This window comes from Fibrobacter sp. UWR3, from assembly GCF_900143055.1.
Classification (GTDB): domain Bacteria; phylum Fibrobacterota; class Fibrobacteria; order Fibrobacterales; family Fibrobacteraceae; genus Fibrobacter.
On sequence record NZ_FRCW01000002.1, the window covers coordinates 400,711 to 458,381 of the forward strand.

The 57,671-nt window shown below is 54.0% G+C and carries 39 protein-coding genes and 1 tRNA gene (2 of these 40 only partly in view); 17 read left to right on the forward strand and 23 right to left on the reverse strand.

Annotation, left to right across the window (positions count from 1 at the left end; all coding sequences use genetic code 11):
• From BUA44_RS03900 to BUA44_RS03935, 8 genes are all read left to right on the forward strand, one after another.
• Nucleotides 1-3,401, forward strand: the 3' portion of a protein-coding gene (locus tag BUA44_RS03900; RefSeq protein ID WP_178348734.1) for a S8 family serine peptidase. It extends 211 nt beyond the left edge of the window; the window shows 3,401 of its 3,612 coding nt (coding positions 212-3,612); the start codon falls outside the window, past its left edge; the stop codon is at nucleotides 3,399-3,401.
• Nucleotides 3,402-3,429: 28 nt separating this feature from the next.
• Nucleotides 3,430-5,019, forward strand: a complete 1,590-nt coding sequence (locus BUA44_RS03905; RefSeq protein WP_143151852.1) for an FISUMP domain-containing protein — start codon at nucleotides 3,430-3,432, stop codon at nucleotides 5,017-5,019.
• A gap of 66 nt (nucleotides 5,020-5,085) precedes the next feature.
• Nucleotides 5,086-5,553 carry a hypothetical protein gene (locus BUA44_RS03910; RefSeq protein WP_072808775.1) on the forward strand — a complete coding sequence of 156 codons (468 nt, stop codon included), beginning with the start codon at nucleotides 5,086-5,088 and terminating at the stop codon, nucleotides 5,551-5,553.
• A 30-nt stretch (nucleotides 5,554-5,583) separates the two neighbouring features.
• A complete protein-coding gene (locus BUA44_RS03915; protein WP_083579459.1) occupies nucleotides 5,584-7,017 on the forward strand; it encodes an FISUMP domain-containing protein in 1,434 nt (477 codons plus the stop codon).
• 436 nt (nucleotides 7,018-7,453) lie between these two features.
• Nucleotides 7,454-8,116 carry an FISUMP domain-containing protein gene (locus tag BUA44_RS03920; protein WP_178348735.1) on the forward strand — a complete coding sequence of 221 codons (663 nt, stop codon included), beginning with the start codon at nucleotides 7,454-7,456 and terminating at the stop codon, nucleotides 8,114-8,116.
• 128 nt (nucleotides 8,117-8,244) lie between these two features.
• Nucleotides 8,245-10,125, forward strand: a complete 1,881-nt coding sequence (locus BUA44_RS03925) for a CHC2 zinc finger domain-containing protein (RefSeq protein ID WP_072808781.1) — start codon at nucleotides 8,245-8,247, stop codon at nucleotides 10,123-10,125.
• Nucleotides 10,125-11,327, forward strand: coding sequence for a glycosyltransferase (locus tag BUA44_RS03930; RefSeq protein WP_072808783.1), 1,203 nt, complete (start codon nucleotides 10,125-10,127; stop codon nucleotides 11,325-11,327). Before BUA44_RS03925 ends, BUA44_RS03930 begins: the two co-directional genes overlap by 1 nt.
• 20 nt (nucleotides 11,328-11,347) lie before the next feature.
• The gene (locus tag BUA44_RS03935; RefSeq protein ID WP_178348736.1) at nucleotides 11,348-13,417 is read left to right on the forward strand and encodes an LTA synthase family protein; all 2,070 of its coding nucleotides are present in this window, start codon (nucleotides 11,348-11,350) and stop codon (nucleotides 13,415-13,417) included.
• Here BUA44_RS03935 and BUA44_RS03940 read toward each other — a convergent pair.
• Nucleotides 13,414-14,025 (reverse strand): hypothetical protein, encoded by a 612-nt coding sequence (locus tag BUA44_RS03940; protein ID WP_143151853.1) that lies wholly within the window; start codon nucleotides 14,023-14,025, stop codon nucleotides 13,414-13,416. The genes BUA44_RS03935 and BUA44_RS03940 overlap by 4 nt on opposite strands.
• A gap of 311 nt (nucleotides 14,026-14,336) precedes the next feature.
• On the reverse strand, nucleotides 14,337-16,985 hold the full coding sequence (locus tag BUA44_RS03945) for an efflux RND transporter permease subunit (RefSeq protein WP_072808790.1): 2,649 nt from the start codon (nucleotides 16,983-16,985) through the stop codon (nucleotides 14,337-14,339).
• Between the two features lie 211 nt (nucleotides 16,986-17,196).
• Here BUA44_RS03945 and BUA44_RS03950 point away from each other — a divergent pair, with 211 nt between their 5' ends.
• Nucleotides 17,197-17,574 (forward strand): hypothetical protein, encoded by a 378-nt coding sequence (locus tag BUA44_RS03950; RefSeq protein ID WP_072808792.1) that lies wholly within the window; start codon nucleotides 17,197-17,199, stop codon nucleotides 17,572-17,574.
• 38 nt (nucleotides 17,575-17,612) lie between these two features.
• On the opposite strand, the gene BUA44_RS03955 is transcribed toward BUA44_RS03950, so the two are convergent.
• From BUA44_RS03955 to BUA44_RS03985, 7 genes are all read right to left on the reverse strand, one after another.
• The gene (locus BUA44_RS03955; protein WP_255370452.1) at nucleotides 17,613-19,580 is read right to left on the reverse strand and encodes an LTA synthase family protein; all 1,968 of its coding nucleotides are present in this window, start codon (nucleotides 19,578-19,580) and stop codon (nucleotides 17,613-17,615) included.
• Between the two features lie 123 nt (nucleotides 19,581-19,703).
• Nucleotides 19,704-20,954 carry a glycosyltransferase gene (locus BUA44_RS03960; protein WP_072808794.1) on the reverse strand — a complete coding sequence of 417 codons (1,251 nt, stop codon included), beginning with the start codon at nucleotides 20,952-20,954 and terminating at the stop codon, nucleotides 19,704-19,706.
• Entirely contained in the window at nucleotides 20,951-21,988 is a 1,038-nt protein-coding gene (locus BUA44_RS03965) for a glycosyltransferase family protein (protein WP_072808796.1), read from the reverse strand. Before BUA44_RS03965 ends, BUA44_RS03960 begins: the two co-directional genes overlap by 4 nt.
• A gap of 25 nt (nucleotides 21,989-22,013) precedes the next feature.
• On the reverse strand, nucleotides 22,014-22,742 hold the full coding sequence (locus BUA44_RS03970; RefSeq protein ID WP_072808798.1) for a phosphocholine cytidylyltransferase family protein: 729 nt from the start codon (nucleotides 22,740-22,742) through the stop codon (nucleotides 22,014-22,016).
• On the reverse strand, nucleotides 22,739-23,773 hold the full coding sequence (locus BUA44_RS03975; RefSeq protein WP_072808800.1) for a pyridoxal phosphate-dependent aminotransferase: 1,035 nt from the start codon (nucleotides 23,771-23,773) through the stop codon (nucleotides 22,739-22,741). The genes BUA44_RS03970 and BUA44_RS03975 overlap by 4 nt, the downstream gene beginning before the upstream one ends.
• A gap of 59 nt (nucleotides 23,774-23,832) precedes the next feature.
• A complete protein-coding gene (locus BUA44_RS03980) occupies nucleotides 23,833-24,642 on the reverse strand; it encodes a LicD family protein (RefSeq protein WP_072808802.1) in 810 nt (269 codons plus the stop codon).
• Nucleotides 24,642-26,090 (reverse strand): oligosaccharide flippase family protein, encoded by a 1,449-nt coding sequence (locus BUA44_RS03985; protein WP_072808804.1) that lies wholly within the window; start codon nucleotides 26,088-26,090, stop codon nucleotides 24,642-24,644. The genes BUA44_RS03980 and BUA44_RS03985 overlap by 1 nt, the downstream gene beginning before the upstream one ends.
• 94 nt (nucleotides 26,091-26,184) lie before the next feature.
• Here BUA44_RS03985 and rpiB point away from each other — a divergent pair, with 94 nt between their 5' ends.
• The 4 genes from rpiB (at nucleotide 26,185) to BUA44_RS04005 (ending at nucleotide 30,812) form a co-directional block, all read left to right on the forward strand.
• The gene (rpiB, locus tag BUA44_RS03990; protein WP_218587593.1) at nucleotides 26,185-26,658 is read left to right on the forward strand and encodes a ribose 5-phosphate isomerase B; all 474 of its coding nucleotides are present in this window, start codon (nucleotides 26,185-26,187) and stop codon (nucleotides 26,656-26,658) included.
• 82 nt (nucleotides 26,659-26,740) lie between these two features.
• Nucleotides 26,741-27,235, forward strand: a complete 495-nt coding sequence (locus tag BUA44_RS03995; RefSeq protein WP_143151854.1) for a hypothetical protein — start codon at nucleotides 26,741-26,743, stop codon at nucleotides 27,233-27,235.
• A gap of 21 nt (nucleotides 27,236-27,256) precedes the next feature.
• Nucleotides 27,257-29,152 (forward strand): UbiD family decarboxylase, encoded by a 1,896-nt coding sequence (locus BUA44_RS04000; RefSeq protein WP_072808808.1) that lies wholly within the window; start codon nucleotides 27,257-27,259, stop codon nucleotides 29,150-29,152.
• A complete protein-coding gene (locus BUA44_RS04005) occupies nucleotides 29,142-30,812 on the forward strand; it encodes a hypothetical protein (RefSeq protein WP_143151855.1) in 1,671 nt (556 codons plus the stop codon). The genes BUA44_RS04000 and BUA44_RS04005 overlap by 11 nt, the downstream gene beginning before the upstream one ends.
• Nucleotides 30,813-31,038: 226 nt before the next feature.
• Here BUA44_RS04005 and BUA44_RS04010 read toward each other — a convergent pair whose 3' ends face one another.
• Genes BUA44_RS04010 through BUA44_RS04025 form a run of 4 tightly spaced genes read right to left on the reverse strand, consistent with a single transcriptional unit; the run spans nucleotide 31,039 to nucleotide 36,508 of the window.
• The gene (locus BUA44_RS04010) at nucleotides 31,039-32,655 is read right to left on the reverse strand and encodes a glycoside hydrolase family 57 protein (protein ID WP_072808812.1); all 1,617 of its coding nucleotides are present in this window, start codon (nucleotides 32,653-32,655) and stop codon (nucleotides 31,039-31,041) included.
• Nucleotides 32,656-32,685: 30 nt separating this feature from the next.
• The gene (locus BUA44_RS04015; RefSeq protein ID WP_072808814.1) at nucleotides 32,686-33,864 is read right to left on the reverse strand and encodes a DUF4912 domain-containing protein; all 1,179 of its coding nucleotides are present in this window, start codon (nucleotides 33,862-33,864) and stop codon (nucleotides 32,686-32,688) included.
• A gap of 20 nt (nucleotides 33,865-33,884) precedes the next feature.
• Nucleotides 33,885-35,126 (reverse strand): porin family protein, encoded by a 1,242-nt coding sequence (locus BUA44_RS04020; RefSeq protein WP_072808816.1) that lies wholly within the window; start codon nucleotides 35,124-35,126, stop codon nucleotides 33,885-33,887.
• Nucleotides 35,123-36,508, reverse strand: a complete 1,386-nt coding sequence (locus BUA44_RS04025) for a hypothetical protein (RefSeq protein WP_083579461.1) — start codon at nucleotides 36,506-36,508, stop codon at nucleotides 35,123-35,125. Before BUA44_RS04025 ends, BUA44_RS04020 begins: the two co-directional genes overlap by 4 nt.
• 134 nt (nucleotides 36,509-36,642) lie before the next feature.
• Between BUA44_RS04025 and thrC the strand changes: the two genes are divergently transcribed.
• Complete coding sequence (gene thrC / locus BUA44_RS04030) at nucleotides 36,643-37,983, forward strand: threonine synthase (RefSeq protein WP_072808820.1); 1,341 nt, start codon at nucleotides 36,643-36,645, stop codon at nucleotides 37,981-37,983.
• Nucleotides 37,984-38,123: 140 nt separating this feature from the next.
• Here thrC and BUA44_RS15245 read toward each other — a convergent pair whose 3' ends face one another.
• The 3 genes from BUA44_RS15245 to hemW all read right to left on the reverse strand — a co-directional run bounded on the left by BUA44_RS15245 (nucleotide 38,124) and on the right by hemW (nucleotide 46,294).
• A complete protein-coding gene (locus BUA44_RS15245; protein WP_143151856.1) occupies nucleotides 38,124-42,317 on the reverse strand; it encodes a hypothetical protein in 4,194 nt (1,397 codons plus the stop codon).
• A gap of 21 nt (nucleotides 42,318-42,338) precedes the next feature.
• Entirely contained in the window at nucleotides 42,339-45,059 is a 2,721-nt protein-coding gene (locus BUA44_RS04040; protein ID WP_143151857.1) for a hypothetical protein, read from the reverse strand.
• Between the two features lie 98 nt (nucleotides 45,060-45,157).
• Complete coding sequence (hemW, locus tag BUA44_RS04045) at nucleotides 45,158-46,294, reverse strand: radical SAM family heme chaperone HemW (RefSeq protein WP_072808826.1); 1,137 nt, start codon at nucleotides 46,292-46,294, stop codon at nucleotides 45,158-45,160.
• 66 nt (nucleotides 46,295-46,360) lie between these two features.
• Here hemW and BUA44_RS04050 point away from each other — a divergent pair, with 66 nt between their 5' ends.
• From BUA44_RS04050 to BUA44_RS04060, 3 genes are all read left to right on the forward strand, one after another.
• Nucleotides 46,361-46,540 (forward strand): hypothetical protein, encoded by a 180-nt coding sequence (locus BUA44_RS04050; RefSeq protein WP_072808828.1) that lies wholly within the window; start codon nucleotides 46,361-46,363, stop codon nucleotides 46,538-46,540.
• A 7-nt stretch (nucleotides 46,541-46,547) separates the two neighbouring features.
• Complete coding sequence (locus BUA44_RS04055; RefSeq protein WP_072808830.1) at nucleotides 46,548-47,636, forward strand: adenylate/guanylate cyclase domain-containing protein; 1,089 nt, start codon at nucleotides 46,548-46,550, stop codon at nucleotides 47,634-47,636.
• A 23-nt stretch (nucleotides 47,637-47,659) separates the two neighbouring features.
• Nucleotides 47,660-47,732 (forward strand) — tRNA-Gly (locus BUA44_RS04060).
• 693 nt (nucleotides 47,733-48,425) lie between these two features.
• Here BUA44_RS04060 and BUA44_RS04065 read toward each other — a convergent pair.
• From BUA44_RS04065 to BUA44_RS04095, 7 genes are all read right to left on the reverse strand, one after another.
• Entirely contained in the window at nucleotides 48,426-50,045 is a 1,620-nt protein-coding gene (locus BUA44_RS04065) for a hypothetical protein (protein ID WP_072808832.1), read from the reverse strand.
• A 126-nt stretch (nucleotides 50,046-50,171) separates the two neighbouring features.
• Nucleotides 50,172-50,729: an anaerobic ribonucleoside-triphosphate reductase activating protein gene (gene nrdG / locus BUA44_RS04070; RefSeq protein ID WP_072808834.1), complete on the reverse strand. Its 558-nt coding sequence runs from the start codon at nucleotides 50,727-50,729 to the stop codon at nucleotides 50,172-50,174.
• 1 nt (nucleotide 50,730) lies between these two features.
• The gene (gene nrdD, locus BUA44_RS04075; protein WP_072808836.1) at nucleotides 50,731-50,877 is read right to left on the reverse strand and encodes an anaerobic ribonucleoside-triphosphate reductase; all 147 of its coding nucleotides are present in this window, start codon (nucleotides 50,875-50,877) and stop codon (nucleotides 50,731-50,733) included.
• 25 nt (nucleotides 50,878-50,902) lie between these two features.
• Nucleotides 50,903-53,233, reverse strand: a complete 2,331-nt coding sequence (locus BUA44_RS04080) for an anaerobic ribonucleoside triphosphate reductase (protein ID WP_072808838.1) — start codon at nucleotides 53,231-53,233, stop codon at nucleotides 50,903-50,905.
• 341 nt (nucleotides 53,234-53,574) lie between these two features.
• The gene (locus tag BUA44_RS04085) at nucleotides 53,575-54,357 is read right to left on the reverse strand and encodes an SIMPL domain-containing protein (RefSeq protein ID WP_072808840.1); all 783 of its coding nucleotides are present in this window, start codon (nucleotides 54,355-54,357) and stop codon (nucleotides 53,575-53,577) included.
• A 31-nt stretch (nucleotides 54,358-54,388) separates the two neighbouring features.
• On the reverse strand, nucleotides 54,389-55,858 hold the full coding sequence (locus tag BUA44_RS04090) for a sodium:solute symporter (protein ID WP_072808842.1): 1,470 nt from the start codon (nucleotides 55,856-55,858) through the stop codon (nucleotides 54,389-54,391).
• Nucleotides 55,859-55,860: 2 nt separating this feature from the next.
• Nucleotides 55,861-57,671, reverse strand: partial view of a sensor domain-containing diguanylate cyclase gene (locus BUA44_RS04095; protein WP_072808844.1) — the 3' portion only. It continues 40 nt past the right edge of the window; the window shows 1,811 of its 1,851 coding nt (coding positions 41-1,851); the start codon falls outside the window, past its right edge; it ends in the stop codon at nucleotides 55,861-55,863.

Genomic DNA, 57,671 nt, shown 5'->3' on the forward strand with positions numbered 1-57,671 from the left:
TGCAGGCGGGGCAATACACTGTAGTCAAGTTCTCCCTTCACGGTCTTCTTTTCCCTGGGGATTCCGTTGAAATTCATTGCCGCATCTATAGCGAAGGTTTTTTGATGGGCTGGGATTCGTCTAACGACTGGTCATACCAGCATAATGCCGAGGTCTACGAGCCGAACTACTTCATGGCGGTCTATGACGCATCGCACAATATTCTTTGGGGCTCAGACCCACTAGGCGGCAACCAGAATACATCCGATGTTGTGCTGTGGACTGACCGTGGGAGCAATTTTACGGTCGAACGATATAATGGCGATACTGCCGAGGTTGTCCCGGCAGGGCGGTTCTGGTTAATAAAAGATATGCCCATCTCGCCGAAGGAGCGGGACCTGCTTGCCGAGCGGGGAATCGTCAAGCATTCCGTCGGCAGTCACCAGGGCAAGACGCTCGCCCTGTTTCGTAGTGAAACCGATGTGCAGAAGAGTCTGCTGGACAGCCTGGTTGCTGGGTTCTACAATACGGTTGCCGTAGATGATTCTACTCCAGTCGAAATAGAATTTTATCAAGACAGCCTGTACGAGGACTCGTCAAGGATTGATATGGAAATATTCTGCTGGCCAGATGTTTCTGTCAATACCTGCGTTGAAGAAGTTGCTGCGTGTGGAGGCGACGATATTGGTGTAGCACGTGGGCTGCTAATCGCGAAAGTCAGGAAGGACTCGCTCCAATGCCTTGCGCAAAGCCGGAATATTGATGGCTTGGCTGTGCAGCACGAACTGGGCTTGGCTAGCAGCGCCGTTGACCGTGATGCCGTCAACATATCCAGCTTGCAGAACAACGACACTGCATGGCAACACGCTCTTCAAATGGATCGTGCCACGAAGGACTGGCTTTCTGGCGTGAAGTATACGGGCGATGGGATTGTAGTGGGGGTGTATGAGTCCAGATTTGGTTATATTCATCCTGATTTCAACGAGTATGATTCATCAATGGCCTTAATACCAAGGGAAATAAGAAAAGACGAATTTTGGGGACTAGATGGACGTGCGCTGTCAAGGCAAGTGAATGGTTATGACGCTCATGCCTATGGTGTTGCCGGGATAATTGGTGGAAACGGAAATGACTCAAGCGGCTTTAAATATAGAGGTGTTGCCCCTAAGATTCATTATTATGCAGGATCGAATTCCTCTCCTAATGTTCAGGTTGGCCATGTCGTTAATCATTCCCATATAACTGATAGCATTTTAGCTGCATATGTAAATGAAGATTACGTTATAGACGCAGCAGTGTTTAAAAATTGGAATAGCGAATGTACAAAAATAAATCCTTCATCTAATGTAAGTGTTGCTAATTGTGTTGAGGGCGATACGCTAACCAAAACGGTTGTTTATGCTGCTGGCAATAATGGGGACAATGAAGGATACCCGTCATACAAATATGGTATACACCGTGCCTATCACTCAATCTTGTCTAATTCAAAGAATGCGATAACTGTAGGTAACATGACAAGTGAAGAAAAAGTCCGTTTTCATCACTCTAGTATGGGACCTACATGGGATGGACGAATCAAGCCTGACATAATGGCACCGGGAGCAACAAGCCAAATTGTTGCTAGTGCCAACCATCCTGTTGAAATATATGTGGATTACGTGAAATTGTATAGGCCAAATTCTGCGGAACCGTATTTTGTTCTAGATTCGAATGCGTTTCCTGAAAAATCAGAATGGCTGAGGAGTGCACTAGCTATAACTTCTATTGAACCGCTTGAAAACGGAAACTATGCATATAAATTTACATGTGATACAACAACGCAATTAGGTATATCAGCTCTTTGGGACTTTGATTCTATATTAGTTTCTTCGCAGGATGAGATGGAAATCCGTTTCCGCAAAGGCGAGGGATGGGATAACAATGAATATATTTATGGAAATATACACTTTGGAACGCATGAATCTGGATTTTATCCACCTCCCGATTCTCTCAAGGATTCTCTTCGTTTAATCTATCCAAATGAAAACTTTGATAATAATGTTTGGCATATCAATGTTCCCGCGGTATGGACTGCTAGCGATGCTTATACAATCAAGCGTTTCCCATTAGCAGCTCTTGATACCACCATTAATGCCTACTACGTGCGTTTAGATTTCAGCTTTATTCGCGGTATTGTTACTCCTGCAGTCTGCGACTCCAACCGCTGTGGATATACCTTCCCCATAGAAGGTGGCACTTCAGCTGCGGCTCCCTTCGTGAGCGGTATCGCCGCCCTAATGTACCAGAAGTTCCGCGACACTACAGGGGATTCCCTGCACAGGCATTCAATGCGAAATTCTACCGTCAAGGCGCTCCTAATCCATACCGCGATAGACATGGAGGATTCCGAACAGGCGCATTTCTCTGTAAATGCCGATATGCAGAAGGCTCATCATGATGGTGCGCCACACTACACGCCTCACGGTGTCGGCCCGGACTTTGCGACGGGCTGGGGGAGGGTTGACGGGGCCGCCGCACTCGGCCTTATTTCCGGATACAATAAGAAGACTCGAGAATTCTCCAACTTCAGGGAAATCGAGATAGGGAACGGGTTCGAAAAGCGGTGGACGACTGTTGTCGACGGTGCGCAAAACCGACTCAGGGTGACCTTGGTATGGGATGATGCTCCTGGTGAAAGGGACAAGGCTGTCAATCCGGAATACTTTAAGGAATCTAAACTAGTCAACGACCTGGATATGTATCTGGTGAGCCCATCTGGTGAATACCACTACCCCTGGAGGATAGACCCATTGCCGACGGAATACATTGACACAAGTGGAAATCACTCCGATGTAGCAACGGGGTTTGAAAGAATCCTGGAAGGAAATGTCCACGATGCATACAACGGCTGTGGTTCGGGCGACAGGCTCGACGTGGCGTGCTTCGACCACCTAAACAATGTCGAGGTCGTGGACGTGGATAATCCTGAGCCGGGTCGGTGGCAGGTTGTCGTGATGGGCAGACGACTCGAGGACTACAACAATGCGGACAGCAACGCACAGGTGGCAACACTTGTCAGCGATTTTGCCCTTAAGGAGAGTAATTTCTGTAGCGTCGTTCATGATTATGCTCCGCAGACAACGTACCGTTGCTCGTACACACTTGGCGATGACGCCATATCCTACGTCACGTTTGACGAGCGCACACTTGTCGGTGCCGGGGATGATATCCAACTCTTTGACGAGAACGGGACCCTATTGGGGACCTACGTCGAGAATCAGCTTGCCGGGAAAAGGCTGAAATTCCGCTCAAGGTTGCTTACGGTCGTACTCCATAGTGACAACGACAATTCCCAGGGCTGGGGGTTCGGCGTTACGAAAATAAAGGTCTACCCGATGGCGGTTCTGAAAATGCCGTTCGAATTTACAAAGAAGGTGGAGTAGTGTTTTGTAATTAATATTTTTTTTGAGAATGTTTATGTTTAAATTTGCTTGCTTTTTCTCGTTTATTTGTATTTGTCTATTCCTCGTCGCCTGTGGTGACGGAGGGACGTCGGAACCTATTCTGTATCCAAGGGAAATCTCTGTTGAAACATCATCCTCTATGGCGGAATCGTCATCTTTCGAAATACCAGAATCGTCAGAAGCGCAAAGTTCTTCGTCTGCCTCGTTTCTTTGTATAATCGGCACTGACGAAGACTGCGATTACGGAATGTTGATCGATGAACGTGATGGGCAAATCTACAAGACGATGAAGGTTGGTGGCCAAGTATGGATGGCGGAAAATCTAAATTATCAGATAGGGGTTAAACATTGCTACCATGACAGTTGTGCGCAATATGGCCGTTTTTATTCTTGGAGTACTGCGATGGATAGTGCCGGAGTTTTTTCGACAAACGGCCTGGGGTGTGGTGACGGCCTTATGTGTTCGCCCGACTATCCTGTACGTGGAATATGTCCTGCAGGGTGGCACCTGCCCAGCAAATTTGAAATAGAGCCGTTGGTGCCCGAATTGGGGGGATTGATGGAAATTGCTGCTCAAGCCGAAGATTCTAGTACGCCGTCAATTTTTGCGGAGCGCTTTCTGACACGTACATATATGTGGTCATCTACGGATGAAAACGAGAATATGACATCTTTTTTGTCTTTTAATAAAGAGTCGTATAGCCTGTACCCCGCCACTTGCATGAAATATAGATTACTTTCCGTTCGCTGTGTAAAAGGGCAAAGTGCTGAACAGAATATGGACAAACTGCTGTCGTTTAATGCTCGGAGCAGTTCATCGTCAGTCAGTCAAAGCAGTTCATCGTCAGTCAGTCAAAGCAGTTCATCATGTGATGTGCACGTTTCTTATGGAGAGATGACGGATGAAAGGGATGCCCATGTCTATAGAACGATGACGATTGATGGTTGTACAACGAAAAAAAATGAAAGCGGAGAATACCGTGTAAAGGTTCCTAGACAGACATGGATGGCGGAAAATCTGAACTATGCGTATTTGCAGCCGACATCGACGCTAGATTCCTCTAGTTGGTGCTACAACAACGAACCGGACAGCTGTGTAAAATACGGACGACTTTATCTGTGGTCTGCTGCCATGGATAGTGCAGCTCTGTTCAGCGAGGATACTAAAGGCTGCGGTTTTTACCGCAATGTTGAAAGTTGGCAAAAGTGTCATGTTACTGGGATGGGGCGAGGGGTGTGTCCTGAAGGGTGGCATTTGCCAACGAGACAGGAGTATGGTAATCTGCAAAGTACGACACCTCTTGTATGTAAGATGAAGAATGATGCCCAAGTCACAAATGGTTTCTTATTGCAATTTGGAGGTCTTTATTATGCGGAGCCGGATTGCTGTACTGTCTATAATTATACGAATGGTGAACATTTCTTTGAATGGGGCGAAGATGCGAGCTTTTTTTGGTTTGCTTCCGAAGGAACTATCGGTTCCGAAGCCTATAGCGTTATGACCGAAGAAATAAGTTGCGTGCCGTCTACTGGAAGTACATATAAATTTTTTGCATTTTCTGTCCGTTGCGTTAAGGATGTTCCTGATATAGAATAAAAGGTGTACCCAATGTCGGTTCTGAAAATGCCGTTCGAATTTACAAAAAAAGATGGGAGGTAATCCATGAAAAAGATAATGTTTTTGATTCTAGCTTTGGCAGTCTTTGCCTTCACCCAGAACTACGAACGATGTAATATTCCGGGCATTCCGGATTCATTATCTATATCAACTATTCCGGACGGCTCGTGTTCAAGAGAAAACGTGTTCGTATGCAATGTCGGTTTCAATGTGGCCGGCGAAAAGAGCATGCTGTATTTAAATATATCTTTAAATGCGGCATGTACTTCTCTTGAAACTAGCCGCCTTGCCGTATACGAAAATCCATCAAATCCGACAACAAGTCCTTCCTATACCACGTTCTTTTTGGTAGAAGATGAGTATGAGGCGACTCCGCTCTCTTTGACATTAGCGGGTTCCCTTGCCATGTCGGCTTCGCTTAATGGGAAAAGGGTCAGAATTATTTACAAAAAAGTGAAGGATGAGGCCTATGGGGGAATTCGTCTTCAGACTATAGAATTTTATGGTCCATAATTGTGTATATTGATGTCCGTGAGTGATTAAATGCGTAGAACCCTTCCGATATTTTGCGTAGCCTTATTCCTTGTCGCCTGTGGCGACGGAGGAACGTCGGAACCTATTCTGTATCCTGTAGGAAAATTTGAAAGTAGTTCCTCTAGTTTTGAAAAAGTTAGTTCTGGTGAGACTATGAGCCGGGAAAATCAATCGTCTTCTGCAGAATCAGATACGTCAAGTGAAGAGTTCTGTGTCGAAAATGAGTGCTTTGTTACGGACAAGCGGGATGGAAATGTTTACAGGATAATAGAAATCGGGGAACAGTTGTGGATGGCGCAGGATCTAATGTATGAAATTGTGAATCAACAGTGCTTTGATGAATCCGTTAACGACTGCGCAAAATATGATGGATTATATTCGTGGAGTGCGGCGATGGACAGCGCCGGAAACTTTTCTTTGAATGGTCTAGGGTGCGGGGATGGCTTGGTATGTGTTCCTGCTTCGCCTGTACGTGGAATATGTCCTGCGGGATGGCATTTGCCGAATAATAACGAGATAAAAAATATGATCTATGCTATGATGCATAATAGTGACTTGGACTTATTCGGGCGTTCAACTTTTTGGTTGTCAACGGAAGAAAATGACCAAAATGCATTCTATATGGGTTTAAATATGACGGAGGAGCATAAATCAATGATGGCAAATCCAAAATCTGATTTGAAGAAAACACTACTTAATGTGCGCTGTCTCAAGGGCAAGTCCTCTGATGGAGCCGCTGTTGTTTCTAGCTCGTCGTCAGTCAGCGTTAATTCAAGTTCGTCATCAGTGGGTCTCTATATCTCCTATGGAGAAATGACTGACGAGCGTGACGGACAAGTTTATAAGACAATGACTATCAGTGGAACGCTTTATGACAAATTTTATCCAAAACAAATATGGATGGCGGAGAATTTGAACTATGCCTATCTACAGCCAACTTCTACCGAGGATTCATCAAGCTGGTGCGGTGATAACAACCCGGAAACCTGCAAAAGATATGGAAGGCTGTACTTGTGGTCTGCGGCAATAGATAGCGCGGCTGTATTTAGTGAAGATGCCAAGGGGTGTGGCTATTTCGCTACAGACGATGAATGGGTTAAATGTCCTTCCGAAAGAAAAATTCGGGGAATTTGCCCCGAAGAATGGAGACTTCCCACTTACAACGAATATTACAAACTGCTGTTCTGGCGTTTAAGAGACGGAAGCGGCTTTGCGGAAGAGCAATTACTAGAATATTTTGAGGATGAGGATGAGGAAATTTTGGGGTCTTCGAATTTCTGGTTGGCAACGGAAAAAAGTAATACTATGGCTTTCCGGGATGCTTTTAGTCCTTATTCGCTAGAGTATTCGGAGGGCTATCCCCTTAGTGGAGCCTTGCCTCCAGAAGACAAGCGTATGGCTCATTCTGTCCGTTGCGTTAAGGATGTTCCTGATGTTGAATAAAGGTCTACCCGATGAACGTGGGAGGTAATCCATGAAAAAGATAATGTTTTTTTTCTAGCTTTGACAGTCTTTGCCTTCACCCAGAATTATTTACAAAAAAGTGAAGGATGAGGCCTATGGGGGAATTCGTCTTCAGACTATAGAATTTTATGGTCCATAATTGTGTATATTGATGTCCGTGAGTGATTAAATGCGTAGAACCCTTCCGATATTTTGCGTAGCCTTATTCCTTGTCGCCTGCGGCGACGGAGGAACGTCGGAACCTATCCTGTATCCTGAGCCGTATTTAGTCAAATTATCGTCATCCAACACGCCGGAATCTTCGGAAACGCAATCATCTAGTGATAATGTCTCCAGTTCTAGTTCATCTGTTAAGTCTTCCTCAAGCAAGGAGAAAAGCAGTTCTTCAGTTGGATTATATTTGTCTCACGCTGAAATGACTGATGAACGGGATGGTAATGTCTACAAAACATTAACGATAGAAGGTGTGTTTAGTAATAAATATATTCCTAAACAGACTTGGATGATAGAAAATTTGAATTTTGCCTATTTACAACCGACATCAACATTAGATTCCTCAAGTTGGTGCTTGGACAACAATCCTGGTAACTGCGAAAAGTTTGGCCGATTGTATCTTTGGTCTGCTGCCATAGATAGTGCGGCGCTGTTTAGTGAAGATGCCGATGGTTGCGGCTTTTTTTCTTTAGAAGAAAACTGGCATAAATGTCAGGGAATATCGATATCGCTTTGGGATGACGAAAAAATTCCTTTTACGCGAGGTGTTTGTCCTGAGGGATGGCATTTGCCAACATATGATGAGGAACTTAGTGTGATGCATTGGCGATATTGCTGTGACTCACATGACGAGTTTAATTATCAAAGGGCTCAGTTTAGCATTTATGATCTGATATCAGATTATTTTGATGAATATCTAGGACACCCTGCGTTGTGGGTTGCTATGGAATCTGATTACCAACAAGCGTATATAGATATAATGTCATATAATGATATTTTAGTATCAGAAGGCTATGATGTTATTGTCCCTGTAAGCAAACAATATGCAGTTGCCGTCCGTTGTGTCAAGGATGCCCCAGACTGATTGTATATTGGCGAAAAGGCTTCCTGCGTAGAAACCTTCGGAGATAAATCCGTTTTTCTAGTAAAAAACGTCTAGCTTAACATAAGACCGGTGCATTTTCTTATTAGATTTTCATTGAGAGGTTTTATATGGTCGTCGATCAAGAACACACCGGTATCATGCGCAAGAAGACTCACCCGCGGCAGTTGGGCGTACCCCTGAACCGCTGGGGCCGTAACCTTATTTCGTGCTGCCCGTTCCATTCGCCCGAAGAGACGTCGTTGTTCTTCTACGACGCGCTGGGCTACTGGCGTTACCGCTGCCTGCAGTGCGGCAGCGAAGGCGACTTGGTCGAATTCGTGATGCGCAGCCGCTTCAACGGGCTCGAGGAGCCCGCCGCCCGTGCCGAAGCTATGGAATTCCTGGGAGCCCAGGAACACGAGCAGGACAGCGACCCCGACGAACATCCGTGGATTAAGGAAATCGGCGGCGAGAAGTCCCGCGTGCTCGAGAACTTCGTACGCTACTGCCACTGGGCCGCCTGCAAGAGCCCCTCTTCCGCAGAATTTTTCGAGAGCCGCGGCTGGAGCATCGGCCAGGCGCAGCTCTACGGTCTCGGCTACTACAGCGGCGATCCGGAACCCTTCTACAGTTACTGCATGCTTTCGGGCATCGAGCGCCACCAGGTATCGTTCTACCTCGACAACCTCGAGGCATACCACGAACCGCGCATCACCATCCCGGCACGCAACTCCAAGGGGCTCATCCACTCCGTGTACGGTCGCTCCATGGAAGATGACGGCGAGCACAATCCGTACATCTCGTATGCCTCGGGTCCGGTCGACATCCCGTTCAACATCCAGCCCGACAACGACAACCCGATTATAGTGGAAGGCATGTTCGATGCTCTGACCGCAGACCTCGCGGGCATCCCCGGCGTGGTATCCACGATGTACCAGGACCTCACGATGAGCCACCTGTACAAGCTCAAGGCTTGCGGGGCAAATTCCGTGACCCTCATCCTCAGGCGCGACGCGAACCGCAGGAGCCAGGAATACCGCATCCAGGACTACCTGAAGATGGCGGAAACTCAGGGGCTCAAGTTCAAGTCCATCGTGCTCCCGAAAGACGAGACGGTAGACCTGCTCGTGCGCAACTACGGCGCAGACCACCTGCTGAACCTCATCAACGAGACGGAAGAGGATACGGTCCACACGCACCGCCGTTCCATGCTGCTGCAGGACATCAAGGAGAACTTCGACACTGCGATGGGCTGCCCGCCCGACGAAAGCGTGGGCTACCCGCTCAACACGTTCCCGCAGCTGTCCAGGGATATCGACGGCATCCAGTCCGGCATCTTCTACGTGTCGTCGAACCCGTTCAACCTGAAGACGTCCCTGCTCTCGAGTTTCGCGCTCGACCTCATCGAGACCAACAAGGATATCAAGCTCATCTACATCGCGCTCGAGACACCGCGCCGCCAGATATTCGACCGCATGATCGCGATGCTCACCGGGCTTTCGGTGCTCGACGTGCGCAAGAAGAACACGGACGAAGAAGTCAACGCGAGGATTCTTGAGGCGACGCGCGCCCTCATGGGCTACGTGCGCGACAACCGCCTGGAAATCTGGGAAGACCAGCCCTCGTTCGACAACAAGGAACTGCTCGCCACGCTCAAGGAAGAACAGCGCGAACACGCGGGCCTCGTCGTGATTATCGACGGCATCGACCACTTCAAGGTGACCGACCGCCCCGACCTCGCCGACATCCACGAGAGGCGTTCCTCCGTAATGCTCGACATCTACAAGACGCTCGACATCCCGCTGTTCATCGGCGGCGAGATTGTAGACGAGAACGGAGCGCTTATCGCGCCGCGCGCCTACCTGCGCGATTCCGACGCCATCTACTGGCTTGAATCCAAGGACGGCGAACTTGCGCTGAACGTCAATTCCAAGCGCCTCGGCAACAACAACTTCTACAACGGCAAGCTTTCTATAGACCCGCAGTCCAACCGCATCCAGGAAGCCTGATGTTCACCATCGTGGACTTCAACAACTTCTGGAGCCCCTCGGGCGGCGGCGTGCGCCGTTACCACCTGCAAAAGATGGCATTCTACGAAAGGCTCGCTTCGCGCGACCCTGGAGCGGGCGTGCTTTCCGTATTCGTGATGCCCGATTCCAAAACGTTTACCGAAGCGAAGAGCGAGAGCCTCGTCATCGAGCACGTGCAGGCGTTCAAGTTCCCGGGCAACTGGGAATACCGCTTTATCTGGAAACTCTCGCAGGTAGAGCCTGTACTCGCGAAATACAAGCCCGATATAATCGAGGTGGGTTCGCCCTACATTCTCCCGACGGTAGTGCGCCGTGCGGCAAGGCGCGTGAGCCCCGAATCGAAACTGGTGGGGTTCTGGCACGCGGACTTTCCCGTGACCTACGTGGGTCGCCCCGTCGCGAAGAAACTTGGAGTAGGTCTCGGCACGTTCGCCCGCAAGGAAGCGTTCTGGTACGCCCGCAAGGAATTCAAGGGATTCGACTGCATCCAGGCTTCCTCGAAGGAGGCGATGGCAAGGCTGCGCAAGAACAGCCTGCCCGACCCGCGCTGGATCCCGCTGGGATGCGACATCGAGATGTTCTCGCCCACAAAGCGCGATGAATCGCTTGTTGCCGAACTCAAGGCGGGCAATCCCGAAAGACTCACGATGTTCTTCCCGCACAGGCACTGCAACGAGAAGGGAATCGACCTCGTACTCGGGGCTTACGACATTCTCACGCAAAAGCTCGGGCACGAGCCCGCCATCGTATTCGCGGGCACGGGACCGAGCCTCCCGCTTGTCGAAGAAGCGGCAAGCAAGCACGAGCATATCCGCTACATCGGGTTCGTGAATTCCATCGACGAGATGGCGCGCTACTACGCGAGCGTGGATTTGGGGCTGGCGCTTTCGGGCTGGGAAACCTTCGGGCTCTCGATACTTGAAAGCATGGCAAGCGGGAACGCGCAAATCGGTGCCTCCGCGGGGGCCGCATTCGAGCACGTTACCGAAAGCGGTGCGGGCATAATCCTCAAGGAGCGCACGCCCGAAGCGCTCGCCGACGCCATCGTGGAACTCTACCACAGCGATATGGCGGCCATGAAGCAGAAGGCCCGCGCATACGCCGAAAAGTTCAGCTGGAACGACTGCTTCAAACGGCAGCTGGATCTCTATAGACAAATTTGTAACAAAGACCAGGAATGAAACAGGCTTTTTTAAACGTATTGAAGAAAATAGGGGCTAGTGTCGCCCCCCTGCAGAACCTCGTGCTGATTTCGCTTGCAGCATGGGTCACACATATTGTCTTGCGCGTACTGCTCCTGTTCCGCAGCAACCCCTACGGCTTCCCGTTCGTCTCTAAGCCGGACTGGTTCATTTTCCATGCAGTGTGCATCGACTTCATGTGGATTGTGAACGCCCTCGTGGTGTTCCTGATTCTGGGCGGAATCGCTGTCCGCATCGCTAGCGGCTCTAATGCAATCGGGACAGGGACCGCCGCCACCCGCAGAGTCGCGGTAGTCACAAAAGTCACGACCATTCTCTACGCCGTTTTCCATACCGCAATCTTGCTCCTGACGCTTCTGGACAACGAGACGCAGCGATTCTTGGGCGGGCATTTGACCTTCGGGCTTGTAGACACCTACAAGGACACATCCTCCATCATCGTGTTCTACGACTACGTGGCAAACGATCTTTCCGTACCGTACCTGCAGTTTGTGGTGTTGGCTCTTATGCTCCCGCTAACATACGGTGTTTACAGATTGCTTTGCAAGTGGTACCGTTCCCGCGAAGGCTTAAGCGAGAACCGTTTCTATGTCAAGAAATCCGTCATCGCGATGCTCATCTTCTACATCGCATCGTACTCGTTCGTTTACTTTATCTGGACCGGCAACGCCCGCATGACAAAGCTCCGTCCGGTCGTTTCGCTAATTTACAACGACCTGTTCGTGGCAAAGAAGGCGAGCGGCCTTACAGACGCCGACCTTGGCACGTACCGCACGGCCTACCAGAACCTGTGGCAAAAAATCGAGGGCGATTCCGACTGGCAATTCTCCGACGCGAAGGAAGGAAACGGTCTCCCGCTTTACCGCGTGCCGAGTGCGGAACTCCTGAACAGCGAAAAGCTCAAGGCCCAGCGCGAAATGCAGCCAAATTTTATATTGGTGCTCATGGAATCGCAGCGCGGTTGGAATACCGGCTACATGAATCCGCAACTCCAGCCCTCGCCCACGCCGTTCATGGATTCGCTCGCGGCCCATTCGCACGTGTGGATGCGCATGCATACGAGCGGCGTGCCCACTACCGGCGGCGTACTCTCGACGCACATCGGCATTCCGCACCATTCCAGACTCGCGCAGGCGACCGACCTTGCGCACGTAACGCTCCCGAGCTTTGTGCAGGTGCTGACCGAAAACGGCTACAGCACGCATTACATGTCTGCCGCCGACCCCGCCTGGGATAATCTGGGCGTGTGGATGTCCAAGTGGTACACGCAACAGCATTACAACCGCGAACGCGAAGACGATTCCACCTTCATCGACAACGCGATTGAATACGTGCGCGACACGCTTTCTAAAGAAGGCAAACCCTTCCTTGCAACGCTCATGACGCGCTCGAACCATTACCCGTTCAACTTTGCCGCGGGCATGACCGACGAAGAAAAGAGCCGCCCGCTGCAGGAGCGCATCAACGTGACCATGGGCTATGCCGACAGGCAAATCGCCCGCTTTATTCGCGCTGTCGAAAACGAGGAATGGTACAAGAACACCTACGTGATCATCATGGCGGACCACGGATTCCCCCTGGGTGAAAACGGCGTTTCTACCATGAACGGCGGCGGATTTTCGAACGTGAGCTGGATTCCGTTCTTTATTCACGGGAAGGGGCTCGAAGCCGTCCGTGACACGACTCCTGCCGCTCAGATTGACATCGCGCCCACGGTGCTTGAACTTGCGGGATTCGCCGTACCGAATATATTTATGGGACATAACTTGCTGCGCGGTGGTTCGGCAAGCTCACCAACCGAGGCCGATTCCGTGCCGGAACCGCTCGCAGGCCTTTCCCTCGGGGCGTATTCGGGTTATGCCGCCATCGGGCTCGACGGTTACCGCTTTATCGCGAAATACCCCGCCCAGGACGAGACGCACATCTTTGCCGACAGCGACACCCGCCAGGAAAACGAGCTCACCGGCAAGTTGCAAAACGAAGAAGGCCGCCCAATAGAAACTTATTTAGGTGCGACCCTCGATACATTGCTCAAGATTTCGGATTACTCGCTCGAACGCGGGCTTTAAATTCTAAACGCGATGCCGCCACTCATAAAGCCGCGATAGCCCGCACCCAGCTCTGCATAAACGCTCACATACGGGAACAGGAATTCCAGACCGACTGGCGTCAACTGGACGGAGGGCAATCCGACGCTTTCCAGCCCGCTGTCAAATTCAAGCAAGGCTCCGACGCCTATGCGACTGTATGGCCTGAAATGGTCAAAGAGCGTAAACCAGTTGAACTTGCCCTCGACCGCAATGTGTATCAGGTGGTGGTCCAGGAAATCGTCCGCCTTACAGTACATTTCATGGTCGGTGCCTTCGCAAACGCTTTCATAGGAACTGTAGTACTCGTAAGAGGCCACAAGACCCGCCTCAATATGAGGGGTAAAGACGTAGCGTGCGCCTAGGCTCGCTACCGTATAATTCGATTCATAGTCGACTTCGTCGGGAACGTCGCATTTTCCATTATTGCAATAATCGAAATCCTCCAGCGATCCGCCCAGAACTGTAAGGCTCGAGTAAGTCGCAAAGCCACCACCCACGTCAATGACAAAGCGTTCTTGAGGAATTGATTCCCCGGCAAGAGCCGGAACAGCGAACAACGCCGCAATCAGAACAAAGCATTTTCTCATATAAAAGAAAATACAAAAAAAACGTCGTTTATAAACTACAGTCAAAGTCAGAAGCGAGTATAGCAAGGCCGCAGACCCCGAAGCCGTATTCTAAATACGGCGAGTCGGTCGAGAAGGATGTTATGCGAAGCTTATACACTAAGCCGAAGCTAGAAGCGAGCAGAACGACGCCACAGGACCGAAGCTGTATAAAAATACAGCGAGTGTCCGAGAAAATCTATGAGGCGAGTGCAGCGCAAGCATATTTATATGGTTGCATTGCCGAGCCGATTAGATTTCTGCAAGGATGTTATGCGAAGCTTATAGCGAGGCTATTTTTTCTTGAGCCAGGCACCGCACAAATACATCGTAAAGATGATGCTTGTAATCAGGAACATCGCGATGCTGATGCATGCGAGGTCGCCGATGCCCTTCAGGCCGCGGTGGGTGGTGAACAGGAACCCGACAAAGCCCGCAATCGTCGTGGTGGAACTTGCCATCACGTTACGGCCGGTGGTATCCATCAGTTGACGGAGCGTCAGATTCTTGTCGCTCATCCACGAGGTAATCATGTGAATCGTGGAGTCGATTCCGATACCGAGCGCCATCGGGATAACAATCACGTTGTAAATGCTTATCTTCCCGAATTCAAACATGTCGGTGAGGAACCCGAGAAGCCCAAGGGTGAGGAGTGTTCCCATGCCAAAGGAAATGCAGCCTGCCAAGAAGAGTTTCGGCTTGCGGAAAGAAATGACCAGCGTACCGAAAATCACGAGAATAATCACCAGCGCAAGCCTGAAGCTATCCTTCTTCACGGAGTCGATCACGTCGGAAAGAATGAACTGCGAGGAGAACGTGCGCAGGTCTTCGCCGTCAAAGTTCCAATGGCCATAGCGTTCTTGGAATCGGTGCAACGCGTGGGCATCCCAGCTCGGGAAGTCACCGTAGATAAAGCCAATTTTTCCATAGCTGCCGTCCTTTTCACGCAACAGGTCAAGAGTCCAGCTCGGGACATCTTCGGCGGTAAAGGTTTTCTCTACAGAGGATAGCTTGCGCAGGTTCGCAATATTCACGGAATCTTCGCCCTCGGCACGATCAAACACGCGGGCCTCTACAAGGTCGCGGATTTCTTCGATGATTTCGAGGCGGGCTTCCTGGGAATCTTTTGGCGGAACGAAACTCTTGAGGGTGAGGAAACTTCCGAGGGTGGAATCGTGTTCCACGTGCAGGCGCACCATCAGTGTGTCATAAAGTTTGTCGAGCTGTTCGGGCTTAGAACCCATCACGGCGGCCGGTGTCGACGTTACCGCCTTACCTGTAGCACGCGTCACCTTCGTAGAAATCTTGTTCTTCGAGGCCGATACGTTCGTCGAGACGCGACGCAGGTTACGGAGGTTGTGTTCGAAGTCCACATCCTGTGCAAACCAAATGGAAACTGCACCGAGCGCAAAGCTCGCAAAGGCCGCATACTTGAAGAACTTGAGGATTTTCGCCTCGTCCCAGGACTTGGGCAACAGGGAATTTTCCGGAGCCTTCGGGATTCCGCCCATGCACTTGATAAAGACGGGGAGCACAAGCACAGAGGTAAGCATGCTGAAAAATACGCCTACGGAGGCCACCACGCCGAACTCATAGAACCCACGGAAGTGCGCAGCGAGAAGAGTCAAGAAAGCAGCAATCGTCGTGAAGCTTGCGAGCAAGAAGGGCTTGAGCATCTTCCTCTGGGCGTGTTCCAGCACTTCTTCAAGGGTGGCGTATTTGTGCAAAAGTTTCTGCGATGTTCCCAAGATGTGAATCGAGTAGTCGATACCGATGCCCAGAATGATGGAGGCGACAAACACCGTGAACGGGTTCAGCTTCCCGTAGAACAGGGCCGTAAACGCAAGCGTCGGGAGGCAGGCGTACAGCACCGAAGCAGTCACCAGAATCGGGCCCTTTACGCTCCTGAAGAAGAATATGGTGAGGAAGATGATAAGCACCAGGCTGATGGCGAAGGAGAAAACGGAATCGTTGGCCACTTCATCCACTTCCTTGAGGCCCTCGTAGGTGCCTTCCACCGTAAAGCGTGTGGGCACCGGGTACGTCTTGCTGCTGAAATAGGCAAGCAAGGAATCGGTGCGGGCCAAGATATGCGTCACGAATTCGTAGTCGGTAGAAGGCTTGATGAGCTTCGCGTTCACCACGCCGTTGTAGAGAATCTTCCCGGTACTATCCGGGCGCGGGGAACCAATCAGGCGGTTCTTGAGTTCAGAAGGAATCGTCGACTTGGAATCCCATTCCACTTCTTCGTTCGAGGCGGCCTTCGCATCGATTGTGTCGCCCTTGGATTTCTTGAAGAATGCGTCAAAGGCACTCACCGCCTCGTCAGGGAGGCCGAGTTCCTGCGGCAGGTTCTCGTCAAACCACACGCGTTCCTTTTTCGCGGGCGCGGCAGCCACTTGCGCGGAGTCAGGTCCCTGAGCCTGCCGAAGGGACGAATCAGTCGAGGCGTCGCCCAGCAAATCCACAACGAGCGGGCCGTTCTTGCGGCCAATTTCAAGCTGCAAATCCTCAAGATTGTCGCGGATATTCTCGAGGTGCTTTACCGGCAGATAAAGAAGTGCATTGTCCTTGAAAAACTGGTTGTCGTTATCCACCTGGGTTGAAACGAAGTCTCCCTGCCAGTTCTTGTGAATGTAATCGGCAATGGAATCCTGCAAGGCCACCACCAGGTTCACGTCCTCGCTCTGGATGGCAATCATGAACTTGTCGGTGGATCCGAAACGCTGGTACGATTCCTCGAGAGCCTTCACGCTCGGGGTGCCCTCGGGCAGCAGGTGCGAAAGGTCGGCATCTAGCTTAAGGCCCGGCTTAAAGAGAATAGGAACCGCAAACAGAACCGCCAAAATCAGGTAGAAGGCAAGTGCCTTGTACTGGTGCCTGCAAATCAGCGGAATGTACCAATTGGAAAATCTTTCGGGAAGTGATTTCTTGTTAGCCATATAAGGCAATATAATAAAAAGGGCCGCATACGGCACGGCACGCGACTCAAGTTATTGATAATCACGCATATATTCCTGATAAAAAGACGTAGTTGAAACATTACAAACGCGTTTGATATTATAATATCATATTATGTAAATGCATAATAGTTTATTTTTCAATCCATTGACGGTCACTAAAAAATGTATTTTTATTAAAATAGGGTAATGTATGAAAAACATTGTATTAATAATGACATGCTTTTTTTTCATGGTCAGCTGCCAAAGCACAGGTTTTTTAATGGCAAGAGCAAATGTAACCATGATAAACGAGCCTTATCCGGCAAAAAGCGAAAATGCAAATATTGAAGTTTATGTAACTAAAATACCATCCGAACCATACATTGAATTAGCACAAATTACATGCGATGATACTGAAGATGATTGGAATTTAAAACAGATAAAAATAAAAGCTCGTGAAATAGGAGCTGACGGAATAATCATTTTGGGCAAATCAACATCTAGTACTGTAGGAGTTCCTATCGGAAACATATACTATATGGCATCCGAAGAATATGGTATGAAAGCAATTGCTTTTAAATATAAGTGATTTGCAAATTTAAAGCACTATTACTGAAGCAATCATTCCTACGGCATCATGATGTCGTTGCGGAGCACAGAACGAACGACTCTGGCGGCACCCACCGCCTTCTTTTTCCAGGCAAGGTCGCTTGCATCCGTCGTGAGCGCATACGGGGATTCGCCTCCCGTGCCTGCGCGGTAAACGTCCTCGTTCTCGAGGCCTCCGGTAAGAACGTGGTCGCGGAACCCGAGGTAGTAGGCGTTCTGCGAGAAGAATACCGACGGCTGTTCTGCAGGGCGCTCCTGAGCGAGCAAGTCATAACCCCAGAAATGATTCGGTTCACGCACCTGCGCCAGGTCAAAGATGGTCGGACCTAAATCCAGTTGCGACGCGACATCCTCGCGAACGGTAAGCCCGTTAAGGAGCGCGGTATCCGCCGAGAAAATCCCGATGAAAATCTGCGATGCGGAAAGCCCGAGCGGTTGCGGAACCATGTAATCCACGGAATCCACGGGAGTGTCGTGGTCCCCCAGGATAAAGACAACCGTATTTTTGAAATCGGGGCGGGCGGAGAGAGCTTCGAAGAATCGCCCGAGTTGCTGGTCGGTATAGCGAACCGCGTTCCTGTAACGCGCCATAGCGTCGTCCGGCTTTGCGGCAAACGCATCGGGATAGCCGTAGAACGGAATATGCGAAGAAATCGTGTTGAATGAAAGTTCCCACGGCTTATCTGCCGGCATTTTCCGGAGCACGTCAATCGCTAGATCCACACCCAGGCTATCCGCAGTACCTTCCACTTTCTCCTCGCCTATCAGGTGCCATTCCTTTTCGAAAAACTTTTCGATAAACGGAAGCGTATGGTCAAAAATCGGGTTCGAAACCGTCACGTACGCCCGCTGATAGTTTGTCAGGAATTCGGGCCAGCCCTTGAACTTGTTCGCCGCATAGAAACTGGGCACGTCACGGTTCGGGTGCGAGGGGAACCCCATGTAGGTCGCCATCGTGCCGCGCACCGTCGGGTAACCGCCGCTAAAGGCGTTCTTGAACCAGAGGGCTCCACCCAGCGCATTGCCGGCAGAATCCTTTTCGAAGTAAGCGCCATTCGCAAGCGTCCAGATGTTCGGAGCTACCGCGGTATCGCCGACCAGCATCTTGTTGAATATACGGCCCTTGAACGATTCGCCCATGATGAACACGATGTTGTAGGGCTTTTTCGCCCTGTATTCATGAGCCGGCGCGCTACGGTACATCGGGAGTTCCAGGGCATCGCTGCGACCCGCCGCAAAGTCCTTCGGCAAGAAGGCATCCAAATCGCCGACAAGTTCCTCGGTAATCTTCGCGTTGTCATGAATGAACTCGAAAGTCTCGACCGCGGCAATGTGCAGGATGGGCGCCGTAAGCGTGTGCTTGCCGAGCGTAAACCGCATGTCCACCTTCGTGTGCGTCACCGGGATTTCAATCCACCCGCGTGTACCCGTAAGAAACAGCACGAGCGGCACCAGCGAGAGTGCCATACCTACGGCAAACATCACGCCGGGAACCTTACGGGAAGCGGGCTTCCAAGCGCCATTGCGGTTATCGAGCACGAGCGTCTGGCGGCGAGCGCGTAGCCGAAGCGTATAGGCAACTACAAAGGCGATGCCACCCGCAAAGCAGAGCACGACCATCGAAACCCAGAGCACCGTCCCGAGCAGGTCGCCACCCAGCGTAGAAACCGTAGTGGCATCGGTGATATTCGAGATGTGGAAATACGTGCGCAGGAAGGAATAGGAAAGGCGCTGGTGCGAAAAACGAAAAACATCGTAGTCCGCGACAGCAATAAAGAAGTAGAGCGCATAAAAGACGGCAAGCCCGCGGGGAGCGCGAGCAAACCCGAAAAGCCCAGCCATGGCAAGCACTGCACCGAACGCCATGAAAATCTGCCAGAGGGTCTTGCCCTCGAACATTTCGGCCATCGAGAGCCCGAGCGGATCGGGCAGGCTGTAGAAAAACACCAGCAGTACGCTCTGTACCACAAGGGCAATGAGTGCCATTGTGAGGTAGGGATTCTTTAAACAAGAAAATATTTTATCAATCAGACGCATAGGCAAAAGCAAAGGAAGATCCCCGCCTTGGTTCGACTTCGCTCACCACAGGTCGCGGGGATGACACAGGAATCAACGTTTCAATATAAAATCTACAGCCTTTTCCAAATCCTCGGCCTGGCGGGCGTGAACCTGCGCGTAGCGTTTCGGGGCGCGTTCTGCAAAATCCGCATAGATGCGGGCGTCGAGCAGTTGCACCAGGCGGTTCTTGATTTCGCTCACGGAATACGGGTCAAAGTATAGCACCGCATCGCCGCAGACCTCGGGAATGGAAGTCGTGCCACTCGCCGCTACGGGTACGCCATAGCGCATGGATTGCACCGGCGGGTAGCCGAATCCCTCGTTCAGGCTCGGGAACACGAACGCGTATGCATTCTTGTGCAAGAATTCCAGTTCCTTGCTTTCCACATAGCCGAGAAGCACAAAGCGGTCCTTGTGCTTGAGGTGGCGCAAGTAGGCACGCGCATTCGTAGCGCCGGTAATGACCATCTTCATGTCAAGCGGCTTGCCCTGTGACTGATACATGCCCACCAGTTCATCGAACGCTCGGGCGGCGTGCAGGTTGTTCTTTTCCCAGCGGGCTCCGCTCGTGAGCAAGAAGTATTTTTTCGCGACAACTCCCGGCGGCAAGAATCCTTCGGGTTCATATTCCGTCATGGGGCTGTAGAACACCGGAATTTCCAGGTCCATGAGTTCCGGGAAGAACGCCTTGATGGAGGCGCGGCTGTGCTCGCTCACCGTAATGGTACGCACCTTGCGACCGTCCGGCCCCAAAGTCAGCGACTCCGCCATGCGCCGCGCCAAGTCCTGGTACTTGGGCTTGTAGTAATGCTTTTTCCAGCTTTCGCGGTAACGCACCAGCGCCTCAAACTTTTGTCCGAGTTTCTTGGCAAAACCTACACCCGCCCAGCTGTACTGCATTTCAAGTGCACGCACGCCGTGCCAGGTAAACACGAAGTCCTTCACGTCTATCGCCCACTTCTTTTCCAGCGAATAGAGCGGCGTGTAGAAGGAATCAATCTGGTTTTCGTCAATAATCTGCTGCGGCGTTTTTTCGCTGATATCGAACAGCGGAATATTCTGCGTTTTGCACGCATCGACAATCGCCGGGTCCAGGTACTTGCGACTATCGTAAGCGCAAAAGAGTGACAACGATGCATCGGCTACTTCTGCTAGTTCGGCAGGCTCACCAACCGGCTCAGTGACCTTGCCATAAAGACGCTTCACTAGCGCCCAGAAAATCACTTCGCCGTAACTTCCGCCGCCGTGGAACTTGGCACTATGAATCGGCTGTACCGCCACCAGATTGAATAGCAGGTTCACTTGCGGCCCCCGCGATTATCCTTCCCGAGAAGCGTTCCCAAAATTCTCAGCGGGAACACAAGGAAAGGCATTTTCTTGTAAATCCACGCGAGCGACTTCGCGAAGGCGTAGCTGCGGATAATGTAGGCGCCCGCCGCACCCACCTTACGGGTCTGGAATTCAAACTCTTCCTTGGCGTGGGCAATCACGTCGTCATAATACTCGTTGATGGTAATGCTCTTGTCGGCATTGACCTTCACCGGAATGTTCTTCAGGTTGGTATAGAAGTCCTTGCGCAAAATCTTGGGCAAGAACAAGTCCATGCTGGCAGGCACCTTGTGGCCGCGGGTATCGATGATTCGCGAACCGAAGAAATGCAGCACCTTCGCAGTGGGCAAGAAACGGTTGCCGTAAGCCAGCTGGCAGTTCCAGCCGCCGGGCATTTTCTTGGTGATGTAATTAAACTTGAAGTTCGTCTCGGCGAGGCTCGCCATGTCGTACGGGAAATTCTTGGACACGCAATAGAGCCACAGTTCATGCCAGGTTTCGAAGAACTTGCGGGCTTCGGGAGTGTCAGCGGCAAACATCACTCCCCCGTTAAAGATTTCGTCGTTCAGAATCGGCGAGAATCCCATCATCTTCGCGTTGTTCAAGACCTTCTTGCGGTTAATCGCCTTCGAGAGATTCGTATGGAAATCGAGCACCGCATAGATGCCGCCCTTCCATTCTTCGGGAATCGAGAGGTCGCCCACAATCGCGATGTCGGAATCCATGTACAGGAAATCGCCGTCGACCACATTGCGCATAACCGTCTTGAGGTAGCGGGAACGCAACATGGGCGTAAACTTCTCGTCGAGGGTCAGCACCTTCAGTTCGTCAACCGCGTCCTTCAGAGCCGCGCGCGGGCCGGTGAGGGTCGCAGCCGTCTTGTCGTCGGTCAGGAGCGTCACAAAGGCGCCCGGGTTATGCACCCGCAAGGAGGCGATGGCTACCAGCGTCTGTTCACAGAAAAAATCCTTCGGGGAACTGGTCAGGACAAAAAGGTACTTGGTCATGGATTACATCCCCCAATCAATCTTGCTAGTCCAGCGGAATCGTGGACTTCGCGTTTTCAAAATCTTCTACCGTATCGAGCTCGCACGAGAAATAGTCCGAGGCATCCCACACGGTGTAAGTGTGGCCCTGCGGAATCAGGCGTTCAAAGGCGAGTTCGTAGAACGTGTTTTCCAAATGCTCCACGTTCATCATCTTTTCGAGTTCGGCATAGAGGGCGGTAGAATAGGCCGCACCAATCTTCTCGATGCCGAGGCTTTCGCCTGCAGCAGTCTTCGGAGAGCACGTCTTGCTGATTTCAGAAATGTTTCCGTCGGCACCGAGCACCACCTTCATCTCTTCTTCGCCGAGTTCGTGACGGATGAGCGTAAGCACGTTCGCCGCCTTGGACGCAAGCACGTTCTTTACAATCTGCGGGTCGTAAAGCAGGTCACTGTCGAGCAGCAGGAATTCCTTGCCCGCGACAGCCTGGCCTGCAAGCCAAAGCGAATAGATGTTGTTCGTGGAATCGTAGAGCGCATTGTGAATGAAGGTCACGCGAATGGAATCGCCGTAATGGCTCTTCACGAAGTCTTCAATCATGTGGTTCAGGTAACCCGTCACAATCACGAAATCACGCACACCAGATGCCATGATTGCATCCATGGAGCGTTCCAAAAGGGATCGGCCCTTCACGTCCAAAAGGCACTTGGGCGTGTTATCGGTGAGCGGGCGCAAGCGCTTCGCCATTCCGGCAGCAAGAATTACGGCAATCATACGGCAGCACAACGCTTGATGGTGTCGACCACCACCTGAATCTGTTCCTTACGGCCAAGCGTAATGCGCAGGCAGTCTTCCAGGCCCTTGTCGCTCATAAACTTGATCTTGTAATCCTGTTCAGCCATAGCCTTCTGCAAGGCTTCCTTGATGCGGGTCGGGTACTTGATAAGGATGAAGTTCGCAACGCTCTTGTACACCTTGAACCCCGGGAGGTTGCCAAGTTCCTTCTTGAACAGCTGGCGGTCCCATTCCATTTCGTCGGCGACCTTGCGGTAGTGATCTTCGCTTTCGATGGCGGCCATGGCCACCGCTTCGCTAAAGCGGTTGTAGCCCAGGTACTTGTTGGCGTAGCTCAGGAACGATTCGTGCCCCTTGCCCATAAAACCAAAGCCCATGCGCAGTCCCGGAAGTCCAAAGAACTTGGAAAGCGTGCGAGAAATAATCAGGTTCGAATACTTGTTCACGAGCGGAGCGATGTAGGCCGTATCGGTCGTGATAAAGGAAGCGTAAGCCTCGTCAATCAGCACCATCGTATCGTTCGGGATATTTTCCATGATGCGGCCGATTTCGACCGGCGTAAGGCAGTTGCCCGTCGGGTTGTTCGGCGAAGCGAGCAAGAGCATGCGCGGGTGAATCTTGTTGGTGAGCGCAATGACCTCGTCCACGTCGTAAGCGAAGGTATCTTCCTTTTCGTGCAGCGGGTACATCTCGAAGGAACCGCCACATTCGCCGGCGATGCGGTTGTAGTACCACCACGAAAATTCCGGAATCATGATGGTCTTGTTGTCACCCTTCATGAGGTAGTAATGGACAGCGTTCTTCAGAATGTCTTCGCCACCGTAACCCAGCAGCACCTGTTCTTCGGGCACGTTGTAGATTTCGCTGAGCTTTACCGAGAAGATGCTCTTTTTGCCCTCGTCATAGATGCGGGTGTAGAAGCAGAGCAGTTCAGGGTCAAAGTTCTTGACGGCATCGAGCACCTTCTGCGAAGGCTTGAAGTTGAATTCGTTTCTGTCCAAGTAGTTCATGTTTTACCTTTGTGGGGCTTGTACCCCGATTCAAAACCTTTTTAAATATAAATTTTTCCTTATTTCCACCACACATCAAGCCCGTGATTGTAGCGTTTTTCTTCGGGCGGAAGCTGCATGTAGTCGCGGTAGAAGAGCGACAGGTAGTAATCGTAGTTCCTGTAACCGCTAAACTTGCGGTTCTCGAACGGGTAGTCGACCGTTTCCGCAATCTTTTCCAGGTCCAGAATGCGGTCGGTTTTTGTGTCGAAGAATAGCGTTGCAACATGGCCCGAATGGGCTGTCGGGTAGCGGCGAATCACGCGTTCCACATAGCGGCAGAAGCGTTTTTTGCCCACAATACAGGCCACCGCATAGAAGAACCGCTTGTACAGAAGCGTCCAGGCGTCGTAACCCTTCGACTTAAAATCCGTTGTAATGGCAAGCGTAATCACGCGCAAAAAGCTGCAATACAGCACGAACGCCTTTTCCCAGAAATGTGATTTCGGAAGGCCGTCCAGCGGGAAGATATCGACCCAGATTCCCATCTCGCCCTTGTGGCGTTCCATCTTGACCGTAGTGCGGTTGTCGTAGGCCTTTGCAAACGGGTAGAAATAGCCGTCGCAGGTATCGTCGACAAGCGTGAGCCATTCCTTGTGGCCCGCTGCATTCTTGTCTTTCAAGATGGCGATGAGTTTTTCGTAATCCTCGCGCAACATACAAATGTCGATATCGTCATCCCAGGGAATATAGCCCTTATGGCGCACAGCTCCAAGAAGTGTACCATAGGCAAGGCTATACTTCAGGTTGTTTTCCTTGCAAATGCGGTCAATCTCGTCCAAAACAGACATCTGGATTTCGCGACATTCCTGCTGTTCAATCTTCTTCATTATTCAGCCTTCCCGCTAGTAAGTTTTTCCCTATCGGCATCCATTTTCTTCTTCACGATTTTCCAATAGATACCGAGCAACGCGAGAACCGCCAGATAAATTCCGCCCTTTTCAACAAGCGAAAGTTCCGGCTGTTTCACGTTGAGCATTACATAGAAAGTAATCAACCCCACAATCCATGCAACCTGCGACACAAGCCGTACGGAATATGGCCTGTAGCCCATCTTGATAAGGTAGATGTTGTTGCAGATAATCGCCATGATGTTGTAGCCGAGCATCGAGAGGGCCGCACCCACGAGCCCGAGCGCAGGAATCAGGAAGTACCCGAGCGCAAGAGCCACGCCCAGCGAAATCACGTCCATAATCAGGGAGTACAGGCTCTTGCCCATGCCGTTCAACACCACGATGGACATGCCGCCAAAGCCCGCGACGAGATGCACCAGCAGGAGAATCCCGAGCGCCTCGGGCTGCACGATGAAGTCCTTGCCCGCGATAGAAAGAATTTCGCCCGGGAACAGCACGATGAAGAACCCGATAAGCAACTGGATGAAGGTAACCATGAACACGCAGTAACTGTAGACAGGCTTGAGGTCGGTCTTGAGGCGTTCCTTGTCCATACCCGCGACAACCGGAGTGAGGATAGGAGTGAACCCCACGCGGATTGTCTGGAGGGCGTTCGAGATGGTGACCATGATACCGTAGGCACCCGCCTTCTCGGGCCCGAGGAAGAGCATCACCAGCCAGAGGCTAGAGCGCGTGAGGAACGAGGAAACAAACTCGCCGAACCCGAGCGGGAGCGAGTAGAGCAGCAGGCCCTTCGACACGAGCTTGCCCGGATTCATGGGCATCTCGGGGAACTGGCGGCGCACCAGCACAAAGTGCACGCAGAAGCCCACCACCTGCCCCACAAGCAGGCCCAGCGGGAGCGCATGCGGGATTCCCATGAAGTGGAGCGCGATGGAAGTCGCGGGCGCGAGCGTGACCGTCAGGAACGAATTCACGAACACGGCATTCTGCGGACGGCGGTTGCCTTCGGATGCAGTACTGAAAACGTACGTGCCCACGTAGAACAGGAGCGAGACCGCGTACCACGGGAGTTCCTTCGAGATATACGGGGTAAACGACCCCACGAAAATCACGCCGGTGCAGAACAGCGCGATGGCGGCGGCAATCCAGAACGATTCCATGATGCCATCGTGTGCAGGGCGACCGTTCAACTTGTTCTGCGGCAGGTACCAGTAAAGCCCCTTGTCGAGTCCGAGGGTTGCCGAGTGCGCGATGGTGAGGAGGAGCGTCTGTGCCGAAACGAATATACCGAATTCTGCAGCGCCGAAAATGCGCGCCATCACGAACGTCAGGAGAGGCCCGCAAACCTTGAGGATAGTCCCCACAACGTTCACGATCATCGCCTTCTTCAGGAACTTGCTGTCGGTCTCTAGATTGCCCATAACTGGCCCAAAAATAGATTTATTTCGCACCGGCCCCCAACCGTTTTGAGCCATAATCCGACGAATTATCTATATTGCCCGATAAAGTTCGCAGATGCGTACTTTTCCACTCGTAAACCGGGAAATTATCATGTTCAAGACCATCGCTATCGGCTGCGACCACGCCGCTTTCGAATACAAGGAAAAACTCATCAAGTTTCTGGAAGGCAAGGGCTACAAAGTCCTCGACATGGGCACCGATTCTACGGAATCGTGCGACTACCCGGTGTTCGCCGACAAGGTCTGCAACAAGGTAACCGGCAAGGAAGCCGACTGCGGAATCCTCATCTGCGGTACGGGCATCGGCATGAGCATGGCCGCCAACAAGCACAAGGGCATCCGCGCGGCAGTCGTCGGCGACCTCACCTCCTGCGAATTCACGCGCCTCCACAACGACGCGAACGTTCTCTGCATGGGGGCACGCATCATCGCCTACGCGCAGTGCGAAGTTTTCGCGACCAAGTTCCTCGAGACGGAATTCATGGGCGGCAAGCACAAGAAGCGCATCGACATGTTCGAGCCGGCATAGTTTTAGGCCATTTTTGCCTAATTTGAGCAATTTACAGATTTTTCGTTCACTTTCGCGCTTTTTTTGCTAAATTAATTAACGTATGGTGCAGTTCAGTCAAACGTCATGGCAAGAGTTCTCGCTTCCGAATGTATTGGAAACGCTTCAATATGCTCCCCTGAACTTGACTATCGGCAAGAGCCCGCTTCTCCATTACATATTCCCTAAGGAACTTGCCGCCGGTGCAACAATCAAGTACCAGCTGCAGTTCGGCTTCAGGGTCATCAGGTGGACCGGCATCATCAGTTCGGTCAAGGACAACCAGGTGACGGTGCGGCTGGGTCAAGGCCCGTTCCGCGGGTTCACCGCCAGCCACAAGTTCGTACCCGAAGGGCACATGACCGCCTGCTACGACGAATTCTCGTTCCAGGGGTTCACGAACATCCCCGAAGAGACTTTTGCGAGCATAATGGCTAACGCAAGCGTGGTTTACGGGATATACGCCCGCAAGGACACGCGCGACATAGTCCTTTCCGTAGAATCCCAAAAGAAGACGCAGGCATTCGAATCGCTCGACCTGGGTGCCACGGCGGGTTAAGCCCGCACCGGGGGTTCCGCCATGTATTCCTCACTGGAACAAGCGCTGCTTGACCTGGAAAAGGCAGGCATGCTCAGGCGTATCCGCGAAGAGGTGGACCCGTACCTGGAAATGGCCGAAATTGCACGGCAGGCATTCGACAGCAAGGGGCCGGCACTGCTTTTCGAGAAGGTAAAGGGGAGCAGGTTCCGCGCCGCATGCAACATCTTCGGTACGCGCGAACGCATGGATTTCTTGTTCCGCGACACGCTCGAAAGCACAAGGACCGCGGTCCTGTTCAAGTCGAACCCCGCAGAATTCTTTAGGCATGCGGGCCCCGCCACGTTGTTACGCGCGGCAAAAGCGGGCATCCGTTCACTCCCCAGGTGTTCGGGCAGTATCCGCGACTTCGAGGAATGCACGCTCGCCGACCTCCCGCAAATCGTAGGCTGGCCCGAAGACGGCGGGCCGTTCCTCACGCTCCCGCAGGTGGCGACGCTCCCGAGTGACGGCGCGAAGATTCTCACCGCAAACCTCGGCATGTATCGCGTGCAGATTGCGGGGAACGACTTTGCCCCCGACGAATGCGGCATCCACTACCAGATTAACCGCGACATCGCAAGGCACCACCGGAAGGCCATCGAAGAAGGCCGCGCGCTCAAGGTGAGCGTGTTCCTGGGCGGGCCTCCCGCACATACCGTCGCCGCGGTGATGCCCATGCCCGAAGACCTCTCGGAACTCACCTTCGCCGGAATGCTCGGCGGGAGGCGCTTCCGCTACTTTATGCACGAGGGTTACATCGTCTCGAGCGATGCGGACTTCTGCATCCTAGGAGAGGTCGCTCCCGAGCTCAAGCCCGAGGGGCCATTCGGCGACCACGTGGGCTACTATTCCGGCAAGCACCTCTTCCCCTACCTGAAAGTGAAGAAGGTACTCTGCAAGAAGAACGCGATTTACCCGTTTACCTCCGTAGGCAGGCCCCCGAAAGAAGACACGATTTTCGGCGAGTTCATACACGACATTACCCGGCCGATGGTCCCCTCGTCGCTCCCGGGCGTAGAGGCAGTCCACGCGGTCGATGCGTCGGGAGTGCACCCGCTGTGTCTCGCCGTCGCGAAGGAAAACTTTATACCCTACATCAGGCCCGAGGAACGCGAGCCTCTCGAGCTCCTGAAGACGGCCAACGCGCTGCTCGGATTCAACCAGGTGTCGCTCGCGAAGTACCTGATGGTGGCCGCGAAGGAAGATGCCCGCAAGCCACTGGATGCCCGCGACGTTCCGGCATTCTTCGCGCACGTGCTCGAGCGCGCAGACTTCGCGCGAGACTTGCACTTCCAGACCTCCACCTTCATCGACACGCTCGACTACACGGGAACGCGACTCAATCACGGTTCCAAGCTCGTGATTGCCGCGGCAGGCATCAAGCGCAGGGAACTGCGCGAATGCGCGGGCGACCTTGACGGGCTCAAGCTGCCCGTGGGCTTCAGCAACGCTCAAATCGCGATGAAGGGCGTGCTCGCCGTGCAGTGGAACGGCGGTTCAAGTGCCGCCGAGCGCACCACCGAATTAAACGGCGACGCGGACAATCCGGGCGAAAACGGCGCCCACCCCGCTCCCGAAAACATCGCGCAGCTCCGCGACGCCCTCGCAAGTTGGGAATTCCACGAAAACTACCCGTGGGTGAGTATCGTGAACGACACCTCCACCATCGGGGGCAACACGCAAAAAAGCCTGGACGATTTCCTGTGGCTAACGTTCACGCGTTCCGACCCCGCGCAAGACATCTACGGGCTAAACGAGCGCTTTGTGCAGAAACACTGGGCGATAGACGCCCCGCTCATCGTGGACGCCACCATCAAGCCGCGCCACCAGAAGGCGCTTGAAGTTCCAGACAACGTTGTCTTAATGGCAAAGGAGGTTCTAGAGAATGCACGCTAGTTCCCTCCCCTCCATATACAAAGTTCTACTTTTGACCGTGACAATCCTTGCTACAGCGATTGCGCCCGCACAGGCGCAAAAATGCGGCATGGCCTACGCGCACCAGAACAGCAGGCAAAAATCCGTATTGCACCCCGCCGCAGCACTCCGATTCAGGAACTGCGATGCACGCGAATACTACGACAGCGTCTATACCCGCGAAACGGAACACTTCCAGATATTCTACACGCTGGGTATAGGCCCGCACGCAACCAGGCCCGAATTTGTAGACTCGCTCGCCGTAACGCTCGAAAATGCGCTGACGTTCCACACGAAAACCATGAAAATGCGCGCACCGCAGGGCATCGACACCACGAGTCACTACCAGATGCCCGTGAAGGTCGGGCTCTACCCCGTCGAAGTTGCCGAAATAGACTTTCTCCGCGACCCGAGAAGCGTGCTCAAGGCAGACGCCTGCAACGGTTGCTACGGAGTGACATACCCGAGCCCCAAGGATTACCACAAGTCCGAAATAATCATCGACAACGATTTCAAGTACGTGCCGGAAAACGCGACCGCCACAAGTTCAATCGAGCGGGACGAAAAGACCTGCACCTACCCCACCTCAACCGTAGAGCAAAACAGCACAGCCTACCAGTACTCCTACAACAAGGAGTTCGCCAAGGGCATCCAGGTCACCATATACCACGAGATGTTCCACGCCGTGCAGTTGCAGTACATGGACCTGTTCAATCACTGGACTTACTGGATAGAGGCTTCCGCTGCCGGAAACGAGGAAGTCGGAGCCCCCGATATCGACGACTACTTCCTGTACGTCAGCAGGTTCTTCAACTACGGCGGAACTGCGATAGACGCTATCGAGTACGAGTATGGTCTCGTAATTCTCTACCTGTACCTGTACAACCACGTGGACAAGCACTTCGACAAGGAAATCTGGGAACTTTTCGAAACCAAACCGAATGCGCCCTTCAAGGAAAATCTCAAGAAGATTCTTGAAAAGCGGGGCTTGGACGGCGATTCGCTATTCCACGACTTCGCGACGTCGGCAGCGCTCTCCGGAAAGAACGCGAACGCAGTAAGCAATGCACGCTGGATTCACGAAGACCAGCCAAGATGGGCTCCGGCGACTGCAAAGCGTTCGACGTTTATTGACGGGAGCGAAGGTCAAGACAAGTTCACGCCCAACATTCCACTCTACTCACTCGACTTCTACCTGGGCGGCACCCCGGACCTTGACGAATACAAAGGCAAGGCTACGGCGCTTGTGTTCAACGGCGAAAAGATCGGCATCAGGGAAATCAAGAACACGGCCTCGGTGGATTCCATCATCAAGGACGCCTTCTTCGCCGATTCCATCATGTGGGTGTTCAGCAGTTTCGACAATCCGAAACGCATTCCCGAAATGGTAATGGATTCCACGCTTCGCGCCTTCCCCATGCCCTGGCGCGGCAACGGCTCGCTCTGCTTTACTCCGCTACCGGAATCCAAGAAGTTTATCGAAATTCGTAACGCCCGCGGGGACCTGGTGCTGCGCGAACCCTACGAAAAGACGACGCACTGCATCAACGAAGACAACGTAAAGAGTTCGATGAAGCCGGGCGTGTACCGCTTCCGTGCAGGCTCCCGCGGGAAGACTGAAAAGTTTATCGTCACGTACTAGAAGTCTAAATGACGGTATCGGCAAAAAAATAGGACCAAATCAAGAAAAAAAGCCGGCTTAGTCCTATCTTTGAAGCGCAAAAACACTAAATCATAGGACTAAATGCCTAAAAAAAGTGATTTAGTCCTATCTCAGTAAAGAATTTTGGCGAGTTGAGTAAAAAACTGGAGCAAAAAAGCCTCTTCGATAGGACTAATCGCTCAAAAACAGGGCGTTTAGTCCTATTTTAGAGCAATTCCCCGATCCAGGGGAAGATATTGTCCTGATTCTCGAGTTTTACGAGGAGCGACGTATCGGGCTTTTTGCGACCCATCGCGAGTCCGGTCATCGCGGCGGCGTAGAGGGCGCACACGTTCCTGTAGTGCGTGTTCTCGCGGAAGCGCGCGTAGTCGGCCGCAGACTTGTTGTGAATCATAAACGCCCAGTCGGAGGCCTGGAACAGCAGGAGCTCGCGGGCCATTTGCGCGTAATACCTGCGATACAGCCGGGTCTGCGCGGTCTTGCCCTTCTTCTCGCGGGCAACGAGCGCGCGGCGGAACTCTTCCATCATGCCGCGCATGCGGAAGAATAGCGGGTACGCGTGACTCACCTCGTCGTTCATCCAGACTTCACCGAAACCTCCCTCGCCCCATGAGGAGAATATCGGGCTATGTACCGCCTCGTCGCAGGAGGAATACATCGTGGTCTCGAGAGAGGCCATCTCTACCGTATTGGATGCGGCGGCGCGCTCGAACATCTTCTCGATAAACAGCGGGCCCTCGAACCACCAGTGCCCAAAGAGTTCCGCATCGTAGGGGCACAGGATGGAGACCTTGTTGCCTTCCATGTTCGGAAGGAGTTCGGTGACGGTCGCCTCGCGGTTCGCTACGAAGAGTCGCGCGTGGTCCTCGACCAGGCGCATCGCGTTCCACGGGCGGTAAATCTGCTTGTCCTCGCTCCCGGTAATGCGGTAGTACTTGAGGCCGGTCTCGATGGGTGTATCGCCCGCCATGAAGTAATCGCCCAGGTAGCCACGGTCGCGTTCATTTGCGATATCCTTGAAGAACTCGCGGTACTCGGGGTGCCCCGGGTAGCCAGTCTTGCGGCTCCATACTTCCATGGAACTCGCCTGCTCGCGGCCCATGCAATAAAGCCCCGCAGGGGTCTTTATTGGCGCAAATACTCCGTATTTGGGTGCGGGCTTTGCCAAAAGCACGCCGTGGGTCTCGAGGAAGAAGTACTTGAACCCGAATTCGGCGAGAAGGCGGTCAAGACCTTCGAAGTACCCGCACTCGGGGAGCCAAAGCCCGCTGGGCCTGCGCCCGAAGGCTTCTTCAAATGCACGCACGGTAACGCCCAGCTGCAGGCGAATCGCCTGCACGTCGGACTGGTACGCCGGCAAGAACGGGTGGGTCCCCACGCAGGTAAGGAGGTTGAGCTTGCCGCATTCCTCGAGCTGTTTTAACGCGGGCACAATCTCGCAACCGCAGTCGCGCTCCCACGTGTCAATAAGCGCAACCTGTCTCCGGTAGTAAAAATCCACCACAGTCGCAATGTCATCGTTCCCGCGGGCGCGCTCGCGTTCCTTCCCGATAAGTTCCATCTGCATGTGCAGATGGCGCGTGAACTTTTCGAGCAACAAACTGTCGGTAAGCATCGCGAGGAGCGCAGAGGAAACGCTCAGGTTGAGCGTTCCCGGCACGCCCTTCTCCTGCAGGCGGCGGAGCATCTGGATTAGCGGCAGGTATGTTTCCGCCATAGCCTCGAAAAACCAGTTCTCTTCCAAGAACCGGTCATATTCAGGCTCGCGCACAAAAGGCAGGTGCGCGTGCAGCAGCAGGTGTATTTTACCGGGCGCGGACAATTAGCCCTCGTGGGTTTAGAGCAGGCCAGCCTACTCCGTGCGCTTCACCACAATGGGCACGATCGTTGTCGGGAAGTCGCCATCCTTGTCGGTTGCGAACACCGGGATAATCTTCGTAGAATCCGGCAGGTCCTCTTCAAAGCTGAAGGTGCCATCCGGGTTCAGCGGGAACGGCTCGCCGCGCACCTGGAGGTGTGCATCCGGGCGGGTTCCACCGTAAACGATCAAGCGGGTCTTGACCCACAGGAAGAAATCCTTCCCGTAGTTCACGGAATCCTTCGGGAATTCAAGCTTGTTGCTCTTGAGGGCGGCGCTGGAAAGTGCACCCGAGAACATGGAACCCGAGGAGCTGGAAAGCGTGCCGAGTGCGTTTTCGAGCCAGTTCTTCGCAGACATGCTCGAAAGTCCCGAACTGCCGAAACCGCCCATGGCGGCGCCGCCGAGGGACGCCTTCACGAACACGTCGTCCACGTTCACCTGGGAACCTTCCGGAGAGTAGGCCTGCACCGGGACGGATTCCACGAGCGGCATAAAGTTCTTGCCTTCGGCAAAGCCGAGCACGGCCACCGTATTGGAGGTAGCCTTGTTTTCCACATACCAGCTGCGGGCATCGGCGGGCACCACCACGTCGTGGAACTTGCGCTTCTTGCTGCGCTTCACGGTGAGGTCGTCCGAAATATCGAACAGGCGGAGCACCAGCTTGCCCTTGCCCTTCTTGGCGCGCTTGATACGGTCCTCGGAAACTTCCCAGAAGGCCTGCATCCAGTTCGGGTCCTTCTGCATGAGCACGAGGTATTCGGGGTCGAAGTTCTGCGCCATGCTGGCAGTCTTCGTCACGGGCTTCGCGGCGGCCTTCGGAGCGGCGACCTTCACCGACTTTGCAGATTTCCTTGCGGTAGATTTCAGCACCACATCGGTCTGTTCCGATGCCTTCGGAGCAGACTTCGCAGAAGCCTTCGCCGTCACCTTCGCGGCAATCTTTGCAACGGGTTTCGCCGCAGTCTGCGTGGCGGTCTTCGCGACGGTCTTTACCGCAGTCTTTGCGGCACTCTTTGCCGTAGCGGTCTTCGTCGCGACCTTTTCTACCACCTTTTCGGCTTCCTTGGCGGCAGTCTTCACCGCCTTCGTTATCTTGGAGGTCGTTTCCTTGACGGCCTTTTCCACCACCTTCTTGGTGGCCTTAGTCTTTGCTGTTTTTTTCGTAGCCATTACTAGCCTCCTTCGAAAATCTACCTGCGGGACTGTCCCCAGCTGCCGATACCCATCAAGCCGAGACGGATTCCCAGGAACACTTCATCCCAGTTGCCCTCGGATTCAGAGAAGCGCTTGCCGCCCTGGAGCGCGAGGTCCACGGCGATACCCTTCCTGCCCAGCGGGAAGTTCGCACCAATGGAACCGCCCACCTCGTAAACGTCCTCGATGTACCAGTTCTTGTACCATGCGCCTGCACGGTAGGTAATCCTGTCCCAGAACGGGTCGTAGTACAGCCCACTGCCATCGCGCTGGTAACCTACGGATGCGACAAAGTCGTTCTGCGTCTTGGTCACGCTCCGCATGTCGTAGCTATGCCCCACGTTATCGATGTCCTTGTCCCAGGCGCGCCACTGCAAGTCGGCCATCACGTTGTGCCTCTTGGCAAGGCGGTAGTTGACACCGGTCGCAAACATGGCGGGAACCTCGATGCGACGGTCAATCTCGCTCGGCACAAGCGTATCAATTTCCGAGAACCGGAAGTTGTATTCCAGTTCGTTCAAAAGCGTATAGCCCGTCGTGTACGAGAAGTAGAACGAGGACTGACGACCGCGATACTGCACGGAGCCGGTGTAGTAGCCGGGGTGATGCTCAACTTCCCACGAGCCTTCCACGTAGTCCGTAATTTCCCTGTTGTTGGTGGCCCACAGGTCTTCTTCAGCGACGGATTCCTTGTTCGGGCCAAGCGTAAGGCTGCGCTTCATGCTCCCCATCACGATATGCATGGACGCACCCAGAGAAACATTGCGGAGGTACGGGAGACGCACCGCGTATGTCGGCACAATCTCGTAGACGCTTCCGTTGTATTCAATCTTCGCGTTGGCAGATAATGCGGAATCGGAAATCTCCTCGCGGATAACGGAAGAATAGTGTTGCCAAAGGGACACGCCGAACGCGCCAAAATCGCCCATCGGGAACGAGAGGTTGAACGAGGGCATGGCGATGTTCTTCGTGAAGTAGCTTTTGCCGTGAGCTTCTGCAGTATAGAGGTCCAGCAAGAAGTTCAGGTTGAACACGACCTTGGTATCGAAGGCCATGCGTGCCGGGTTCGTGACGGAAAGCCCTTCGGATTCACCCGTCTTTGCACCGCCGGCAAAACCGCGGCCTGCCGCAGCGACGGAACCACCCACAGTCTGTTCTTCACCGAGTGCATCGAGACCAATCATCGACGCCTGCGTAAACACGGCAAGGCAAACAATCAATCCTAGAATCTTTTTCATTCTTCACCCCCGCGCTTGGTAGCAAGCCAGAGCTTGAGCGTTGCCGGCTTGCTGAACGATGTACCGAAGTCGTACCGGGCGTAATCGAAATGGCTAAAGAACACATACGACGTATCCGTCTTGCCTGTCGTCGAATCCTTGAAGGCGTAGTCCACGTAGGCGGAATCCTTCGCCTGGAGCGTCGGGTAGCCGAGGCGCACCATCATCTTGAGATTGCGCCCGCTCTTTGCCTGGTTGATAACGTCGCGCATGCCGTAGGTCACCTGCAACGAGAGCGAATCTCCATCGAAGAACACGATGTTCGGGTGACCAGATTCCACAATCATCTTGCGGTTCAGCCTGTATTCTTCCATCTTGCGGACTTCCGTGCCCAGGCTATCGATAAACGTGCCCACCACAACCTGGATGGGCAGTCCCAGTTCGTTTATGCCCTCGGAATCGTCTCGCGGGAAGGTTATCTGCGCAAGCACCACCGCCTGGCGCACGTCGTTGCCGTCACCCTCGTCGAAGGGGAAGGCATCGCCGTAAAAGTCCGAGAGCGCCTCGAGAACCTTATCGACAGGGTACTCCACCACGATGGAATCGAGCACGCCGCCATGCAGCAACAGGCATCCGTCGCAGGTATCATTGTATGTAACAACTTCACTCATACGGAAAGCGACAAAGTTCTTGTAGGTGGTATCGGAGAACGTCTTCACACGCATGAAGGGTGGCAGCCCAGTCCCCGTACCGTAGATACGGTAGGCTCGCTTGGATTCCGGAGCGGAAAGGCGCAACTGCAGGTGCGTCGCGGAGCCCGATTTCTTCAAGTCCTCGACCAGCGCAGAAGGCATGGGAATCTTCACGAGGGAATCCTTTGCATCAATGGAAAGTTCATACGTGGTATCGGCGGAATTGTCCGCCTCCCATTCCATGAGGCTTTCACGCCAGGCGGAATCCGAGATGTCCTTGATGCTATCGACAAAAGCCTTAGGTTTGCCCTTGCCCACATCGAGTTTCCATTCCACCTTCAGGTCGAGCGTTTCCTTGTACGGGAGAGAATCGGCCGGGAAGTACTTCGCAGAATAGAACGGATTGAGCACGAACAGGGTAACGAACGCCGCCGCGGAATCCGATTTGGACAGAGAATCAATAAATGCAGAATCCCTGAACGCGATATCGAGAACGAGGTCGTGCGTGAGCCCCGCCTGCGTGCCGAAGATTGTCCTGTCGTACGCAGGGAAAACGGTCCTGCCCGCAAACGCCTCCGCCGACACCGGAGTCAGGTCTTCTATAGTAACAGTCTGGACCTTGTAGCTATCGGGCAGGCCCTGGTCTCTAAGCCAGCCGCTGAGCGCCGTATCCTCGGAATCGAACAGGCACGCCGACAGCGTTAACGCCATTACAGCCAAAAAGGACAATAGAACAAATTTTCTCTTTTTCACTCGGTTCTCCGAATCTAGTCTAAAATTCGCCCTATAATATAGAAAATTTGCCCCTTTTTACTATATTTGTCCCCGAAAATCAAGAGGACATTATGGCCCAATTCAACGCGCATTTCAGGAACATCAACGGGGACGACACCTACCCGCTGACCGACGTCATTTACAGGAGCAAGGTGGACGGCAGCCTTTTGGAAGTCGAACACGACCGTGCAGCCCTTGCCAGCAAGAGCCCCGACGAATGGAAGAAGCTCTTTGCCGAACGCCGCATGAGCTTCGAACCGGCCGACATGAGCGGCATCTGGAGCAAGCGCGAAATGGTGCTCCCCGACATGCCGCTCGAAGACATTGTGACGATGCGCGAAGGCTGGAGCCCGCTCTTTGACGCGGCCCCGCTCGCCAAGGAAATGGGCATCAAGAGCCTCAAGGTGAAACTTTGCGGCAACTCCCACACCGGTAGCTTCAAGGACCTCGGCATGACGGTTCTCGTGAGCCAGGTGAACCACATCATCAAGAAGAAAATTCACGAAATCGACGCCGTGGCCTGCGCCTCTACCGGCGACACCTCCGCAGCTTTGAGCGCCTACTGCGCAAAGGCCGGCATCCCGAGCATCGTATTCCTCCCCGCCGGGAAGACCAGCGTCGCCCAGCTGATCCAGCCGATCTCTAACGGCAGCATCGTGCTCGCCCTCGACACCGACTTTGACGGTTGCATGAAGATTGTGCAGCAGGTGACCGCCGACAACCGCATTTACCTCGCGAACTCCATGAACAGCCTCCGCGTGGAAGGCCAGAAAACAATTTCTCCGGAAATCTGCCAGGAAATGGGCTGGAAGGTGCCCGACACCGTGATTATCCCGGGCGGAAACCTGGGCAACGTGAGCGCTTTGGCCAAGGGTTTCGAAGACTGCAAGGCTATGGGCCTCATCGACCGCATTCCGCGCATCATCGTCGCGCAGGCCGAGAACGCCAACCCGTTCTACCAGGCTTACGAACGCGGCTTCGACAAGCTCGTCCCGATGCAGGCGAAGAAGACGCTTGCCTCCGCCATCCAGATCGGCAACCCGGTCAGCTACCCGAAGGCCGTGCGCGCCATCCAGAAGACGAACGGCATGGTCGTAAGCGTCACTGAAGAAGAACTCGCGAACGCCGCCCACCGCGGCGACCGCATCGGTCTCTACTGCTGCCCGCACACGGGTGTCGCCCTCGGCGCCCTCGAAAAGCTCGTTGCCGCAGGCAAGATCGACAAGGAAGAAAACGTGGTCGTCATCAGCACGGCACACGGCCTCAAGTTCACCGAATTCAAGGTCGGCTACCACGAAAAGAAGCTCGAAAACATCTGCTCCAAGTTCGCGAACCCCGTGTTCAAGGCTCCGGCAGACCTCGGCGCCGTCATGGACATCCTCAAAAAAGAGATGACTGAAAGAAGGCGCTAGGATCTAGACCAGCATTTAAAAGGCTCCGCACGGTTGTGCGGAGCCATATTTTTAGATACTCTTGTCCCGCTACGCGGGACTGCGGTATGACGCATGATTGCATACTGCGTATGACGCAAGCATAGCAATACTGCAAGGACTTATTTCTTGTGTTTCTTGCGGCGAACGCCCCACTTATCCTTGATTTCTTCTTCGATCTTCTTCTTTTCGTAACGGACAACCATCTTGAACTGCACCGTGTAAACGCCGGTACCCACGAAGCGGCCGCGATGGTCCTTGAAGTTCCAGTTCACGAAGAGCTTCTGGTCGGAGACAAGGCAGTTTCCGCCGAACTTCGGGCTGTTACAGGGCACCAGGATGGTCGTGTCGTTCACGTACTGTCCCAGGTGGTCATAGTAGTTCACGACGAACGTGATGAACACCTTCTCCGGGTCAAGAGAATCGAGCACGGACGGGTCCACCGTTCCATCGGCAGAGATCTGCGCGCGGTCAAGGAGTTGCGGCACGAACCGCTCGCCCAGTTGCACGAGCTGCCCGAGGGCGCCCTCCTTCTCCATGTCTTCCTTGGTCGTAGAACTCGGCATGTAGCGCAGGTTCACGGAACTCAAGGTCTGCAGCACTTCATCTTCGCCGTCGAAGGTACCCATATTGGTCGCTTCCACCAGGTGGTTCAGGAGGCCCGCAATCACCACGGGGCTCGGGTCATCGCCCGCAACGTTACCGTAGTTATCCTCGATAACACTCTTTTCGCCATGCACCACCATGAGCGAGTCGCCCGGGAGAATCGTAGAGGCGCCGCCGTCGACGATAATCTTCACGCTCAGGCCATCGGCAGCCCAGTCGAGCCCCTTCGGGTTGATATCGATGGTATCCTTGCCGTGGATGTAGCTGAAGAAGTCGTCACCCTTCAGGTCCTTGTACTTGATGACCTCGGAGAAATAAACGATGAGCGTATCCGCCTTCTTGCCGTAACTGAGGGTAACCGCAGAAACTACCGGCGACATCTTGTCAACCAGCGGGGCGGATTCCTCGTTCACAAACGTCTGCCCGAGCACGTCGTAGTACGTGTAGATAGTCGCCTGCGGGAGCGATTCGCTGATGCTCGTGACGCCCTTCGCAATCGGGGTCGTCGAGACCACGTTCCAGACCACGCGGGTAGAATCCTTGCCGTCGAACTTGAGGTCGGCGGGCTGGGCCTGCAGCTGGATCATGAGCCCGCGCTCGCTGTACCACGGGTATGTCGCATACAGCATGTTCTTCTCGGTTTCGGTCAGGGGGCCGCTGAAGTTGGTCACTATCTGGTCCAGCACGCCATCGCCATCGGTATCCCTGTACTCCACGTCCACCACAGAGGGCAGGCGGTCAATGACCGTTATGGGCACCTCGCGTTCGTACTCGTCGGACGTGAGATACTTGAGGTTGTTGAACTGCACGCTCGGATGCAGAGACACGCTATCGCGCTTGTCACCCTTCAGGCCCATGTTCTCGCCCACGAGAATCACCATGTTCCTGGTCGGCATATAGATATTGGTGATCTGGTCCAGGTTGAACCCGTAACGCTTGCCTTCCTGCTTCAGGAGCACGAGCATCTCGGGCGTAGCGAGGTCCCTCGGGATAAGGTCGATATTGAACTCGATAAAGAGCGAATCCTTGCCGTGCACGTCGCGGATGGCGAACGCATCCTTGATGACGCGGCTACCGACTTCGATAATGTAGGCATCGCGCGTATACGCGACATCGTCGTGGATGTTCTTGTAGGTAATGACCGCATAGGCGTCTTCGGGGAACTTTTCCGGGAAGTCGAGGTCAGCCACATCGATGCTGATGCGGTCGCGGGTTCCGTTCAGGGTTGGCTTGCTCTTGGGCTTGAGCGTATCGCCCTTCACCACAAGAACCACCGACGATACCTCGAGTTCGGAAATCAGGGTATCCTTCAGGACGATTTCAACGTAGTCGAGCGCCTGGTCGCCATCGGTATCCTTGATGTAGCCCAATTCGGCATCCGGAATCGGGTCATAGAAGTTTATGTTGTCTATAATAATAGTCGTACCGCTCCCCGGGTCGTGCACGATAATGGAACCACCATTCACAACACTGTCGGCGGTCACCCAGATAGTAACGGAACCGTCGGCATTCACGCGGATGGTATCGCTCGGGTTCGGATTCTTGGGGTCAATGAGCGTAAGGCCCGAAGCTGTCGCGAACGTGAGGCTGTCCACATCGCCAAAGTATTCCTTCACCTTATCCGGATCGAGCGTAAGGGCGACAACCTGCCCCACCTGGGCGGAGTCAAGCCCGGAATTCACGTGCAGGTCGAGATTGAGCGCAACCGGGTTGTTTTCTTCCATGTAGTAGTTCTCGCCAATCTTGATAATACCCGTACCAGCCGTGGAATCCACCGGCAGGAGAACCGTTGCAGTCGTAACGATGGAATCGCCCTTCTCGAACTTGTCGTCGGACGGGTAGAAGTCGATACCGCCGCCACTGCTAGAAACATCGAAGTCCTCGAACCCGACATACACGCGGGAAGAACTGGACCCGAAGTTGATATCCTCGGAACCGCCCTTATTGGAGGAACTGCTGCCGGAGTTACCACCCGAGGAACTGTTACCAGAATTACCGCCGGAAGAACTGCTGCCGGAGTTGCCACCGGAGGAACTCGTGCCCGGATTGTCGCCAGAAGAACTGTTACCGGAGTTGCCACCAGAAGAACTGCTGCCGGAATTGCCGCCGGAAGAGCTACTGCCGGAGTTGCCACCGGAGGAACTCGTGCCCGGATTGTCGCCAGAAGAGCTGCTACCGGAGTTGCCGCCGGAGGAACTCGTACCCGGATTGTCACCGGAAGAGCTGCTACCGGAATTGCCGCCGGAAGAACTCGTGCCCGGATTGTTGCCCGAAGAACTAGTGCCAGGATTGCCACCGGAAGAACTTCCCGGCCTGCTGGAACTGCTCGAATTCACGCTGGAAGAGGATTCCTCGTACACCACGCGCGAAGAACTGAACCCGATGCTGCTGCTCGAGACCTCGACATCGGAACCGGTATTTGCGCCCGTACGCACGACACCTGCACCCGAAAGCGGGGCAAGGTCATCGAGGTAGTTATCAATCCACTGCAGGTGAACGAGCACGTTGTCGTTGATTTTCTTGTCAGGGTTCGCCGCGTAGTCCACGAACACGAGGTGGCCCGTATTGCTCGCCACAAACAGGTGTCCCATGCCGTCGACCGTACCCTGGTCAAGGCGCCAGCCCACATAGCCTCCGTCATTGGTTCTCGGAAGCGTCAAGTGATTAAGATCTTCCTGGAAGAAGTACTGGCGCAGGTCAATGAAGGCTACAACCTCGGCCTTCATCTTGCCACCTTCCTTGTAAGGCCTAATCTGCACAATACGCGAACCGCCGAACACGAAAATCGTTTCGGAATACGGGTCGTACGTACCACCGTGTGCACCTTCAAGCGAGTCGATAAGGATTGTCGTACCGAGCTTGGTAATCACGGAATCGTTAACTTCGCCACCGATAGAATCCTTATTCGACGCAGTCACCTTGGTCCAGGTCGTATCGGTGATGTAACCGAAATAGGCTCCCGCCCTATTAGATTTCTTCTGGTTGTCGCTACAGGGGTTTCCCGTGTTGGCATTCGTCTCGCAGCCACCGCCCAGATAGTTGGAATACGTAAAGAAGGCATTGCCGTCCTTATCCCATATAAGCGTAGCCAGTTTGTGGTGCTGCACGCGGTCTGTACTTTTAGGAACAAGTTCCACCCTGTAGCCCTTGTCCGCGAAGTTCCTTGCAGCAATGTTGTTCGAATCAATTTTGGTCGAGAACCTGTAGAGGTAGCCGGGAATGCCCGCCGCCCAGAGCCATTCCTGATTCGGGTCCATCATCAAGTGCCAAAAGCCCTCGGTACTTGTCGCCGGGGTCGATGTCTTCACGAGGCACTTACCACCGTTGGTTCCTTCCTTTTTTGCAGTCTTGCTAATCTTGTGGACGTTCGGGCCCTGGGCCGCTACGAGCAAGTCGCCATCCGGATGGTGCACGATGCCATCGGCTCCTTTCATCCCGTCTTCCTTACCGCAAAGCGTATCCTTCTGCAACAGTTGTAGGTAACCCGCACCATCGTAGTAGTACTGGAGGCTCTTCACTGCGTCTTTCTGATAACTCGCATACTTCGTGTAATACAGGGTTGCCTTAGTGGAGGCATGAGGAACAATATCGCCAACCTGCTGAATCCAGATACCGGTCGCCGGGTTTTCCGGTGCCGCCATAGTGCCTTGAGCCATGGCAAAGCCACAGCCGAACGCTAATGCTAGTAATGTCTTCACTATCGTTTTCATAGTGTTAACCTCCGAAAGGCGCTAGTCCTTGGACCGAATCTTGCGGGATCCGGTAATGCCCCAATTATAGTACCTTTCCACTTTAAAACTTTCCTTCGCACCATACACACGCACCTTAATGTGCGCGACATACGCACCCACGCCAACGCGCCTTCCGTTGTTGTCACGCATGTTCCAACGCAGGTACAGCTGGTGCGGGTTTTCAAAACAGTTTCCATCAAAGATATCGCGGTCGTCGCACTTGATTTTTTCCGACGCCTTCGCGACAAACATTCCCAGGTTCGTGTACACGTAGAGTTCCCAGTCCAGGCCTATCTTCGAAAGGTCCATCTCCACGTCATCAGTTTCTTCCTTGAGGATAGTCGCGAAGCTCACGTCCATGAGCACGCCGAGCGCCTTGTGGGCCTCTTCCGAGGTAAGCCCGTCAGCCACCTCGAAGGTAATCGCCTCGTCCACGGACTCGTCGATATTCTGCCTGGATGCAAACGAGTAGTTCTGCGTAATCACGCGCGGGTCACCCTCGACCATCACTGCGGGAGCAAGTCCCGAAAGTCCGTTGCCCTCGCTATCCTTGAAGCTCAGGCACGACGCATCGAACCTCACGGAATCGGCGGGGTCCATGCGCTCCACAAGGCGGGTGCCGCTTTCCATGCGGATTTCGGCAGACTTGCCATCGGGCGCCCACACGACACCCGTAAACGGGATGCTCACCCACTCGCCATCCACGTGGAACTTGAACGCATCAGCGACACCTTCCACGTTCTTGTAGTCAATCGCCTCGGAGAACTCGATGAAGAACACGTCCGACGCCATCTTCTGGTAGGATTCCGGCTTGAGGAACGTACCCGAGATGACAGGCGCCATGCGGTCGTGCATCGCGAGGTTCATCGTCTTCTCCTGCTTTTCGCCCTTCTCCGTCTCGAAGTAGGTAACCGACACGTAGCCGTATTCCTCGCCCGTCCTGGAACGATCCTGGTCGATGGAGGTGAGTTTTTCCATAATGCCGTACTCGTCCTTCTTGAGGTTGAGCGCAAAGCCCACGAGGGTTCCGTCTTCGGAAAGCGTGAGTTTGTCCGTATCGGGCACGATTTCAATCACCTGCCCGTTCGTATCGAGCCAGTAGTAGCGTATGACCATCTTCTCGAGGTCCTCGCGCGTAATCGGCATATCGAACGCAACCGAGGCGCTATCCATGCGGCCATCGCCGTCGCGGTCGAAGAACGCGTTCTTCTCGTCATCTACGTAGATGCGGCCCGAGTTCTCGACAACCGCAGGATTATTCTTGCCCGTCTCGTTACCATCCGCCGCCTTCACGAGGCCATCGGGGCACGCCTTGTCGGCACAGGTCGTCGCAATCTTGATAGAATCGCCGAAATCCACGACGCCCGTATCGAGCACGAACACCCAGCGCTTGCCATCCTTCTTGATAGCCTCGAGGTTAATCGGGGTACCGTTCAGGATGTAGCCCTTGCCTTCGTTCCACGACTCGTCGATAGGCTTGTTGTAGAAGAGTTCGAGCGTATCGGTGGCGCCATCGCCCTTGATGAGGTTCGCCTTCAGGATGACCGGGCCAATCCTGTCAATCATGGTACCCTCGGCGCTGGCGGAAGCCCCGGTGTTCACCGACTTCATGTCGACCCTCAGCTTGCCGTTGCCGGAATCCTCCGGGACATCCGACTTCACGTTGGTCAGTTCAAGCAGGCCAGTCTTCTTGGACCAATCCCATTCGCCATCGTGCTCCACGAGCTTGCCACCATCCGGCCAGGAGTAGAAGAACGTTTCCATATCCACGGAATCCTTGCGGCCCGAGAAGTATGCGGCGATGCTGTCGCCCGCGCCGTCACCGTTGGTATCGAAAATGAACGCACTATCCAGGACAGGCATGTCGGGGTTCACGAACTGCAGGTTGCCGGGGAATTCCTGCGTCACGATGAAGTTCGTGTCGCCTTCCGCCGTGAGGTCGATATAGGAATTGATGGTGAACGGGGAATCGTCGCCAACCACCGCCTTCGTCGCGTGGATGACGAACACCGCACGGCCGTTGCGGAAATCAATCTGGTAGCCGAACGGGCGCAGGGGCAGTTCCACGCCGGAAAGGCTGTAGTAGCGGAGCGCCGACTCGAGCGGCTTGATGTAGAAGGTCTTTTCGAGGGTGGAATCGGTCAGGTTCTTGCCGGGGCCGACCGGAATAAAGGCGCGGGCATACACCACGAGCGAGTCGCCCACCTCAAGCTGAATTTTTGTCACGTCGCTTATGGGTTTTTCGCACTTGCTATCCTCGCAAAACTGCACTCCGGGCACGTAGTAGTTGTACACGCGGGCGATAGAGTACGTGCCATCGTTCTCGAGGGCGGTACCCACCGCGACGTTGTAGATGGGGTAAAGCGCATCGAAGATGACGCCCTGCACGCCGGTCTCGCCGGAGTTCACGACCTTCATGTGCGAAATCTTGTCGCCGCCGTTCTGGAGGGTGAGGCTGACGGAATCGGAATTCGCCTTGGGCGCATAGACGTAGAAGTCCTTGTTCGGAATTGCGTTCGCCGGGATGGCGTCCATGTCGGCAGGGACGACGAACAGGCCCACACCCTTAGCTCCCGCCTCGAGCCGCTGGTACACGCAACGCGGGTCCGGTTCACTGCCCGAGTAGTCGATGCAGTCCACCGTCTCTTGCGCCAAAAGCCCTGCCGGGAGCAACAGCAACCACAGGAGCAAACACGCGATATTTCGATTCAGGAACTGCATAAAAACCTCAAAAACGGACAATACGACACGTATAGACCATAATACATTATTAAATGTATCTTTTTTTTTAGGAAAATGGGGCGACAGGAGGAGCGTTTCTATTCCATCTTGGAATAAACATCGAGCACGACCGTATCCATAAATAGCCATCCCCGCCCGACTAGGCGGAAAACGCCCCCGGAAAGCTCGGCATAGCCCTCCGATACCCACCTCGAAAGGGCCTCTTCCGGAACAGAAAATCCCAGTTTCTTGAGTCCGTCAAGGCGCATTCCATACTTTGTACGTAACGAGAGCTGCACGTATTCGGCGGCAACATCCTCGGGAGTGAGCGCATCGAGCGTGAGCCCCTCCCTCGGGCAGCCGTTTTTCACATATTCGCGCCATCTTGCATACTTTTCGGGGGCGTAGAACCGCACTCCCCCGTAGAACCCGTGGGCGCTCGGCCCGAAGGCCAGGTACTCCCCGCGGTTCCAGTAGTTCAGGTTGTGCAGGCTTTCCTCGCCCGCGCGGGCGAAATTCGACGTCTCGTACCGCGAAAAGCCGCATTTTTCGAGCAATTCGACGCTTTTCAGGTACATTTCCGCATACAGGTCCTCGTCTATGGTCTCGAGACCCTTGGAAACGCGGATTCCCAGGCGCTTCGCCGGGTCGACCTTGAGCCCGTAGAGGCTGATGTGCCCGACTCCGCTACCCGCGAGCCGTTCCACGTCTTGCAGGAGGTCGTCCAGCGATTGCCCCGGCAGGTCGAACATGAGGTCCGCGTTCACCCGCAGGTTCCCGCCCGAAAGGAGCAGGTCCAGCGCGCGCATGCCCGTTTCTACGCTGTGGGAGCGCCCCACCCGGTCGAGCAGGCGCTGGTGCAGGCTCTGGAGCCCGAGACTCGCCCGCGTGATACCGCATTCCCGGGCCACGGCCAGCCTTTCCGCGTCGCAGGATTCCGGATTGAACTCAAAAGTCGCCTCCTTCAGGCAGCCAAAATCGAGCCCCGCGCCCGCAAGGATCCCGAAAAGGCGGGTCATCTGCTCGGGCGAGAGCGCAGAAGGCGTCCCGCCACCCACGTAGAGCGTCTCGACCGCCGAAAATGCCCCCGGATGCCTTTCCGCGAAGGCGGAAACCTCCCTCAATACCAAGTCCAAATATTCCAACTTCAACCATTCGGGAGCCGGAAACGCGTGAAAATCGCAATAATCGCAGATTTTCTTGCAAAAAGGGACATGAATATACAGGCCAAGCATCTTTTTTAAGAATTTTTGATAATTTTGGGCATACTTTTTGTAAAAATTTAATTTATATCCGTAAACATGGAAGACCCGAAGAACAAAAAATTCATCGCCACGTTGAAAAAGCGAATACCCCTGTTCGTCTTCCTCGCTATCGCCACGATAGCGTTTTTCCTCGCATCGACCCTTCTCCTGGACGATTCGTACAAGGACATTATCCTAATCGCGATGGTGTGGTCACTCCCCCTGTTCATCCACTGACCGCCCCATGATAACCCTGACCCGCCAAACCGAAAGAAAGTTCAACGCCGTCTGCTTCTACGTGCTCTGCTGGATACTCGCTTCAGTGGGGATTTCCATGCTTGTCACGTACGCCGAGCGCGGCTACTTCGACCTGGGAATCGTGCTCCAGATGCTGCAGTTCGCGCTGTTCATGGGCTTTTCGCACGGGGTCTACGACATCCTTATCCTAAAGGACGAGATGGACTGCCGCCCGGTGTGGCATTCCCTGCTCATACGCTCGCTGTACTTCCTTGCGGCGATAATCACGAGCAAGATTCTCTGCATACTCCTGCTGCGCATCAAGAGCGGAGAAGGCCTTATGAACGAGGACGGCTTCTACGCCCTCATGGACGCCATACACAGCCCCTCGGAACAGGCGCAGGTCATAACGTTCTTCCTGGTGGCCTACCTCATCACGTTCGTGAGGAGCGTGCACAAGAAATTCGGTACGCGCGTGTTCTGGAATACGCTCCTGGGCAAGTCGCAGGAACCGCTCGAGGAAAACCTGATTTTCATGTTCATAGACCTGCGGCATTCCACCGCGCTCGCCGAGGAACTCGGGCACGTGAAGTACAGCAACTTCATGAAGGACTACTACAAGTTCCTCTCGAACTGCTGCGAGGAGAACCGCGGGCAGATCTACCAGATTGCAGGCGACGGGGCGTTCCTCACCTGGCCCATTTCTGCCTGCAGGAACAGGGCGCGACCCATCGACTGCTTCTTCGACTTTTGCGAGTGCCTGGAGCGCATAAGCCCGAAATTCATCAAGAAATACGGTGCCGCGCCCAAGTTCAAGGCCGGGGCGCACTGCGGGACCGTCGTGACCACCGAGGTCGGGAACTTCGGCAGCGAGATGGCCTACCACGGCGACGTCCTCAACACCACGAGCCGCATACAGTCGCTCTGCGCGAGGCTCGGCCAGGAATTCCTTATCTCGGAAGACCTCTACAACGTGCTGCCGAAGCCGTTCCCGCACGGGTACATGAGCAAAAAGGAAGGTTTTTTCGAATTACGCGGAAAAAAACACGAAATTTTGATATTTTCTTTGCAAAGGCCCTTGACAAGTCTAAATTAATATTCTATAATTGGTCTCACCTCGCGGGAATAGCTCAGTTGGTAGAGCACGACCTTGCCAAGGTCGGGGTCGAGGGTCCGAGTCCCTTTTCCCGCTCTAAAAAAAGAAACCACCCTTCTGGGTGGTTTTCTTTTTTTATGTGCCGGGATAAAAAGGAACTCGGAGCCGAGAAGAGGGTGCGACTGAAATTTTTCACATGCGAACATCGTGAGCATAACTGAAAAATTTCAGCACTTGAGGCGCAAGCCTCAAGCCCGTAGGGCGAGGCTTCGGCTCGCGTAGCGAGCGCCCGAAGCCGAGTAGTCCCTTTTCCCGCTCTAAACGAAAATGACACCTTTACGGTGTCTTTTTTCGTTTATTCGCGGAAGGGACCGGACCCTCGAAGAGGGTGCGGCATAAGGTGCCGTGCGCGAAGCGCATACGATAGGCACTTTATGAGCTTGATGCGAGTGCAACGAGCATCGAGCCCGTAGGGTTAGACCGCAACCTTGCGTAGCAAGGAGTTTTGCGGGCTAACATTCCCTTTTCCCGCTCCTCAATTAATCGCGCAGCAGAGCCTGATTGGCAACATTCCCTTTTCCCGCGTTCCCTTTTGACGCCTTCTCCCCAAAGGGGATAACTCAACTAAGCCTCTAAAGAGGCAAGTTTCGTATAGGCGTCCGCGGCGTCACTCGGTCATAGAAAAATGCAAGCATTTTTCTGCGACACTCGTTTAGCACGCTTTTCCCGCTCTAAAAAAAGCCCTGTCCCTTTCAGGGCAAGACTACATACAAACTAACTCTTTCTTGCTTACGGCCCGACAGGTATCATATCGCGACACATGCCCACGGCCCCGATTCGCTGAATTAAGAAATCTCCCGTAGTCCCGGCCGCGCCCGAGAACTTCAGCCTAACAGAAGCAACCTTTTTCAAGGCATCCGTTAAATCGGGGCTTACGCCAGCACCGCAGTTGTTCTTGAACTTTTCCCAGACAAAATCGCTGATTTTTTCACTTGTAGAAGCCGGAACGCTCGCCACAAAGCTACACGACCCCATCGTCGGGATTGCTCCGTCTTCAAGACCAAGCTCGATCTCGAAATCAATAGATGATTTGTACTGAAGGCAAATTCCGCCCCACGGAGAAACACTCCCACCTTCCTGTTCTTCGTTCCAGACATTGAAAGCCACACCCGCATACGGCTTTTCGTAGCCTTCTCCGAACTTGACTCCCAACTCAATTCCGTGGCGTTTTTTAATGAGTTCCGGGAACGGAGAACCATAAATTAGCGTATCAACATCGGACGGGAACTGAAGTGCAGAAGTCCCTCCTTTAACGCGATCGTTAAATTCATACCAGAAACCCGAAGTTTTCTCATCGCTACCCGTTTCGACTTGACCTGCGCCACGGTCGTTATAGCCATCCCAGAGCATGTTCCCGATAATGAGCTTGGCACTAGAAGATGACGCCGGGACGGTGGACGAAGAGGACTTCGGCGCAACCGCGGACGAAGACACCGGAGCGCTACCGGAGCCGCACTGCCCGAGCGACCCGATTTTCTTGAGAAGGAAATCACCCGTATCTCCCGCCTTGCCTTCGAACCGCAGGTGGACCGCCGCCGCATTCGCAAGGACCTTAGACGCATCCATGGGCACTCCAAAACCGCAACTCGACCCGAACTTGCTCCACGGGATATCGACAGTTTTCACGGAATCCGAAGCGCCTAGACGGTAAACTAGTTGACAGTCAGTCGTCAAGGTACCATCTTCTGCCTGAAGCCAGACATTGAAATCGAGTCCAGAAGAGTATTCCAGGCAGAGGCCACCCCATTCCGAGACATCGGCACCTTCTTGTTCCTCGTTCAGGATGTTAAAGCCGAGGCCTACGTGCGGATTTTCCGCACCAGTGCCCAAAACAACCTTTTCCTTTATTCCGCCATAGGTTTCCATCATGAATTCGTAGCAGGTGCCGGTATACCAGTTTTCGTCACACGCTTTTTTAATGTCCGGCGGAAGGGTAAACTTCGAGGAGCCGCCATCGTCAATGTCGTTGATTTCATACCAATATCCCGCCATTTCACCGTCACTTCCGGTCACTACGCGACCTTCCTCATCAGCGGAACCGTCCCAGAGAAACTGCGGCCAGACGCCTCCCGAGACCAGGGAGCGACTTTCGCTCGAAGCGACTGAAGAAGAAGACTCCTTTACCTTGCAGCACGCCGTGTCGGGCGGAAGTTCGCTGGAAGACGACAGACCGGATCCGGCCGATGAGCCTGCCGAATTATCGTGGCTGTCGCCACTCAGGATGACGGCAGACGAGGAAGAACTTTCGTTTCCGGAAGTATCCGGGGAAGTGGACGAAGAATCGTCACCGCAAGCCGCAAGCATCGCGGCAAAAGAGACGGCAACACAGCCGACAAACAATTTTTTCATGGATTTCCTCCCTTTAAGGCCCTAAACATTTTGTTTTCTTAATATAAATTAAAAATTCCCGCCTTTACCGGGCGAGAACTTGTTTTTTTGCTACGGGAATGCCTTAATCCCACAAAAAGGCGTTTTTTACCCAAAATGCCAGTCCGGATGTTCTTCCATCTCCTGAAGCTGAATCCTGTGCAACACCACGTGCCCTTCGGAAAGGCTCTTCTGCACGTTGATAATGCGCTGGTTGCTGGACCCGCGGAACTTGAGTTCGAGCGACTTTTTCGCCATGACGAACGGGCCGTCGATGAGGATATCGGCATACGAGAGCAGTTCCAGAAATTCCGGTTTTTCCTCCCAGTGCTGCTGCAGGTACTCGAACGTGTATCCCGTGAAAATCACGAGATTCTTGTCGCGGTCCTTGATGGCGCTTGCAAGCGGGATGAGCGCCGCAGCCTGGTCCATCGGGTCGCCACCGCTGAACGTGACACCGTCCAGAAGCGGGTTCTCGTCGAGCATCGAGAGGATTTCCTCGATATCAATAAAACGACCCCCGTTGAAATCGTGGGTCTGAGGGTTCTGGCACCCGGGGCAATTGTGATGGCACCCCTGGGTAAACACTACCATGCGGATTCCGGGACCGTCCACGAAAGATTCGGGCTCGATACCGGCAATCCGCAAACGCGGGTATTCGTCCATGTTATACGCCGTGCTTCACGCGGTCGTTCACTTCGGCACGCTTTGCGTTGTTGAAACGGTCAACCGTACCCACGAGGTAACCCGTGATGCGGCGGATGCGTTCGAAGCACACGCCTTCGCCATAGAGAGATTTTTCTTTTTCGGACATGTTTTTACTCCTTGGTTAAAATGGTTTATCTAATGCCACGGAAAGCAGGCATTCCCGGAAACTTCTTCCGGAGTTCGTTCAGTTTTTCTTCAGAAATGTAATGGCCTTCGCTACGTCCGCAACGGGGGCAGGTGTCACCGATGACTCCCACGAAACCGCAGACCGGGTCGCGGTCAACCGGGTGGTTGATGGAACCGTAACCGATACCCACCTCGGCCATGTAGCGCACGATCTTCTCGAAAGCGTCGAGGTTCTGCGTCGGGTCGCCGTCAAGCTCGATGTAGCTGATGTGGCCCGCGTTGGTGAGCGCGTGGTACGGGGCCTCGAGAGCGAGCTTCTTGAAGGCCGAAATCTTGTAGTACACCGGCACGTGGAACGAGTTGGTGTAGTAGTCGCGGTCGGTAACGCCCGGGATAATGCCATACTTCTTCTTGTCCATGCGGACGAAGCGGCCCGAAAGGCCTTCCGCCGGCGTAGCGAGCAAGCTGAAGTTGAGGCCGAGGCGCTTACTTTCCTTGTCGCAGAAGTCGCGCATGTGGCCAATAATCTTGAGGCCGAGTTCCTGGCTGGCTTCGGATTCGCCGTGGTGCTTGCCCGTAAGCATGACGAGCGTTTCGGCAAGGCCGATAAAGCCGATGGAGAGCGTACCGTGCTTGATGACCTCGCCCACCGTGTCTTCCCAGCCGAGCTTGTCGGAATCAATCCACACGCCCTGCCCCATGAGGAACGGGAAGTTCTTGACCTTGCGGCGGCTCTGCACGGCGAAGCGTTCCATGAGCTGGTCGCTCACGAGCTGCAGCATGCGGTCGAGTTCCTTGAAGAACAGGTCAACCGAGCGCATCTTGATGGCGATGCGCGGAAGGTTGATGGAGGTGAAGCTCAGGTTGCCACGGCCGTAAGAGATTTCGCGGGTCGGGTCGTAGTTGTTGCCGATAACGCGGGTACGGCAGCCCATGTACGAAATTTCGGTTTCCGGGTGGCCTTCCTTGTAGTACTGCAGGTTGTACGGAGCATCCTGGAAACTGAAGTTCGGGAACAGACGCTTCGCGCTCACCTTGCAGGCAAGCTTGAACAGGTCGTAGTTCGGGTCGCCCTCGTTGAGGTTCACGCCCTTCTTCACGCGGAAAATCTGGATCGGGAAGATGGCAGTCTCGCCACCGCCCAGGCCCTCGTCCGTAGTGAGGAGGAGGTTACGCATGACCATGCGGGCTTCCGGATCGGTGCACATACCGTAGTTGATGCTAGAGAACGGAGTCTGCGCACCGGCGCGGCTGTGCATGGAGTTCAGGTTGTGGACAAACGCTTCCATCGCCTGGAAGGTAGCCCTGTCAGTCTCTTCGTAAGCCTGCTTCTCGGCAAACTTCTGGGCCTTCATCACCATCTCGGTATCGAAGGTCTTGGAAAGTTCACGGGCTTCGGTTTCCACAAACTTCTCGTTCGGCACGAGGGTCGCCACCATGCCCATCTGTTCCATTTCGGAATGGAGCTTCTTCACGATAGGCATGATTTCCTCTTCTTCCTTGCCGGTGAAGAGGATGAGGGCCTTTACCATGTTAGAGAGGTAGGCCTTGCGGTAGGTAATGCGCACGCCGTTCGCCATCGCGTAGTCAAAGTTCGGCACCGACTGGCCGCCGTGCTGGTCGTTCTGGTTACTTTGTATGGCAATCGCCGCGAGGGCAGCGTAGCTGCGGATATCCTTCGGTTCGCGGAGGTGGCCGTGACCGGTATTGAAGCCGTTTTTGAACAACTTAATAAGGTCAATCTGGCAGCACGTCATGGTGAGCGAGTAGAAATCCAGGTCGTGGATATGGATATCGCCATCCATGTGGGCGCGGCTGTGCTCGGGCTTGAGCATCATCATCGTGTAGAAGTGCTTCGCAGATTCGCTACCGTACTTGAGCATCGTGCCCATCGCGGTATCGCCGTCGATGTTCGCGTTCTCGCGCTTGAGGTCGGATTCCTTCGCGGAACTGAACGTGATGTCGCGGAGCGTGTGCATGAGTCGGGTGTTCACCTCGCGGATGCGGGTACGCTCGGCACGGTACAGGATGTAGCTCTTGGCGGTATCGGCGTAGTTGTTGTCGGTAAGCGCCTTTTCGACCGCGTCCTGGATCTCTTCGATGTCCGGCTTGGTCTTGCCTTCGGCCTCGAGGCGGCCCACGGCGTAGGCGGCTACCTTTAGAGCAGTACTGCTCAAAACGTCTTCGTGGCCAAGCAGGTCAATCTGTTCCTGGGATGCCTTGATCTGTTCGTTGAGTTCGCCAGAGGCGCGGAAGGCCTTGATAATGGCGTCAGAAATCTTCTCGATGTTGAACGGCATTTCGCGGCCGTCACGCTTCCTAACTGTAAAAATCATACCAATCCAAAAAAAAGTTCAACACACTACATCTTGTGCAAGAGGTCGAACCGCCACCACAAGATGTAGGTAATAAGATAATAAAACATTTTGGCAAAAGAATGATTTTTTTCAAAAAAACAGTAATTTTTTTGTAATAATACGAAAAACTTATCAACAACTTGTAAAATGGTTGTAGCCGGACCTCGACCGCTGGTCGGGTTTTGAAAAATCCAACTCCCTATGGCACAAACATTTAGCCGTTTCGGGGGTTCCGGAAAACTATTCACACCCCCAAAAAGGGGCTATTTTCGCCCCAGCGGGTTGACAAGGAACCGCAGTTTGAGCAGTAGTTTTGGGGGTTACTTCAGTTCCACGACAATACGGACAAAAGCGCTGACCTCGACGGAATCGGCGATGGCGTTTTCGTCGGGGCCCATTTCGGCAGCGCCGTCCAGCATCGCCGCTTTCGCCATCATGAGGCCATTCGTGCGGTACCTGCGATTGTAGGTAATTCCGCCGCCTTCCCCGTTAATCTGGAGAACGCGACCGAGCTTGGCGTCAACACCTTCGGCATAGTCGCGAGCCTTCGCCAGCGCCTTCTTGCCCGCAGCCTTGATAACCTGCGACTGGACGCCATCGACATCCTTAAGCTGGGCCGCCGTCCTATGGATTTCGACATCCGGCTCGGCCGCAAGCGCCTGCACAAGAGCGGCGGCATCAATTTTGCGATTTACCGTAACGACAAAATTCTGCGTGGCCACGTAACCGACAAGTTCGCGCTTTCCACTACGGTACGACCAATCCTTGCGGACATCCACGCTGTTCTGCTCCACGTTGGACTGCGGAATTTCAAGCGACTTCACGTTTTCGAAAATCACCGAACGGCGTTCGGCCAGACGCCTAGTTACAGTTTCCTTGTCCCTGCCGCGGATTTCGAGGCTAAAGCCCATCTCGAACTTGTCGGCGGCAAACTTCTTGGACTCCGAAACCGAGACCTCGATTTTCGGGACGTCGTACACCGTCGTACCATCAGAAGAAACCGCAGGTACAACAGAGGGTTCGGCCTTCACTGTGCGGATAAGGACGCACGCGCAGGCAATCAGCAACACGAGACAGATGATGTTAAGCAGTTTTGCAATCATCGTTCAGACCTCCTTTTTTTTGGAAATCACCTTATTTCTTCGCGAACAGGAGCGCCGCAAACTTGAGCACGACGGCGACGAACACGGTGGTCGTCATGCTGATGAACGGCATCCACGGCCAGCTGAAGACTTTATCAAAAACGGCAGGCACGCCAAAGGCGGGAATACCCTGGATAAGCACGAGGCTCCCCATGCCGCAAAGTACGGAGGCAATCACCTGCCAGCTCTTGAGGCCCTTCACGAAGAACGCGAGGAGGAACATGCCGAGAAGCGGGCCTGTAAAAAGTCCCGTAAAGAAGAGGGCGTTCTTGAGGAGGCTCCCCTGCTGCGTTGCGGCAAAGAGCGCAAAGAACACGCCGAGTACGCCCCAGACCACCGTCCAAATTTTAGCACGCTTGAGCCCGCCCATTCCCGCAGATTCGTCCCAGCCGAGGAAATCGCGTTCGGACGTATTGCTGAGCGAATTGATGGAACTAGAAAGGCTGCTCATGGCCGCCGCGCAAATGGCGGCAACAATCAAGCCCGTCACACCAGACGGAAGGCCGTTCACGATAAAGTACGGGAACACGTCGTTCTGCCCGACACTTTCGGGGAGGCTAGCGACATGCGCCTTCTGATAATAAACGTAAAGAGCGGCGCCCACCCAGTAGAAAAGAATCGAGACAAAGCAGCCGAGCACCATCGAAAGCACGCTCGAGCGGTTCGCCGCCTTCACGTCCTTGCAGCTCAGATAACGTTGTACAAACTGCTGGTCACACCCGCGTATCGCAATTTCGAGAACGGCATACGCGAAGCCCGCAGAAATAAGCGTGCGCGCGTTGGATACATCCATCGAGGCGTCCCACCACTTTGTCTTGCCGGCCTCGCTCGCCATGGCCGCCATCTCGCCGAAACCGCCTACCGCGTTCGAGATAAGCACGAGCACCAGGACGCCACCGCCAAAGAACACGCAGAACTGCATCACATCGGTCCAGATGACGGCCCTGATACCGCCGAACCACGTGTAGAAAATCGCGACCGCGGCAGAAACGACAATGGCCAGTTTCAAGTCTATGTGCAGGATTTGCGCCAGCACGAGCGAGGGCGCATAAAGCAATATACCCGTACGCAACAGCAGGTGCAGACTGTAGAACACCGCGGCAAGCCGGCGCACAGCCTTCGAGCCGAAACGCACTTCGAAAAGTTCGTACGCGCTGGAAATGCCCGACGTGCGGAACCGAGGAATGAACACAAAGCCCACGACGACGATGCTCAGGAGAGCGCCAATCTGGAACATGAGGAACGTCATGTTGTCGCCGTACACGTCGGCTGGAGCACCAAGGAATGTCGTCGCGCTCACGGATGTCGCGATGAGGCTTATGCCCACGGCGACCCACGGCATGGAACCACCACCGAACATGTATTCCTTGAGATTCTTGTTACCGCGGGAAACCCACAGGCCAATAAACAGCGAAAGCAACAGGTAGGCAGCAAGCACTACCCAGTCAAGCAACGTAAACACGACTAGACTCCCTGCTCAACGGCAACGTGCTCGGCCGTCTTGTCGGTGTACTGGATAACCTGGTTGCGGCCGCCTTCCTTCGCCTTGTAGAGCGCCTGGTCCGCATAGGTCACCGCCTTCTTCATGTCGTGGAAGTCGGGCGTCACGAGGAAGGCGCCGATGCTCACGGTCACGCGGAGGGGGTCCTGCTGGTGCACGTCGAACTCGAGCTTCATTACCGCATGGCGAATGCGTTCCGCCGTCTCGATCATCCCTTCGGGGGTCGTATCGACAAGGCCAACGACAAACTCCTCGCCACCGTAACGGGCGACAATGTCTATTTCCTTGCGGATTTCGCCACTGATGGCACCCGCGATTCCCTTGATGACCACATCGCCGATGGGGTGGCCGTAGGTATCGTTCACGTTCTTGAAGTGGTCGATATCCATCATGAGCACGCCGATATTGTACTTCTGGCGGTCGGCTCGAATCTTCTCGGTACGCAGGTTCTCGTGGAGCGTACGGTGGTTGATAAGCCCGGTAAGGCCGTCGCGCGTCGCGAGGTCCTTGTCGCGTTCCACCTGGCAGGCACGCGCATACGCAAAACCCGCAACACCCGCAAAAGCCTTGAGCAGGTTCATCTCGTGTTCGGAATAGCGGTCGCTCCGGCGGCTTTCGAGACAGATGGCGAGTTCCGCCTGTTCCGCGTTCGCGTCGGAAGGCACCGGCATCACGAACAGTTGGCGGATATCCATGTTCTTCTTTTCCTGGCTGTCGATACGCGGGATGTACGCATTGAACGCCGACTGGTTGAACGTGCGTTCTACCGGACGGTTATGGTACAGCGCGAGAATCGCAAGGCCCTTGTCGGAAAGCGTAAATGTCTTGTTCTCGAACTGGTCGGCATCGATACCGTAGCAGCTCACTACGCGGCCCGTACGTTCCTGGTGCAGGTTGTAGTCGTTCTGGCGGTCGAGGGCCAGAATCATCATGCGGTCGAAGGGAATGTTGCCCTTCACGTATTCCGAAATCTGGCGGTAGATTTCCTTCACCGACATGTTCTTGAAGAACTGGTGCTGGTAATGGTACAGCACGCTGAACTGCTGCTGCTCGATGTAGTTCTTCGCCGAAACAAAACTCTTGAAATAGAGCGTATAGAGCGTGCTCGCGATGTAGGTAAGCGCCTGCGCCGTATGCTGGTTGAACGCACTCGGGTAGAGCGAATCCATCACGACAGCACCCACGCGGTTCTTGCCGCGGTCAAGCATCGGGACCGCGACTACGGACTTGATCATCGGGTTATCGATGTAGTAGAGCAGAGGCTTGCCGCCCGAAAGGTCGCCCTCGAGCAGGCGGTTCACGTCGAGGCGGAAAAGCTGGCTGATAAGGCCCGTATTCTCGGTAATCTTCACGTCGGTCGCAATCTTCGCCTCGGGATTCGAGCAGGCATACGCGCGGATTCCCCATTCCTTCATGGAATTGAGAGGCGAAAAGACCACGAGGGAATGCACGTTCGGGACAATGCGCTTGAGGCCCTCGAGCATATCGCCGAAGGCTTTTTTCACGTCGGCATCGGCGCGCGCCCACACCTGGTTTACACGGAGGGTCGAACCGGGCTCGTTGTAATCGGTCTCGGAATCCCCGAAGGAATTCTTGAGTTCGGGCGTGACGGCAGGGGTAATTCCCGTAGCGCGCACTGCACTCCCCACCACAGGGAGCGACGCGGTCTTTCCGCCGGGAATACGCGGCAGGTTCATGTAACCGAGAGCCGCGGCGACACCCGCAAAGGGGATCAGGAACAGGAACATCCCCCCCTGGAGCGAAAGACCCAGGA

Excerpts from the sequence above, each read along its gene's own strand:
- BUA44_RS03915 (WP_083579459.1), top strand. The coding sequence starts at position 5,584 with ATGCGTAGAACCCTTCCGATATTTTGCGTAGCCTTATTCCTTGTCGCC.
- BUA44_RS03965 (WP_072808796.1), bottom strand. The coding sequence starts at position 21,988 with ATGACCAAGTACCTTTTTGTCCTGACCAGTTCCCCGAAGGATTTTTTC.
- BUA44_RS04005 (WP_143151855.1), top strand. The coding sequence starts at position 29,142 with ATGCACGCTAGTTCCCTCCCCTCCATATACAAAGTTCTACTTTTGACC.
- BUA44_RS03925 (WP_072808781.1), top strand. The coding sequence starts at position 8,245 with ATGGTCGTCGATCAAGAACACACCGGTATCATGCGCAAGAAGACTCAC.
- BUA44_RS04040 (WP_143151857.1), bottom strand. The coding sequence starts at position 45,059 with ATGCAGTTCCTGAATCGAAATATCGCGTGTTTGCTCCTGTGGTTGCTG.
- BUA44_RS03970 (WP_072808798.1), bottom strand. The coding sequence starts at position 22,742 with ATGATTGCCGTAATTCTTGCTGCCGGAATGGCGAAGCGCTTGCGCCCG.
- BUA44_RS04080 (WP_072808838.1), bottom strand. The coding sequence starts at position 53,233 with ATGATTTTTACAGTTAGGAAGCGTGACGGCCGCGAAATGCCGTTCAAC.
- BUA44_RS15245 (WP_143151856.1), bottom strand. The coding sequence starts at position 42,317 with ATGAAAACGATAGTGAAGACATTACTAGCATTAGCGTTCGGCTGTGGC.
- BUA44_RS03985 (WP_072808804.1), bottom strand. The coding sequence starts at position 26,090 with ATGGGCAATCTAGAGACCGACAGCAAGTTCCTGAAGAAGGCGATGATC.
- nrdD (WP_072808836.1), bottom strand. The coding sequence starts at position 50,877 with ATGTCCGAAAAAGAAAAATCTCTCTATGGCGAAGGCGTGTGCTTCGAA.
- BUA44_RS03995 (WP_143151854.1), top strand. The coding sequence starts at position 26,741 with ATGGTGCAGTTCAGTCAAACGTCATGGCAAGAGTTCTCGCTTCCGAAT.
- BUA44_RS03940 (WP_143151853.1), bottom strand. The coding sequence starts at position 14,025 with ATGAGAAAATGCTTTGTTCTGATTGCGGCGTTGTTCGCTGTTCCGGCT.
- BUA44_RS03955 (WP_255370452.1), bottom strand. The coding sequence starts at position 19,580 with ATGGCACTCATTGCCCTTGTGGTACAGAGCGTACTGCTGGTGTTTTTC.
- BUA44_RS03975 (WP_072808800.1), bottom strand. The coding sequence starts at position 23,773 with ATGAACTACTTGGACAGAAACGAATTCAACTTCAAGCCTTCGCAGAAG.
- BUA44_RS03945 (WP_072808790.1), bottom strand. The coding sequence starts at position 16,985 with ATGGCTAACAAGAAATCACTTCCCGAAAGATTTTCCAATTGGTACATT.
- BUA44_RS04050 (WP_072808828.1), top strand. The coding sequence starts at position 46,361 with ATGGAAGACCCGAAGAACAAAAAATTCATCGCCACGTTGAAAAAGCGA.
- BUA44_RS03905 (WP_143151852.1), top strand. The coding sequence starts at position 3,430 with ATGTTTATGTTTAAATTTGCTTGCTTTTTCTCGTTTATTTGTATTTGT.
- BUA44_RS04025 (WP_083579461.1), bottom strand. The coding sequence starts at position 36,508 with ATGGCGTTAACGCTGTCGGCGTGCCTGTTCGATTCCGAGGATACGGCG.
- nrdG (WP_072808834.1), bottom strand. The coding sequence starts at position 50,729 with ATGGACGAATACCCGCGTTTGCGGATTGCCGGTATCGAGCCCGAATCT.
- BUA44_RS04020 (WP_072808816.1), bottom strand. The coding sequence starts at position 35,126 with ATGAAAAAGATTCTAGGATTGATTGTTTGCCTTGCCGTGTTTACGCAG.
- BUA44_RS04085 (WP_072808840.1), bottom strand. The coding sequence starts at position 54,357 with ATGATTGCAAAACTGCTTAACATCATCTGTCTCGTGTTGCTGATTGCC.
- BUA44_RS03950 (WP_072808792.1), top strand. The coding sequence starts at position 17,197 with ATGAAAAACATTGTATTAATAATGACATGCTTTTTTTTCATGGTCAGC.
- thrC (WP_072808820.1), top strand. The coding sequence starts at position 36,643 with ATGGCCCAATTCAACGCGCATTTCAGGAACATCAACGGGGACGACACC.
- BUA44_RS04015 (WP_072808814.1), bottom strand. The coding sequence starts at position 33,864 with ATGGCTACGAAAAAAACAGCAAAGACTAAGGCCACCAAGAAGGTGGTG.
- BUA44_RS03980 (WP_072808802.1), bottom strand. The coding sequence starts at position 24,642 with ATGAAGAAGATTGAACAGCAGGAATGTCGCGAAATCCAGATGTCTGTT.
- BUA44_RS03910 (WP_072808775.1), top strand. The coding sequence starts at position 5,086 with ATGAAAAAGATAATGTTTTTGATTCTAGCTTTGGCAGTCTTTGCCTTC.
- BUA44_RS04055 (WP_072808830.1), top strand. The coding sequence starts at position 46,548 with ATGATAACCCTGACCCGCCAAACCGAAAGAAAGTTCAACGCCGTCTGC.
- rpiB (WP_218587593.1), top strand. The coding sequence starts at position 26,185 with ATGCGTACTTTTCCACTCGTAAACCGGGAAATTATCATGTTCAAGACC.
- BUA44_RS04065 (WP_072808832.1), bottom strand. The coding sequence starts at position 50,045 with ATGAAAAAATTGTTTGTCGGCTGTGTTGCCGTCTCTTTTGCCGCGATG.
- hemW (WP_072808826.1), bottom strand. The coding sequence starts at position 46,294 with ATGCTTGGCCTGTATATTCATGTCCCTTTTTGCAAGAAAATCTGCGAT.
- BUA44_RS04000 (WP_072808808.1), top strand. The coding sequence starts at position 27,257 with ATGTATTCCTCACTGGAACAAGCGCTGCTTGACCTGGAAAAGGCAGGC.
- BUA44_RS03920 (WP_178348735.1), top strand. The coding sequence starts at position 7,454 with ATGACTGATGAACGGGATGGTAATGTCTACAAAACATTAACGATAGAA.
- BUA44_RS03930 (WP_072808783.1), top strand. The coding sequence starts at position 10,125 with ATGTTCACCATCGTGGACTTCAACAACTTCTGGAGCCCCTCGGGCGGC.